The 56,360-nt window shown below is 61.7% G+C and carries 51 protein-coding genes and 6 pseudogenes; 31 read left to right on the top strand and 26 right to left on the bottom strand.

The window, feature by feature from the left end:
- Positions 1–96: 96 nt before the first annotated feature.
- The 4 genes from AC1RT2_RS18240 to AC1RT2_RS18225 form a co-directional block, all read right to left on the bottom strand.
- On the bottom strand, positions 97–1,032 hold the full coding sequence (locus AC1RT2_RS18240; RefSeq protein WP_493104558.1) for an MBL fold metallo-hydrolase: 936 nt from the start codon (positions 1,030–1,032) through the stop codon (positions 97–99).
- A gap of 99 nt (positions 1,033–1,131) precedes the next feature.
- Entirely contained in the window at positions 1,132–1,962 is an 831-nt protein-coding gene (locus tag AC1RT2_RS18235; protein WP_493104556.1) for an alpha/beta fold hydrolase, read from the bottom strand.
- A gap of 262 nt (positions 1,963–2,224) precedes the next feature.
- Positions 2,225–2,737 (bottom strand): type 1 glutamine amidotransferase family protein, encoded by a 513-nt coding sequence (locus AC1RT2_RS18230; RefSeq protein WP_493104113.1) that lies wholly within the window; start codon positions 2,735–2,737, stop codon positions 2,225–2,227.
- A gap of 87 nt (positions 2,738–2,824) precedes the next feature.
- Positions 2,825–5,524 carry an ATP-binding protein gene (locus tag AC1RT2_RS18225; RefSeq protein WP_493104554.1) on the bottom strand — a complete coding sequence of 900 codons (2,700 nt, stop codon included), beginning with the start codon at positions 5,522–5,524 and terminating at the stop codon, positions 2,825–2,827.
- 277 nt (positions 5,525–5,801) lie between these two features.
- On the opposite strand from AC1RT2_RS18225, the pseudogene AC1RT2_RS18220 reads away from it, so the two are divergent.
- The 3 pseudogenes from AC1RT2_RS18220 to AC1RT2_RS18210 all read left to right on the top strand — a co-directional run.
- Positions 5,802–6,137 (top strand): annotated as a pseudogene (locus AC1RT2_RS18220) (tripartite tricarboxylate transporter permease); the annotation flags it as partial.
- A gap of 224 nt (positions 6,138–6,361) precedes the next feature.
- Positions 6,362–6,810: pseudogene (locus AC1RT2_RS18215) on the top strand (class I SAM-dependent methyltransferase); the annotation flags it as partial.
- Positions 6,798–7,279, top strand: a pseudogene (locus AC1RT2_RS18210) (IS6 family transposase); the annotation flags it as partial. The pseudogenes AC1RT2_RS18215 and AC1RT2_RS18210, both read left to right, overlap by 13 nt.
- Before the next feature lie 81 nt (positions 7,280–7,360).
- Here the strand turns inward: AC1RT2_RS18210 and AC1RT2_RS18205 are convergent.
- Positions 7,361–8,296: an AraC family transcriptional regulator gene (locus AC1RT2_RS18205; protein WP_493104111.1), complete on the bottom strand. Its 936-nt coding sequence runs from the start codon at positions 8,294–8,296 to the stop codon at positions 7,361–7,363.
- 105 nt (positions 8,297–8,401) lie between these two features.
- Here AC1RT2_RS18205 and AC1RT2_RS18200 point away from each other — a divergent pair, with 105 nt between their 5' ends.
- Complete coding sequence (locus AC1RT2_RS18200; protein WP_493104109.1) at positions 8,402–9,610, top strand: MFS transporter; 1,209 nt, start codon at positions 8,402–8,404, stop codon at positions 9,608–9,610.
- 278 nt (positions 9,611–9,888) lie between these two features.
- Here the strand turns inward: AC1RT2_RS18200 and AC1RT2_RS18195 are convergent, their stop codons facing one another.
- On the bottom strand, positions 9,889–10,752 hold the full coding sequence (locus AC1RT2_RS18195) for a M20 metallopeptidase family protein (RefSeq protein ID WP_493104107.1): 864 nt from the start codon (positions 10,750–10,752) through the stop codon (positions 9,889–9,891).
- Here AC1RT2_RS18195 and argS point away from each other — a divergent pair.
- Positions 10,719–11,648 (top strand): arginine--tRNA ligase domain-containing protein, encoded by a 930-nt coding sequence (argS, locus tag AC1RT2_RS18190; protein ID WP_493104105.1) that lies wholly within the window; start codon positions 10,719–10,721, stop codon positions 11,646–11,648. The genes AC1RT2_RS18195 and argS overlap by 34 nt on opposite strands.
- A 349-nt stretch (positions 11,649–11,997) precedes the next feature.
- Positions 11,998–12,624, top strand: coding sequence for a class I SAM-dependent methyltransferase (locus AC1RT2_RS18185; RefSeq protein ID WP_493104103.1), 627 nt, complete (start codon positions 11,998–12,000; stop codon positions 12,622–12,624).
- Between the two features lie 141 nt (positions 12,625–12,765).
- Here the strand turns inward: AC1RT2_RS18185 and AC1RT2_RS18180 are convergent.
- A pseudogene (locus AC1RT2_RS18180) lies at positions 12,766–14,301 on the bottom strand (FAD-dependent monooxygenase); the annotation flags it as partial.
- A gap of 728 nt (positions 14,302–15,029) precedes the next feature.
- Positions 15,030–15,419: a cupin domain-containing protein gene (locus AC1RT2_RS18175; protein ID WP_493104101.1), complete on the bottom strand. Its 390-nt coding sequence runs from the start codon at positions 15,417–15,419 to the stop codon at positions 15,030–15,032.
- Between the two features lie 242 nt (positions 15,420–15,661).
- Between AC1RT2_RS18175 and AC1RT2_RS18170 the strand changes: the two genes are divergently transcribed.
- Together AC1RT2_RS18170 and AC1RT2_RS18165 are read left to right on the top strand one after the other, a co-directional pair.
- On the top strand, positions 15,662–16,150 hold the full coding sequence (locus AC1RT2_RS18170) for a peptidase associated/transthyretin-like domain-containing protein (protein WP_493104100.1): 489 nt from the start codon (positions 15,662–15,664) through the stop codon (positions 16,148–16,150).
- A gap of 10 nt (positions 16,151–16,160) precedes the next feature.
- Complete coding sequence (locus tag AC1RT2_RS18165; protein WP_493104099.1) at positions 16,161–16,769, top strand: ferric reductase-like transmembrane domain-containing protein; 609 nt, start codon at positions 16,161–16,163, stop codon at positions 16,767–16,769.
- 805 nt (positions 16,770–17,574) lie between these two features.
- Here the strand turns inward: AC1RT2_RS18165 and AC1RT2_RS18160 are convergent.
- The 10 genes from AC1RT2_RS18160 to AC1RT2_RS18115 form a co-directional block, all read right to left on the bottom strand.
- On the bottom strand, positions 17,575–18,651 hold the full coding sequence (locus AC1RT2_RS18160) for an ABC transporter ATP-binding protein (RefSeq protein ID WP_493104098.1): 1,077 nt from the start codon (positions 18,649–18,651) through the stop codon (positions 17,575–17,577).
- Positions 18,648–19,448: an ABC transporter permease gene (locus AC1RT2_RS18155; RefSeq protein ID WP_493104097.1), complete on the bottom strand. Its 801-nt coding sequence runs from the start codon at positions 19,446–19,448 to the stop codon at positions 18,648–18,650. The genes AC1RT2_RS18160 and AC1RT2_RS18155 overlap by 4 nt, the downstream gene beginning before the upstream one ends.
- A 2-nt stretch (positions 19,449–19,450) precedes the next feature.
- The gene (locus AC1RT2_RS18150; protein ID WP_493104095.1) at positions 19,451–20,302 is read right to left on the bottom strand and encodes an ABC transporter permease; all 852 of its coding nucleotides are present in this window, start codon (positions 20,300–20,302) and stop codon (positions 19,451–19,453) included.
- 69 nt (positions 20,303–20,371) lie between these two features.
- Complete coding sequence (locus AC1RT2_RS18145; protein WP_493104093.1) at positions 20,372–21,382, bottom strand: ABC transporter substrate-binding protein; 1,011 nt, start codon at positions 21,380–21,382, stop codon at positions 20,372–20,374.
- A 29-nt stretch (positions 21,383–21,411) separates the two neighbouring features.
- Positions 21,412–21,741 (bottom strand): NIPSNAP family protein, encoded by a 330-nt coding sequence (locus tag AC1RT2_RS18140; protein WP_493104552.1) that lies wholly within the window; start codon positions 21,739–21,741, stop codon positions 21,412–21,414.
- Between the two features lie 5 nt (positions 21,742–21,746).
- On the bottom strand, positions 21,747–23,210 hold the full coding sequence (locus tag AC1RT2_RS18135) for an aldehyde dehydrogenase (RefSeq protein WP_493104091.1): 1,464 nt from the start codon (positions 23,208–23,210) through the stop codon (positions 21,747–21,749).
- Between the two features lie 7 nt (positions 23,211–23,217).
- Positions 23,218–24,255: an LLM class flavin-dependent oxidoreductase gene (locus AC1RT2_RS18130; protein WP_493104089.1), complete on the bottom strand. Its 1,038-nt coding sequence runs from the start codon at positions 24,253–24,255 to the stop codon at positions 23,218–23,220.
- A gap of 3 nt (positions 24,256–24,258) precedes the next feature.
- Complete coding sequence (locus AC1RT2_RS18125) at positions 24,259–25,176, bottom strand: flavin reductase (RefSeq protein WP_493104087.1); 918 nt, start codon at positions 25,174–25,176, stop codon at positions 24,259–24,261.
- A 36-nt stretch (positions 25,177–25,212) separates the two neighbouring features.
- Positions 25,213–26,004: an alpha/beta fold hydrolase gene (locus AC1RT2_RS18120; RefSeq protein WP_493104550.1), complete on the bottom strand. Its 792-nt coding sequence runs from the start codon at positions 26,002–26,004 to the stop codon at positions 25,213–25,215.
- Positions 25,979–26,578 (bottom strand): amino acid synthesis family protein, encoded by a 600-nt coding sequence (locus AC1RT2_RS18115; protein ID WP_493104085.1) that lies wholly within the window; start codon positions 26,576–26,578, stop codon positions 25,979–25,981. The genes AC1RT2_RS18120 and AC1RT2_RS18115 overlap by 26 nt, the downstream gene beginning before the upstream one ends.
- Positions 26,579–26,679: 101 nt before the next feature.
- Between AC1RT2_RS18115 and AC1RT2_RS18110 the strand changes: the two genes are divergently transcribed.
- A complete protein-coding gene (locus tag AC1RT2_RS18110; protein WP_493104083.1) occupies positions 26,680–27,360 on the top strand; it encodes a GntR family transcriptional regulator in 681 nt (226 codons plus the stop codon).
- Between the two features lie 262 nt (positions 27,361–27,622).
- On the opposite strand, the gene AC1RT2_RS18105 is transcribed toward AC1RT2_RS18110, so the two are convergent.
- The 4 genes from AC1RT2_RS18105 to AC1RT2_RS18090 all read right to left on the bottom strand — a co-directional run bounded on the left by AC1RT2_RS18105 (position 27,623) and on the right by AC1RT2_RS18090 (position 31,275).
- Positions 27,623–28,495: an NmrA family NAD(P)-binding protein gene (locus tag AC1RT2_RS18105; RefSeq protein WP_493104081.1), complete on the bottom strand. Its 873-nt coding sequence runs from the start codon at positions 28,493–28,495 to the stop codon at positions 27,623–27,625.
- Between the two features lie 112 nt (positions 28,496–28,607).
- Positions 28,608–29,012: a limonene-1,2-epoxide hydrolase family protein gene (locus AC1RT2_RS18100; protein ID WP_493104079.1), complete on the bottom strand. Its 405-nt coding sequence runs from the start codon at positions 29,010–29,012 to the stop codon at positions 28,608–28,610.
- Positions 29,013–29,075: 63 nt separating this feature from the next.
- Positions 29,076–29,972: a helix-turn-helix transcriptional regulator gene (locus AC1RT2_RS18095; RefSeq protein WP_493104077.1), complete on the bottom strand. Its 897-nt coding sequence runs from the start codon at positions 29,970–29,972 to the stop codon at positions 29,076–29,078.
- A gap of 358 nt (positions 29,973–30,330) precedes the next feature.
- On the bottom strand, positions 30,331–31,275 hold the full coding sequence (locus AC1RT2_RS18090; protein ID WP_493104075.1) for a LysR substrate-binding domain-containing protein: 945 nt from the start codon (positions 31,273–31,275) through the stop codon (positions 30,331–30,333).
- Positions 31,276–31,398: 123 nt separating this feature from the next.
- On the opposite strand from AC1RT2_RS18090, the gene AC1RT2_RS18085 reads away from it, so the two are divergent.
- The 10 genes from AC1RT2_RS18085 (at position 31,399) to AC1RT2_RS18040 (ending at position 42,452) form a co-directional block, all read left to right on the top strand.
- The gene (locus AC1RT2_RS18085; protein WP_493104073.1) at positions 31,399–32,445 is read left to right on the top strand and encodes an aromatic ring-hydroxylating dioxygenase subunit alpha; all 1,047 of its coding nucleotides are present in this window, start codon (positions 31,399–31,401) and stop codon (positions 32,443–32,445) included.
- An 11-nt stretch (positions 32,446–32,456) separates the two neighbouring features.
- Entirely contained in the window at positions 32,457–33,557 is a 1,101-nt protein-coding gene (locus AC1RT2_RS18080; RefSeq protein WP_493104071.1) for a 2Fe-2S iron-sulfur cluster-binding protein, read from the top strand.
- 70 nt (positions 33,558–33,627) lie between these two features.
- Positions 33,628–34,728: a histidinol-phosphate transaminase gene (gene hisC / locus AC1RT2_RS18075; RefSeq protein ID WP_493104548.1), complete on the top strand. Its 1,101-nt coding sequence runs from the start codon at positions 33,628–33,630 to the stop codon at positions 34,726–34,728.
- 103 nt (positions 34,729–34,831) lie between these two features.
- On the top strand, positions 34,832–36,796 hold the full coding sequence (locus AC1RT2_RS18070; RefSeq protein ID WP_493104069.1) for a DUF2817 domain-containing protein: 1,965 nt from the start codon (positions 34,832–34,834) through the stop codon (positions 36,794–36,796).
- Positions 36,797–36,848: 52 nt separating this feature from the next.
- Positions 36,849–37,646 carry a transporter substrate-binding domain-containing protein gene (locus AC1RT2_RS18065; RefSeq protein WP_493104067.1) on the top strand — a complete coding sequence of 266 codons (798 nt, stop codon included), beginning with the start codon at positions 36,849–36,851 and terminating at the stop codon, positions 37,644–37,646.
- A gap of 78 nt (positions 37,647–37,724) precedes the next feature.
- Complete coding sequence (locus AC1RT2_RS18060; RefSeq protein WP_493104065.1) at positions 37,725–38,432, top strand: ABC transporter permease; 708 nt, start codon at positions 37,725–37,727, stop codon at positions 38,430–38,432.
- Positions 38,433–38,435: 3 nt separating this feature from the next.
- On the top strand, positions 38,436–39,122 hold the full coding sequence (locus AC1RT2_RS18055) for an ABC transporter permease (protein WP_493104063.1): 687 nt from the start codon (positions 38,436–38,438) through the stop codon (positions 39,120–39,122).
- A gap of 39 nt (positions 39,123–39,161) precedes the next feature.
- The gene (locus AC1RT2_RS18050) at positions 39,162–40,289 is read left to right on the top strand and encodes an S-(hydroxymethyl)glutathione dehydrogenase/class III alcohol dehydrogenase (RefSeq protein WP_493104061.1); all 1,128 of its coding nucleotides are present in this window, start codon (positions 39,162–39,164) and stop codon (positions 40,287–40,289) included.
- A gap of 116 nt (positions 40,290–40,405) precedes the next feature.
- Positions 40,406–40,987, top strand: coding sequence for an S-(hydroxymethyl)glutathione synthase (gene gfa / locus AC1RT2_RS18045; protein WP_493104059.1), 582 nt, complete (start codon positions 40,406–40,408; stop codon positions 40,985–40,987).
- Positions 40,988–41,126: 139 nt separating this feature from the next.
- A complete protein-coding gene (locus AC1RT2_RS18040) occupies positions 41,127–42,452 on the top strand; it encodes an FAD-binding oxidoreductase (protein ID WP_493104057.1) in 1,326 nt (441 codons plus the stop codon).
- Here AC1RT2_RS18040 and AC1RT2_RS18035 read toward each other — a convergent pair.
- Positions 42,449–43,390, bottom strand: coding sequence for a LysR family transcriptional regulator (locus tag AC1RT2_RS18035; protein WP_493104055.1), 942 nt, complete (start codon positions 43,388–43,390; stop codon positions 42,449–42,451). The two genes, AC1RT2_RS18040 and AC1RT2_RS18035, sit on opposite strands and share 4 nt — an antisense overlap.
- Positions 43,391–43,488: 98 nt before the next feature.
- Between AC1RT2_RS18035 and AC1RT2_RS18030 the strand changes: the two genes are divergently transcribed.
- The 4 genes and pseudogenes from AC1RT2_RS18030 to AC1RT2_RS18015 all read left to right on the top strand — a co-directional run.
- Positions 43,489–44,832: an NAD(P)/FAD-dependent oxidoreductase gene (locus AC1RT2_RS18030; RefSeq protein WP_493104053.1), complete on the top strand. Its 1,344-nt coding sequence runs from the start codon at positions 43,489–43,491 to the stop codon at positions 44,830–44,832.
- A gap of 507 nt (positions 44,833–45,339) precedes the next feature.
- Complete coding sequence (locus AC1RT2_RS18025; protein ID WP_493104051.1) at positions 45,340–46,266, top strand: alpha/beta hydrolase; 927 nt, start codon at positions 45,340–45,342, stop codon at positions 46,264–46,266.
- Between the two features lie 955 nt (positions 46,267–47,221).
- A pseudogene (locus AC1RT2_RS18020) lies at positions 47,222–47,605 on the top strand (carboxypeptidase); the annotation flags it as partial.
- Positions 47,603–47,797 (top strand): annotated as a pseudogene (locus tag AC1RT2_RS18015) (SAM-dependent methyltransferase); the annotation flags it as partial. The pseudogenes AC1RT2_RS18020 and AC1RT2_RS18015, both read left to right, overlap by 3 nt.
- A 499-nt stretch (positions 47,798–48,296) precedes the next feature.
- Here AC1RT2_RS18015 and AC1RT2_RS18010 read toward each other — a convergent pair.
- Together AC1RT2_RS18010 and AC1RT2_RS18005 are read right to left on the bottom strand one after the other, a co-directional pair.
- The gene (locus AC1RT2_RS18010; protein WP_493104049.1) at positions 48,297–48,932 is read right to left on the bottom strand and encodes an NrsF family protein; all 636 of its coding nucleotides are present in this window, start codon (positions 48,930–48,932) and stop codon (positions 48,297–48,299) included.
- A 1-nt stretch (position 48,933) separates the two neighbouring features.
- Positions 48,934–49,488 carry a sigma-70 family RNA polymerase sigma factor gene (locus AC1RT2_RS18005; RefSeq protein ID WP_493104047.1) on the bottom strand — a complete coding sequence of 185 codons (555 nt, stop codon included), beginning with the start codon at positions 49,486–49,488 and terminating at the stop codon, positions 48,934–48,936.
- A 226-nt stretch (positions 49,489–49,714) separates the two neighbouring features.
- On the opposite strand from AC1RT2_RS18005, the gene AC1RT2_RS18000 reads away from it, so the two are divergent.
- The 8 genes from AC1RT2_RS18000 to AC1RT2_RS17965 all read left to right on the top strand — a co-directional run bounded on the left by AC1RT2_RS18000 (position 49,715) and on the right by AC1RT2_RS17965 (position 55,791).
- On the top strand, positions 49,715–49,996 hold the full coding sequence (locus tag AC1RT2_RS18000) for a BufA1 family periplasmic bufferin-type metallophore (protein ID WP_493104045.1): 282 nt from the start codon (positions 49,715–49,717) through the stop codon (positions 49,994–49,996).
- A 67-nt stretch (positions 49,997–50,063) separates the two neighbouring features.
- Positions 50,064–50,918 carry an MNIO family bufferin maturase gene (gene bufB / locus AC1RT2_RS17995; protein WP_493104043.1) on the top strand — a complete coding sequence of 285 codons (855 nt, stop codon included), beginning with the start codon at positions 50,064–50,066 and terminating at the stop codon, positions 50,916–50,918.
- Positions 50,919–50,920: 2 nt separating this feature from the next.
- Positions 50,921–51,706 carry an HvfC/BufC N-terminal domain-containing protein gene (locus AC1RT2_RS17990; protein WP_493104041.1) on the top strand — a complete coding sequence of 262 codons (786 nt, stop codon included), beginning with the start codon at positions 50,921–50,923 and terminating at the stop codon, positions 51,704–51,706.
- Complete coding sequence (locus AC1RT2_RS17985) at positions 51,684–52,157, top strand: DoxX family protein (RefSeq protein WP_493104039.1); 474 nt, start codon at positions 51,684–51,686, stop codon at positions 52,155–52,157. Before AC1RT2_RS17990 ends, AC1RT2_RS17985 begins: the two co-directional genes overlap by 23 nt.
- Before the next feature lie 237 nt (positions 52,158–52,394).
- Positions 52,395–53,627 (top strand): glycine betaine/L-proline ABC transporter ATP-binding protein ProV, encoded by a 1,233-nt coding sequence (proV, locus tag AC1RT2_RS17980; protein ID WP_493104037.1) that lies wholly within the window; start codon positions 52,395–52,397, stop codon positions 53,625–53,627.
- Between the two features lie 24 nt (positions 53,628–53,651).
- Entirely contained in the window at positions 53,652–54,536 is an 885-nt protein-coding gene (locus AC1RT2_RS17975; RefSeq protein WP_493104035.1) for an ABC transporter permease, read from the top strand.
- A 49-nt stretch (positions 54,537–54,585) separates the two neighbouring features.
- Positions 54,586–55,461, top strand: coding sequence for a glycine betaine ABC transporter substrate-binding protein (locus AC1RT2_RS17970; protein ID WP_493104033.1), 876 nt, complete (start codon positions 54,586–54,588; stop codon positions 55,459–55,461).
- Between the two features lie 57 nt (positions 55,462–55,518).
- Positions 55,519–55,791: a helix-turn-helix domain-containing protein gene (locus AC1RT2_RS17965; RefSeq protein ID WP_493104031.1), complete on the top strand. Its 273-nt coding sequence runs from the start codon at positions 55,519–55,521 to the stop codon at positions 55,789–55,791.
- On the opposite strand, the gene AC1RT2_RS17960 is transcribed toward AC1RT2_RS17965, so the two are convergent.
- Positions 55,754–55,903: a hypothetical protein gene (locus AC1RT2_RS17960; RefSeq protein ID WP_493104029.1), complete on the bottom strand. Its 150-nt coding sequence runs from the start codon at positions 55,901–55,903 to the stop codon at positions 55,754–55,756. The two genes, AC1RT2_RS17965 and AC1RT2_RS17960, sit on opposite strands and share 38 nt — an antisense overlap.
- Between the last annotated feature and the right edge of the window lie 457 nt (positions 55,904–56,360).

The raw sequence follows: 56,360 nt of genomic DNA, 5'->3' as shown, positions 1-56,360 counted from the left end.
AAAACCGGCCCTCGGTGTTCTCGCCAAGGCGATAGGCGTTTCGACAATTGCGAGAAGGCTGTGCCGCCCGCGATTGCCGGGCACGCGCAGAACACATCAGGCCGGCACGAAGCGATAAGCAGCACCGGCGCGCTCGGCATAGCCGACGCCCGGATAGGTCCAGTGGTAGCCCAGCATCTTGATCTTTTCCGTGGCGGCCCGGTCGAGCAGCATCTGCCGGCTTTTCAGGGCCGTCTCCGCATCCGTGTCGAAACCGAAATGCCAGTCCGGCCGTGCAAAGAAGATGGTGTCGCTGGTGCAGGCATCGCCCGTCACGAGCAGGTTGCCGTCGCCGGCAAGCTCAAGGGAGAGATGTCCGGGTGTGTGGCCGAGTGTCGGCAGGACCGCCATGCCCGGCACGATCTCGTCGCCCGGCTTGACCAGCGTCAGGCGATCCTTGACCGCGCCGAGATCCCGCTGTGCGCCCTTGGCGAAACCGTGCAGCCCGGATGGCTGGCGGGTTTGGAAGGCCGGGTCGGTCCAGAATGCGGCTTCCGCCTCACCGACATAATAATGGGCATTCGGGAAAAGCACCCTGCCGTCGGGCATCGTCGTACCGCCGGAATGGTCGGGGTGTACATGGGTAAAGACGACTTTCGTGATCTCCTCCGGCTTGATGCCCAGCGTCCCGAGGTTTTCCGCAAGGCGTCCCGCGCTTGGCTGGAAGTACGGCCCGCAGCCGTTGTCGACGAGAATGAGATCGTCGCCGTGGCGGATCAGCGGAATGTTCGCCTGCACCGCCGCGCCCTTCTCGTCGCCGCCGAGCCGTTTCAGGAAATCGGCCCGCTCCTCGGCATTGGCATCGGGCAGCAGGATTTCCGGCGGCAGCATCAGCACGCCGTCGCTGACGACCGTAACATCGAAGGCGCCATGGCTGAATTTGTGAAAGGGCGCAGCAAGGACCTGGCGCGGCAGGGCAAGCAATCCAGTGGCCGCAGCGGCGCCCGCGAGCAACTGCCGGCGGGTGGCAAGAATGGGTTTTGTTTCGGCTATAGGCATCGCAAGTCTCCGCTGAATATCGTCTCGAAGAGGGAAAGGCGCGCGCCGGGCCGGAAACGGCCGCGACGCGCGGGGCTGCCGGGGAGGCGCGGGTCAACCCTTGATGAAGGCCAGGAGATCGGGGTTGACGATCTCGGGATGGGTAGCGCACATGCCGTGCGGCAGGCCGTTGTAGGTTTTCAGCGTGCCGTTCTTCAGCAACTTTGCCGAAAGCGGGGCGGAATCCGCATAGGGCACGATCTGGTCGTCATCGCCATGCATGACGAGGACCGGCAGGTCGATCGCCTTGAGGTCCTCCGTGAAATCCGTCTCGGAAAAGGCTTTTATGCAATCGTAATGGGCCTTTGCACTGCCCATCATGCCCTGTCGCCACCAGTTGGTGATCAGACCTTGCGAGACTTTTGCGCCGGGCCGGTTGAAGCCGTAAAAGGGACCAGCCGGCACATCCAGAAAGAACTGCGCGCGATTGGCAACGAGCGCGGCACGAAACCCGTCAAAAACCTCGATCGGTAAGCCCCCCGGATTCGTTTCCGATTTCACCATGACCGGCGGCACCGCGCCGATGATGACCGCCTTGGCGACCCGCCCCTTCTTCGCACGGGCGACATAATGCACCACTTCGCCGCCGCCCGTCGAATGGCCGACGTGGACGGCTTCCTTCAGGTCGAGCGCATCGGTAAGCGCGGCGACGTCAGCGGCATAGGTATCCATCTCGTTGCCGGTGTCGGTTTGCGTCGAGCGACCATGGCCGCGGCGATCGTGGGCAATGACGCGGAAACCCTCGTTGAGGAAGTACATCATCTGATTGTCCCAGTCGTCGGCTGAAAGCGGCCAGCCGTGATGGAAGACGATGGGCTGCGCATCGCGCGGGCCCCAGTCCTTGTAGAAGATTTCGACATCGTCAGCAGTCTTGATGAAAGGCATGGCGTTGGTTCCCTTCGTTTCGTTTGGTTCGGTGGTTGATACCTGGGCGACGGCATCCAGCGGCAGGGCGAGCACCGCAAGGCCGGCGGCAGCGCCAAGGAGAAGATCGCGGCGCGTGGCCTCGAGTGGAAAGGCGATGGCTCGTTCATACATGACTTGCCTCCTGTGCGGGTTTTTCCCGCGTCTCGTTGACGGGCATCAGGTTGACGCAGGCGCGGCCACAACACGAGTTAAGCGTCGTAAATCGATGCAAACGGGCTCGTCACCCACACTGCTGCACGACGCGGATGAGCGCCTGCGCCGCGCACAGTGGCGATTGCGCACTCTCGCCGAGGATCAGGAGGCCATTGCCCGCCCCCTCCGGGGTAACAAGCACATGCCGGCCAGGCACGAGCACGACCGGTTTTCCCGCGGCCAGAAAGGTACGCACCAGCGGCGCAAGGCCAGGCTCTCCGTCCGACCATATCCCGCCCGCCATGCCGAAGCAAAAGGCTCCGTTGAAATCCTCGATGACGATCTGGTCGACCGAGAGCGTATCGGCGAGTTCGTCACGGGCTTGCCTGTCCGCCCGGAAGCGTTCAACCACATCGCCGCCCTCGCCCCGCGCGCCCGCCAGTATCGGCGGCCCGCCGAGGGGGGTGGCAATGGCGATCTCGGCGCCCACGTCCTTGAAGGCGTAGTAGGCGGGTGCGATCCAGGAAAGGCCGACCCCCATCTCCTCCGCGTCCTCGACGATGAGGATCAGGAAGCGGGGGACGGCGGGCATTTCTATCATTTTCTCACTCCTGTTCTCGCAGCATCATCATCGCTCTGGGCGAGAAGCACGAGTTGAGAGTTGTAAATCCGTGTTAACCGCCGCGCCCTACCCGACTGCGGGCAACACCTTGCGCGCATCGAGCGAGCCGAAATCCCGCTCGATGCGGCGGGCCCAGCCGAGCGCGCCATCCTGCGCCGCCACCGCGGTGGCAAGGCCGAGGTCCGTCGACGCCGCACCAGCCGCACCCTCCAGTCCCTCCGCCAGCAAAAGCTCCGCACGCACCCGATGGAGCTCCGGCAGACACCAGCGCTCGCCGCTCGCTTGGCAATGGTCGATCGCCGCCGCAATCGTCGAAAAAGCCTCCGGATGCCGGCATTGCCGGCTGAGGGCGACGGCGGCGAGCGATTGAAAATAGGTTTGGAACAGGGTGAAGCCCGCGCCCTGCAGCGTCGCCATGGCGGGGCGAAGCTGGCGCAAGCACGCTTGCGTCTCGCCCCGCTGGAGCAGGCGCTCCGCCTCGAAGCAGTCCGCATAGGCATGCCAGACGTCGAGCGACAGTGCCCGCGTGTGTTCGCGAAGCTCCGCGATATAACCGGTGGCGAGGTCGTCCCGGCCTGAGAGGAGTGCCAACGGGCAGGCCGCCTCCGCCAGCACATTGGAAAGCGACAGCGTGTGCCGGATGCTCTTGGCGTAGTCGATGGTCTCCTGCACCTCCAGCAACGCCGCGCCCTCCTCGCCGAGGAACCACAGGGCGCGGGCGAGGACGATGCGGGCCGTGACGTGCTGATCGAACTGGAAGCGTATGGAATGTTGCCCACCGCGAAGGTCGGCATAGTCACGCAGCATCTGCCGCAGTTCGTCCCGTGCCTCCACATGGCGGCCAAGCCAATGGAACGTGGCGCCGTGCATGCGGTGGCCGATGATCGCATCCGCGGGGTCGACGGAAATTTTGGCAAGCACAGCAAACCGTTCCGCAAATTGCAGTCCGATCCGCGGCTCGGCGCGATTGATGGCGTCGACCCACAAGGCCCATATCGCTCGCAACTGATGATCAGTGTCGCCGATCGTCTCGGCAATACGCAGCGTCGTCGACCAAGCCGCAATACCATGCTCCGGCGCGTCCGTTGCGCGCATCTGCGGCCAGCCGAGCGCGGCATAGAGCTTCATGCGGCTGCGCTCATCGAGGCCAGGCCGTGCCTCCAGATAGGCGATCGCGCGCGTGACGGCCGCCAGGCACTCGTCGAGCAGCGACAGGCGGAAGAAGAGCGGCAGGCTCGCCACCGTCAGCCGCACTCCGAGCGATGGATTGCCACTCTCGGAAAACGCCCAATCCAGCGCATCGCGCAGGCTTGGCACATGCGCGGAAAATTCCTCCGGCCATTCGACCATCGCAGCGGAATAGAGTTGCTGTTCGTTTTGCGCCAGCCACGCCGCCAGCCAAGCGGCAAGTCGGCCCATCGACGCATCGATACTCCCTGCCGCGGCCAGCTTTTCCGCCGCATAGAGCCGTGTCGTATCGAGCAGGCGGTAACGCGTGCCGGCCGGCTGCGTATCGGCAGCAACCAGCGACTTGGCAACGAGCGAGGCAAGGTCGTCCTCCGTCACCTCGCCGGAAAGCACCGCCGCGCCCGCTGCCTCGCTGAACCAGCCTCGCAACACCGAGAGTTCGGAGAGCGCCATCCGCTCCCGTTCGCTGAGGATATTGTAGCTCCAGTCGAGCGTCGCCCGCAGCGTCTGATGCCGCGGCAGCGCCGTGCGCCGCCCGCGCGTCAGCAGGCGAAAACAATCCGTCAGCGCAGCGGCCATCGCTGGAACGCTGATCGTTTCCAGTCGTCCGGCCGCAAGCTCGATCGCCAATGCGATCCCGTCGAGCCGCGCACAGATTTTGGCGACATGGGGCGCATCCGCATCTGTCAACACATAGCGGCCGAGACAGGCATCGGCGCGCTCGACGAACAATTGCACAGCCGGCGAACGCATCGCCTCCTCGGCGAGACCCGTCTCTGCAGGCAGATCAAGCGGCGGTAAGCGGTGCACACGCTCGCCTTCGGCCCGAAGCGGCTCGCGGCTGGTCGCAAGGACGCGTAGTGCCGGCGCGCGTGCCATGATTGCCTCGACGATGACAGCGACCCCATCCACCACCTGCTCGCAGCCATCGAGCACGACCAACATGTCGTGCTGTGCAAGATGCACGGCGATATCGCGCACGACATCGTCGCTGCGCGTCAAAATACCGAGCGAGGTGGCAATCGAGGTGGCGATGAGGCCGGGCTGCGCCACATCCGAAAGGTCGATCCAGACCGTGCTTTCCGCGCCGCCCTCGCCCGCCGCCACGGCCCGCGCTACAGTGGATTTGCCGATGCCACCCGGCCCGACGATGGTGAGCAGCCGGGACCGGGCAAGCTGCGCGACGATCTCGATGATCGATTGCTCCCGGCCAAAAATGCGGGGTGCGACCGCGATGCCGGCCAAAACCGGAACCGGCGCGGCATTCTCCGTCGGCCGTGCCACAAGCTCGGCAATGAACGCATAGCCTCGACCCGGCACGTTGGCGATGAACTTCGGTTCTTTCTGGACATCGTCCAGCGCCTTGCGCAACGCGGAAATATGGACGCGAAGGTTGGCCTCCTCGACAAACGTGTCCGGCCAGACATGCCGGACGATTTCCGCATTGGTCTTCAGTTCTCCAGCATGCGCGGCAAGAAAGATGAGGATATCGGCCGCCCGGCTGCCCAGCGGCACGAGCCTGCCATCGCGCAGAAGCGTGCGGCGGGCAGGCGCTAGTGTGAACGGTCCGAATTGCATCTCGCGCACAACATCATCCCCATTCAGGAACCTTGGCAGTCCGGCTGGATTGCCTGTCCCGTTTTCGCTCAGCCTTCAGCGGCCTCGCCCGGGCGGAGATCATCGCGAAGCAACTGATCGCTGCATTGCAGCTCGGATAGCGTGTATCATCTTGAAGCTACCATGACGAACCCGACTCTTAATGCCCCCTACATTCCAACAAACGGATCGCACCATCAAACCACGGGATCGAACAGCCAGGCGGATCGTGAAGTAGAGAAGCTATAGCCGCAAGCGTGTGCGCGACGTTTTTTCACCGCAGCGATCAGGTGTATTACGAACGCCTCCTAGCTCGTTGCTCGCCCTCGGCCTCCGGCTCGGCGTGGTCGGCATCGACCTCATTTCCGGCACGCCGCGCTTCACTCTCAACAACCCGAACCTCCTTGATGGCATCGAGTTCACGGTCGTCGCCATCGGCGTCTTCGGCCTTGGCCAAATGTTCAGCGCGCTGGGCGAGAAAGTCGAAAACCGCGCCGCGCCGAAATACAACTTCCGCTCGCTCTTCTCGCGCTTCAGCGACATCATCCTGTGCTGGGAGGACCTGCTGGTCGACTCGATCGTCGGCGTTGCCGTCGGCATCCTGCCCGGTTCCGGTGCGACCGCCTCCACCATCTTCTCCTACGCCGCTCCAAGCGCATGTCCAAGAACCCGGAAAGGTTCGGCAGGGGTGACATCAGGGGCGCCGCAGCGCCCGAAGCTGCAACAACGCTGCCTCCTATGCCGCGATGATCCCGCTGCTCACCCTCAGCATTCCGGGCTCCGCGACGACGGCGGTGATGCTGGGTGGGCTCCTGATGCTCGACCTTCAAGACGGGTCGCGGCGTTGCCTGGGGCGACCAGGGCGGCGGCATGTTCTGCGCCGTGGCCGCCCAGGTTGCGTCAACGCCCTCGTGCAGGAATGGCTTCCGGCGAAGGACGGTGTCGCCGACAAGCTAAAGGCAGGAGCCACCGTCGCGGACGTCGGATGCGGGCATGGGCTGTCGACGATCCTGATGGCACAGGCCTTCCCGCACTCCCGGTTCCCGGGCTATGACTTTCACCCGGACTCGATCGCCGCTGCGATCGCGCACGCCAGATCGCATGGCCTGACAAACGTGCGCTTTGAAGTTGGGCGAGCCCAGGACTTCAATGGGCACGATTTCGATCTGATCACCTGTTTCGATTGCCTGCACGACATGGGTGATCCCAAGGCAGCGGCAACGCATATTCGCCAAGCACTCAAGCACGATGGCACATGGATGGTGGTCACAAGGCGACACCACATTGTCAGCAGCTTCATGGTTGGGGAGTAACTCGGCCGAGATGAATTTGCGGGCTATCGGTTACAGAACTACCGCTTTCCACCGCGAATCATCACCCGTGCGACCTGGTTGTATCTCCGGCTCCCTTTAAGCCTATGGCTGATTGAGGAAATACTGTTGGAGCGCGACATCGTCGTGTCTCGTGAAACGGTACGGCGATGGGGTCGCAAATTCGGGTTGGCTTACGCGAAGCAGTTGCGCAGGAAATAGCCGTCGCAAGAGGATATATGGCATCTGGACGAGGTCATGATTTCGATTAGCGGCCAAAAACTTGGCTTTGGCCTGCCGTCGACCAGGACGGTCTCGACGAGGTCGCCCAAGCCCGCCGCAAGACCAGACGCCGAAGCGCATCGTCACCGACAAACTGCGCTCATACAAAGTAACAAGACGGGACGTCATATCCGCTGTCGAGCATCCTCGCTCACGCTGACAATCAGTTGATTGGAACGTCGGGGTCTTTCAGCGTCGGACGTCAAGTAGTGCATATCGCCTCCCTCTAGGGCGCGCCTCCATTTGCTTTCCGATGCTCGCGGAACTGGCTCGGCGACGCACCAATGATACGTTTGAAGGCACGGCTGAAGGATGCCTCGGACTCGTATCCGAGGCGTTCCGCGATCACGGCGACGCGTTGGCCTTCCCCCAGCCACTGGTGGGCCTGGTGCATGCGCATCCGGGCGACGTATCGAGCGGGCGTTTCACCGACAACGGTGGCAAAGCGCTGGGCAAAGCCGGATCGCGAGGCGCCCATGTGGCGGGCGAGCTCGCCGACACTCCAGTCATGGGATGGATTGAGATGAATGGCTGCGAGAACACGGCCGACTTCCGGGTTTCGGACGGCTGCTAACCAGCCGGTCGAGTCGCCACAGCCATGTTCCACCCAGGTCCGGATGATCGTGGCGGTCAGCACGTCAGCCAGACGGGAGAGAATCCCCCCTGCCCCGACGCGGTTCATATCCACCTCCCGCATCATCGCATCGAGCAAGAGCGGGATCGTCGGCTCGCTGGCGGCCAGATCGCTGGTGCGCATCACGTCCGGCATCAGTTCCAGGAGCGGGTGCCGTTTGTCGACGTTGAAGCGCATCACTGCAAAAAACAGGAGGTTCCTGGTGTCGGGACGGGCGCATTGCAGATCGACGATGCCATCGCAGAGGCGTTTTCGCGCCATGCACTCCACCGGAGTGGGCGCCACGCCCGGTTCACTTGCCAGAACATGGGCATCGCCGCGTGGCAACAGGACGGCATCACCTGCGTTCATTTCCGTCCATTCACCGGAGGGCGATTGCAGATAGGCGTGACCGGCGGCGAGGAAATGGAACCGTGCTTCCACCTGAGTCGGGTAAGCCGTTGCCCACGGGGCAGAAGGCTGGCAGCGGCCATATTCTACGCCATCAAGGCGTAAGCCCCGCAGCATCTCGGTCAATGGATCGTTCATCGGCGCGCTCCTATTTGGACGAATAGTCATGCCTTATGGATTTCTTAGCATAGAAACACCGCCACTTCCCGTCTAGCGTTCTCACAACAGTTTTGGAGACAGCAGATGAATAGCAACCAAGAGACTACCGGCTTTCGTGCCGACGACGGCCATACCAAGCCTGCCTGGGCGGGCGTGATTTCTCTCTCGCTCGGCGTGTTCGGCCTGGTCACGGCGGAGTTTCTGCCGGCCAGCCTGCTGACGCCGATGTCACATGACCTCGGCGTCAGCATCGGCGCGGCCGGGCAATCGGTAACGATGACAGCGGTCGTCGGCGCGATTGCCGGCCCTGCCATCGTGGTCGGCACGAGCCGCTTCGATCGGCGCTATACGCTTCTGGGGCTCACCGCGCTGCTCATCCTGTCCAGCCTCATCACTGCTTTCTCCAGCGGGCTGCCCATGTTGCTTTTCTCGCGCGCGTTGCTTGGCATCGGCCTTGGCGGTTTCTGGGCCATGTCACTGGCTCTGGCGATGCGGCTGGTACCGGAACGGCTGATGCCGAGGGCGATGGCCATCATCATGGGCGGCGTGTCCGCCGCAACAGTCTGCGCAGCGCCCGTTGGCGCCTGGATAGGCGAAATCATGGGATGGCGCTTCGCCTTCGTCATCACGGCCATACTCGGCGTGCTTGCACTTCTGACACAGGCGATCACACTGCCTGCCATGCCATCCACCGGTCCGGCCAACCTCGGCACGATGGCCACCGTTCTGCGTCGCCCCGCCATCCGCATCGGGCTCCTGACCATACTGCTCGTTGTCGCCGGCCACTTCGCCGGGTTTACGTTCATACGCCCGTTCCTGGAGAATGTGCCGCATTTTGGCGTCGAAGGCATTTCGGGAATTCTGCTGGCCTTCGGTATCGGTGGTTTCTTTGGTAACTTTGCTGGCGGTTTTATTTCCGAGCGCAACACCGCTTTGTCCATGACGCTTGCGGCGGCGGGCATCGCCGTCACGGCCTTCGTGCTGAGCTTTGCAGGCGCCTCGCCGATCGTCGCCACGGTCGCCACGACACTCTGGGGCTTTGCCTTTGGCGCGCTCCCCGTCAGCGTCCAGAGCTTCGTCACCCAGGCGGCATCCGATGAACCGGAGAGTGCCGGCGCATTGACGCTGACGACCTTCCAGATCGCCATTTCGAGCGGTGCGGTGTTCGGGGGCCTGATCGTCGGAAGCCATGGCCCGGCCGGGGTCTTCGCCTTCGCCGGATTGTCCGCCATGCTCGGCGCCACCCTGATCGGGTTTGCAAGCCGCACGCGGCTGGCGGCAGCTGCCGGATAGGACACGAACTCAGAAGTCGAATGATCAGCCAGTCGTGTCATCCCGTGACGTGCTCCGGCTGACCATTCGGCCTCATCAACGCCATCAGCATCAGGCCGAGCGGAGCTCTCCTCGCTCGGTTTCGCGCGTCAGCTCTAACCTTGCTCGTGCTTGGCTGAGAGGGAGAGCGGCGGTGGCTGAAATCAAGCAAGCGCTTCAGTGCGCCATAGGTGCGTATAAAGAGATGCCCTCGGAGAAAAAATCGTCAAGTTTTGAATCTACGTTGAGATGACTAGTGCTCAGCTTAGAAGATTAACCGCCGCCCTCGCGAGCGCCAGCGTCCCGAAGGCGATCGATCGTTCATCCGGCTGATAGTCGGGATTGTGCACCTTGTCCGAGCGCCCCGGCTGCGAGGAGCCGACAAGCAGCCGGAAGGAGGGAACGATCTGCGCGATTAGCGCAAAGTCCTCACCGCCCATACTCGGTTCATAATCGAACGCCACGTCGCCGAACTGGGCGTTGATGGAGGCGAGCGTCCGCTGGAGCATGCCCGGATCATTGAAAATCGGGGGCGTGCCGCGCCTGTAGGTGAGGTCGCAGCCCGCCCGGAACCCCAATGCCGCGCCCTCGCAAAGGCGACGCAAACCGGCCTCCGCCGCATCGCGGGCCTCTGGCTGCCGACTGCGCACGGTGCCTTTTAGCTTGCAACTTTCGGGTATGATGTTTCTTGCCTCTCCCGCATGGATCGAGCCGACTGTCACCACACAGGCATCGAGCGCCCGCACGTCGCGCGACACGATGGTCTGCAACTGACCGATCAGCTGGGCGGCGATGACGATGGGGTCGATGGCGTCGTAGGGGCGCGCCGCATGCCCGCCTTTACCGCGTACGGTGATGTCGAAGGAATCGACCGCGGAGTTGGCGTAGCCGTGCACGATGCCGAACTGGCCGGCCGCAATTTCGGGCCGGTTGTGCAGGCTGAGAGCCATGTCGACGCCCTCCATCACCCCGTCGGCGATCATTTCCTTCGCGCCGCCGATAGCCTCCTCCGCCGGCTGAAAGATCAGCCGGACATTGCCGGCCAGTCGGTTTTCCAGGCGCTTCAGCACGGCCCCGACTGCCAGCACCGTTGCAGTATGGAGATCATGGCCGCAGGCATGCATGCGGTTCGGAATCTTGCTCAGGCAAGGCCGACCTGCTCCTGCATCGGCAGAGCGAAGGCGCTTTTATCATTGACGTCTCCGGTGACGCTCTTCCCGCCAATACGCCACCCCTGCTCCTGCAGAAGAGTGACGGCGCCGCGCTTTACGGCACCACCGATCTCGCGACGCTCCGCCAGCGGGTGCGTGACATCGGCGCCCGCCAGATCGTCTATTGCACCGACGACCGGCAGGCGCTTCATGTCGCCAGCGTGTTTTCGGCTGCACAGAGGGCCGGCTATGCCGATGGGGTAACACTCCGGCACGCGACCTTCGGCACCGTGCGCGGCAATGACGGCAAGCCGTTCAAAACCCGTGACGGAGTGGCTGCCTCCCTGGGCGAGATGATCGACCTTACGTTCACCAAGGCGTCCGAAAAACTGACCGATGGTGACGCAGCGGTAATCGTAGGGCTTGGCGCCTTAAAATTCGCCGACCTCTCCACGCCAAGAAGGACGGGATACGTCTTCGATATCGACAGGATGACGTCCTTCGAAGGTCGGACAGGGCCATATCTTCAATATGCGTATGCCCGAATTTGTTCGATTTTGGACAAGGCTGCCAAGGCCGGCATTGCCCCCGCCGAGAGGATCTCAATCAGTCACCCTACGGAACGGGCGGTGTTGATGGAATGCCTGTGGTATCCAGACGCCCTTTCGGAGGCGGCCCGGCATCTGGAATCTTTCGAGATTGCCGACAGAGCCTATCAGGTTGCAGATGCCTTTAGTCGCTTCTACGCGGATTGCCCGGTTCTGAAGGCCAACGATCCATCGGAGCGACTTGCCACATGCAAGCTGGTCGCGAGGGTGATGGAAAAATGCCTCGACCTGCTTGGTATCAAGATTGTTCAACGGATGTGAAATCGATGGGATGGTTCGCTCAACATGCTTGATAGCGTCTCCACTGCACCCACGATCATTGTCCGATTTGTGATGCATCTCCACGAAAGCGGATAGACGGAAATCCACCCCTTCATCACAATCTGCTGGCGGCTCTGAGGTAAGCAGCACCGCAGTCCAAACGACCGAAATGCGGCCGCATTGCCGCCCGGTTGCATTGGCAATCGGTCGGTGGTTTCTCTCATCACACTTCTGCTAAAGCCGGGAAGCAAATCACACGCGATACCATCAACTGCCGAAGCGTGAAAGGCGAAACGGGCTGATGGCCTCTCATTCATCGAGGCTGTTGTTTTGAAGGAAGAGCACTAGGATGAGCTCCAATCGGGAGACCGTACGGTCTTATGATACGGTTGCGGCGCAGTACGCTGCCGAGGCTGCGGCGATGCCCGAATGGGTCGCGACTGAGATCGATGTGTTCGTGACCGAGTTGGGAGGATCGGGCAGGGTGCTGGAGATCGGAAGCGGGGGCGGGCGAGATGCACTTGAGCTCGAGAAGCGGGGGATCAGCGTCCGGCGCACCGACATTTCGAAGGGCTTCGTCGAACTGCTTCGCGAAAGTGGCTTCGAGGCCGACCTGCTGGACCCGCTGACCGAAGACTTGGCCGACCCGCAACGTCCCGGCACGCCGTACGATGGGATTTGGGCCTGTGCCTGCTTGATTCACGTCGCGCGCGATGATTTCGGCATGGTGCTTGGACGGCTTGCCGAGGCAACCCGGACCGGTGGCCGACTGCACGCCTCGGTTCGAGAAGGCGACGGCGAAGATGTATCCACACACGGCAGTGCTTCAGCGCCGCGGCGCTACGTCGAGACGTACTGGCGCGAGCATGCCCTGCGGTCCGAACTCACAGACGCCGGCTGGACCGTCAGCGAGGTACGTCGGTGCGTCGGCAAGCCCCATGATCGGTGGCTGAGCGTTCGGGCGGCTCGGGCGTGATCCACACAGACCTGGGGAGCAGCCGGTTGTCGCGCGACCATAAACTTTAGGTCGCCGCAACGTCTGCTTCCCAGCGAAGGCAAGATCGCCTCTATGCCGATAGGACGACGCCCTTCGGCCCGAAGGTATGTCTGACGCATAAGCTTCCCCAAACCAATGCGAAGCGGCTTCGGAAAGCCCCTGATAGTCCGTGACAGCCCCGCCGACCCAGGCGACGAATCCGTCGGGTCTTATTAGCACCGCCTCCAAGCCCAGGGCGTCTGCAACTTCGCTTGTGAGGTAGGTGATCCGCGAAGCGAACGGCTGCAAGAGTTCCTGCAGGGGTAATGCCTTAACAAAGTCCACCAGCAGTCCTTTGCCCATTTTGAGATGATCGCCAAGCTTCGTCCCATCGGCAAACTCGAAATCAGGAGCACTGCGGCCAACCAGCGGGTGGCTATCGCCGAGATCGTAGCGAAGATTGAGACCCCAGACGCGTTCGGCGAAATAGGTTGCACCGTCGAGCGTATCGATGAGGTCGCGTAAGATAGCTTCGAGAGCGCGGGAACGGCTTGGTCGCATGATCGCCACCTGGGCACGCGACCAGTCAAGGATTTGCGCTCCGACCGGGTACCTTTCTGTCGTATAGCTGTCCAGCAAACCAATAGGCGCGTCGCCGCGAATTGTTGCGGCCAGTTTCCAGCCCAGATTCATTGCGTCACCGAGACCAAGATTCAGGCCCTGACCACCCAAGGGGGAATGGATGTGCGCCGCGTCGCCAGCGAGCAGCACGCGTCCATCGCGGTAGGTCGTCGCCTGAAAGGCACGGTCCGTCCAGGTCGTTGCCAAGTGGAGCGCCGTCACGGTGACCTTGGTGCCGGAAATGTGGCGTAGCACCTTCTGTACATGATCGAGTGTCATTGGCTGTGTGCGATGGAAAGCGCCACCATCGAAGTCGACCATCGCGACGATACCAGGCTTTTGATGGGTAAACATACCCCTGGCGGTGTAGTGGCGGCCTGACGGAAGTTGATCCGGATCGGCCATCTCGACCTGAACGGAATAGCCGGTGAACTCTGGATCCGTTCCGATAAACTCGAAGTTACCAGTTTTCCGCACGGTACTGCGACCACCATCGCATCCGACAAGCCAAAGTCCCCTGAATATCTCACCACCAGCGTGAATAGTCACTCCCGTGCTCGATTGTTGGAAATCTTGGATACCGATACCGCGTATGATCTCGACACCCATCACAGTCGCGCGGGAAACCAAGACGGATTCGACTTGCTCCATCGTGGTTGCCATGTTGGTCGCAGCCGGGCTAACCAAGCGATACGGCCACCGGTCAGCGTCGATCTTGTCGTGGAAGAACTGGATGCCAGCGAAATGACCGCCGGGGCGACGTGCCTGGTTCATCCAGTGCGCGGCAGTCGAAGCGCCTCCATCGCGGGCTTCCATTTCCGGACGTTGCATCGTGCTGATCTCGTCCAGCATTCCGCGACGATAGAAAGCTTCGATCGTCGGGGCGGAAAGGCCACGCATGCCGAACGGGAGCAGCTTCAACGGAGAGTGCGGGTTTTCTAGCTGTTCCAATACTAGAACAGACAGGCCAGCAAGGCGAAGCTCGCAGGCGAGAAACAAGCCGACAGGTCCGGCACCGGCAATCACAACATCATAGGTCGAACGAAAATCATTCATAAACGGCTCCTCAATGGTCGTTCGACCGGAGCGGTTCGTCGTTTGAGAACCACACGGACGAACAATAGGACGCCATACAGCGCCCGTTGCTCGTCGTGGGACTCATGCTTTACGCAAGGACAGAGCTTTCGTTTCCGAAAGGACTTGGGCTAGACCACACCAAATCATGCCTTTTTCGACATGAGCTTTTTACCGTCGGCAGAAGCGATCTGCAATAACGGACATTCTTTTCTTTCGACGAGCCTTTTGGCGCAATGGCGCCATGTCCCTGCTGCCAAGACGATGTCTGCTTCCAGGCAGGCGCGACAACGGCTTTAGCCACCAAATTGAGGGCGCATAGCGAAAACCATTTCGGCTGCCGTCCCGAAGCAATCACGATGGTCGGACACGTCAAGGCCGCAAAACACAGCCGCTGCCAGCGCGATCCTGATAAAGAGACATCGCTTTGCAGTCGGATTCCGAAGCGCTTGCGTCTTTGCCATCACTCTCCGCGGGAACGTGATGCAAGCCCGAGTGAATACCGCTCGCAACTTCAGAGGGCAATCGTGGCATGTGTTTTCGTCGCATTCATGCAAACCAGGTGGCATTGCCGCAAGCGCTGACCTACCACACGCCTTCATGATGGGTCTGTTGAATCGACGATCCGCGGCCGGTAGCGCCCACTCCGGTGCGGCGCGCGGTGGATGTAATGCTTGAGGCTGCGTTCACGGATCGGGAATCGGGAGCCTCTAGTCGAGATCAGTTTGTATCCACTGACGCGAATGATGGATATCAATCGTCTGGAGCCGGCCCGGCCCGAGATTCTCGAACCAGTGCGGAACGCCTGCTGGACCTAGAAGGACGTCTCCGGCCGATGCATCAAAAACACTATCACCGATATAAAATCGTGCTCGACCTTCCACGACGATGAAAGTCTCGTCATAGGGATGAACGTGTAGGCGCGGGCCAGCTCCGATTTCATCGTTGCCATAAGCCAACACGGTGACCGGACCGTTCAGGTCCGAGCCTGCAATCGAACCTCTCCATGGCCCCTCGACAACAGGGTCGAAGAGCCTCATCTGCGATCCGGAACGACCATCCGGACGAACAGTATCGGGGTCAAAATCATAACGCGTCATAATAGATGGTCCTTCTTGTTGGCTTCCAATGACGTCCGACTGATGCTCGATCCGACAAAGCAGATCGCAATAGTACAAATTCAACCTCGGTCGATAGTCGATCATAGCTTGGCAATATCGCTTGGTCCGGCTCTCATCACGGAACCGTGCAGTCCATTCGTCGGCTGCCTCGGTTGGTCAGAGGGCGTAAAAGTGATACATTTGAAGAGAAGTCAGTACCGGATTTTTCAAAGGATATCGGGATGTCTGAAACCTGTTTCGAGCGCCGAAGGTTCATTGCCGCTGGTGCCGCCTTTGCGGTAACGGGGATTGTTGGCCTTGCTATGCCTGCCCGGGCTTCTGCACTTCCTGCGACGCCGTCCATGCGGGGAGGTTCCAATAACTACATCCCCGGCGCTGAAATCGTCGAGCGAATCGGCGGCGGCGGTTTTTTGATATCGGGTACAGTGCGCCTCGCTGGCGATGGTGTCCCGCTGCCGGGCCAGCGCATCCAGATGTGGGCCCATACGACCGAAGGCAGCGAGCGCGACCAGCGCAGCCATGGTGCTACGCTGACCGACGCTAACGGTGAGTTCCGGCTCGAAATGCCCCAAATCGTGCCCGCACTCGGTCAAGCGCATGCACACCTCGTCTATGACAGCGGTGAGTACGAAACCGTATTCCTTCGTCCCTTGCTGTCGAGTGCGAAGGATACCAGCCTCCAGGCACATTTCGTGCTCCAGCGGGCCTGATTGGAGCTCGATGGAGAAGGCCCGCGCGCTGCTCATCTGGATCTGCACGGCGCTGGCGCTTCTCGTGCCGCTCATTTTTGCCGCGACGAGTGAATATCTGGCGTGGCGCGATCCTGTCTATGTTGCTGCCGGCTTCGCGGGCGTCGTTGCGCTTTGCCTTACGCTCGTGCAACCATTGCTTGCGGGCGGTTGGCTACCCGGCCTGAACCTGCTGCGTGGCCGTCTTGCCCACCGTTGGGTCGGCGTCATCCTGGTCGCTGCAGTCGTCGTACACGTCGCGGGCCTGTGGATTACCAGCCCTCCCGACATAGTCGACGCGCTGCTTTTGCGCTCGCCAACGCCGTTTTCAGTCTGGGGCGTTATCGCAATGTGGGCGCTGTTCGCAGCCGCGTTGCTCTCCGCCCTCCGACGTCGCCTTTCGCCGGTGATCTGGCGCGTCGGTCACAAGAGCCTCGTCACCATCGCCGTGCTTGGCGGCGCGGCCCACGCCATGTTAATCGAAGGTACGATGGAGCCGGTATCAAAGACCGTGCTGTGCGGTCTCGCCATGATCGCAACCCTAGCGGCGGCCGCAGCCCCCTGGCTACGCCGAAGGCTGCGCCCCCCGGACAGGATGTGAGCGTCTGGGCTCTAAGAACACCTTGCGTTCAGAGTTGGTTTTCTTTTCCGACTGCCCCGACTGCCCCGACTGCCCGTTGTAAGTGACTAGCTCGCCACTTGGCAAACGATGATCGTCCGCTGCTGGTGCGAAGCCGTTGTAGAATGTGGTTCGCAGGTTGTATCGAATACTCAACGCGTTGAAATCACTGTCTAGTCGTATATCGATGGCGCGATGACAACAGAGGAAAATCTTGTAAGAAATGCAGCCGAATGGATGTCCGTCTCGGTGAAATCGTTGCCCTTGAACAGCAGTAGTTCGCCGAAATCCTTCGCGAGAGTGTAGGGAAAGCAGTCACCGAAATTCAGTCTAGTGTCTGCCTTCCCGAAATCGAGGAATGTCTGTCGGGCCATCTGGCCCTACTCGACGGTCACTACTCGATGTCGATCGCTGCACGGCGGAAGAAGGCACGACACCGCTCATACTCTGCCCAGTCACATGGACGATGCCTGAGCGAGGCGATGCGCTTCAGGGTCTGTCACATTGAGGCTCATGTGCAGATACTCCATTCTAGCCAATCGTATAACTTTCTATCATTCTCCCCATCGCGCCAAGGTGTCCAAGTGAATAGGCAGCATCAAAACTATCTGCTTATTCATTCGCCCTGTTAGAATTGGAGTTCTGAATTAGCCGATACCCGATTCATATGCGGAAGCGCCGCGGTCCAATCGCCCGTGAATAGGTTGGGAATGTCAACCGTCTTGCCCGCATTATCGCAGCCAAGCCATTCCCCAACTACGATCGGGACCCCAGCACAGATTGGAGGTCAGGCGAAGGCGTGCGCGGATGCCGTATCGAAGGTCAGCCACACCTCTTCGCCGCGCGCGAGACTCGAAATCGCCTCATGGCCAAACGGCAGGCGTACAGCGAGATCGACGCCGGCTGCGGTTGCGGTGCTAACTTCGATATTGTTGCCGAGGAACGTGATATCCCGCACCGTCACGGCAATGCCCGAGGGGACCGAGGCGCGTGACAGCGACAGGCGTTCCGGGCGCAACATCAGCGATGCCTTGCCGTTTGCGGCCGATGGACCATGCAACGGCACGCCTTCGACCATAGCTCCATCGCCGAGCGAAAGTTTTGCCTTGCCGCCTTCCCTTGCAACGACGGTTGCGTCGAGGAAATTGCTGTCGCCGATGAACCCTGCAACGAAGCGGGTGGCCGGGTTGGAATAGAGTTCCGGGCCGGTCCCGATCTGGTCGATCTCGCCCTGGCTGAACACGGCGATGCGATCCGACAACCGCAATGCCTCCTCCTGGTCGTGCGTGACGTAGAGGATGGTGACGCCCGTCTCCTGGTGAATGCGACGGATCTCGAATTGGATTTCTTCGCGCAGCTTCTTGTCGAGGGCCGAGAGCGGCTCGTCCATCAACAACACCGGCGGATTGTAGACGAGTGCGCGGGCGAGCGCCACGCGTTGCTGCTGGCCACCGGACATCAGCGCTGGCTTGCGGTCCTCGAAACCTTCGAGGCGGACGAGCTTCAGCGCAGCTTTTACCCGCTCGGCGATCTCGGCCTGCGGGCGGCGGCGGATGCGCAGCGGAAACGCGACGTTCTCACCGACCGTCAGATGGGGAAACAGCGTGTAACGCTGGAATACCATGCCAATATTGCGCTTGTGCGACGGGGTCGACAGCAGGCTCTGCCCCTTCAGCAGGATATCGCCGCCGGTAGGATCTTGAAAGCCGGCGAGGATGTAGAGCGTCGTCGACTTGCCGGACCCTGATGGTCCGAGGAAGGTCATGAACTCTCCCTCAGCGATATCCATGCTGACATTCTTGACAGCGGTCACCGAGCCATAGGATTTGCGGATACCGCGGATGCTGAGAAAGGGCTTGGTCATGCTTTTCGTCCCTTGCGGAAGAGTGCCGCGACGATCATCAGGAGGATCGTGAAGGCAATGAGCAGTGTGGAGGCGGCGGCGATGACCGGTGTCAGATCCTGCCGCAACGTCGTCCAGATTTTGACCGGCAGGGTCTGCAGCGTCGGGCTTGCCATGAAGATCGCCAGCACCACCTCGTCCCAGGAGGCGAGGAAAGAGAAAACGGCCGCGCCGAAGATGCCGTGACTGATGGCCGGAACCGTCACACGCAGCCGCGCCTCCCAGGGATTTGCGCCGCACAGGATGGCCGCGTCCTCGATCGAGCGATCGAAGCCCTCAAGCGCGTTGCCGATCGAGATGATCGAAAACGGCAACGCGATTAGCAGGTGCGCGATGACGAACGCGATGGTCGTGCCGGCAAGGCCGAATTTCAAAAACAGGGCGTACAGCGCGACAGCAAGAACGACGACGGGCAGAATCATCGGCGTCAGGAACAGGGCGCGCAATAGATCCCGGCCGACGAAGCGACCCCGGTCGAGGCCGAGAGCGGCAAGAAAGCCGATGACGACGGAGAGCACGGTGACGATTGCCGCAATCTTCAGGCTGGTCAACGCCGAATAGAGCCAGCGCGGATCGGCGAAGAGGTCCTGGTACCATTTGAAGGTCCAGGATGGCGGGGGGAAGATCAGCCATTGCGATGACCCGAACGACAGCGCGGCGATGAAGACGATAGGCAGGATGAGAAAGACACAGACCACCACCACGAGCGCGATGAGACAAGTCCTGAGGCCACCGAGTTTATCGAAGTCGAGCAGCATGACTACTTCCCCCGTGCCGGATTGAAATAGCGAAGCTGGACGGCATAGAGCGCAAGCGTGACAACAAGCAGCACGAGAGCTGCCGCACCGCCCATACCCCAATTGACCAGCGACTGGACGAACTGCGCGACGAGTTCGGCGAGCATCATATTGGATGTACCGCCCAGCAGCGCGGGCGTCACGAAATAGCCGAGCGACATGACGAAGACCATCAAGGCGCCGGCGGCAATGCCGGGCAGCGACAGCGGCAGCAGCACGCGCCAGAAACACTGCATCTTGCCCGCGCCACACAGCGCGGCGGCGCGCAGGATTGCCGGATCGATGGTACGGATGACGCCCATCAACGGCAGGATGACGAAAGGCAGCATGATATAGGTCATGCCGATGGTGACGCCGACGAGATTGTTGACAAGCGCCAGCGGCGTGTCGATCAGACCGAGGCCCATCAGCGTCTTGTTGATGACGCCGGTGCGCTGGAGCAGCACCATCCAGGCATAGGTGCGGGCAAGCAGGTTCGTCCACATCGACAGGATGATGATCGCCAGCACGATGCGCGACCATTTCTCCGGCATGATAGCGAGCAGCCAGGCGACGGGATAGCCGATGACGATGGCGACGAGCGTGACGACGCCGGCCACCATGAAGGTGTTCAGGAAGACGCGCAGGTAGGTTGTCGAACCCAGCAGGGCCTCGTAATTCTGCAGGCCCACTTCCGGTTCGAGCACGCTGCGCATCAACAGCATTAGCACCGGTACGACGAAGAAAAGGGCGATGAGCAGTAATGCCGGCAGAAGATAGCCGAGTGTGCCCTCACGTTTTGATTTGCCGGCGCTCGTCGCTACCGTAACAGCCATGATCGATCATCCAGTGTCTCAGGAGGCGGACCGGCCGAAGCCGACCCGCCATCGTCTTGGGAGGCAGCGTTACTTCGCCTGCCAGGCGTACCAGCGCGTGCCGATCTCGTCGCGGTGCGCCGCCCAGTAGCTCATGTCGGCATTGACCTGGCTCTCCGCCTGCATGTCCGGGAGCGAGTTCCGCAGTTCGGCGTCCATCAGCGTGCTGGAGTCGAGATTCACAGGCGCATAACCCGTCGCAGTAGCGAACTGAGCTTGTGCGGAGTCACTCGTGGCCTGCGCGATGAATTTCATTGCCGCCTCCTTGTTTTTCACGCCCTTGGGCACGACGAGCGAGTCGGCGGCGGTAATGTTGTTCGTCCATGACGTCTCCACCGTGACGCCGGTTTCGGCGAGTGCCGTCAAGCGGCCGTTCCAGAACGAGCCGAACGGGGCCTCGGCAGAGGCTAAGAGCTGCTGCGACTGGGCGCCGCTATCCCACCAGACGATCTCGGCCTTGATCGTGTCCAGCTTCTTGAAGGCGCGGTCGAGATCGAGCGGGTAAAGCTTGTCGGCGGAAACGCCGTCGGCAAGCAGCGCCGCCTCGATCACGCCCGGCGCGGACCACTTGTAGAACGTACGTTTGCCGGGGAATTTCTGAGTGTCGAACAGGTCGGCCCAGGTCTTCGGGCAGGCTTCGACAGCGTCCTTGTTGCACCCGATCACGAAGGAATAATAAAAGCTGCCGACCGAGTAGTCCGTGACGAAGCGCGGATCGAGCTTGCTCTTGTCGATGATGGAGAAGTCGAGCTTTTCGAGAAGACCGGCATTGCCGGCCTGAACGGCGTAATCACCCTCGACGTCAACGACGTCCCAGGTCACATTGCCCGCTTCGACCATGGCCTTGATCTTACCGTAGTCCGTCGGGCCGTCCTGCGTGACGGCGACGTTTTTCTCCGCGGTGAAGGGGTCGGCCCAATAGGTTTTCTGGGCATCCTGCGTGGTTCCACCCCAGCTGGTGAAAACCATGTCCTGGGCGGCCACGCTGCTCGAAACGCAGAAAGAGGCGGAGAGAAGCGCCAGAGCGATTTTGTGTTTCATGTTCCCTTTTCCTTATTGTTTGTGAGTGTTCAGGCCTGCGTCGTTCCGCCAATCGGCGAAAACGCCGCCGGCGCCATAATCTTGTTGTCCGCAGTGACAATCAGATCGCGGATCCTTGGCAGGAAGGCCTGCCAGTCGTGGTCGGCCGCAAGGCGCGCGCGGCGGGCCTGCCGATCGTCGAGGCTCGCGAAGCTCCAGATATGGACGATCTCGTTGATCGGCCCGATCTCCGAGGAGAAATAGCCGACGAGGTTACCGAGGTGTTTTTTCTGGATCGCGATGCCAGTTTCGCCGACAACCTTGAGGTATTCAGGAATGCCGCCGTTCTTCAGCCTGTAAGTGCGGATCTCGACAAACATCCCGGTCACCGCATCACAAAGGGATCGGGGATCGGATCGTCCGATGTCCGGAGCCACACGGTCTTCGTCTTGGTGTAGTCGAGTGCCGCGGCAAGGCCCCCCTCGCGCCCCTGTCCCGACTGGCCGTATCCGCCGAACGGTGCGATCGGTGAAACGGCGCGGTAGGTGTTGACCCACACGATGCCGGCGCGGATACGCTTGATCATACGGTGAGCGCGGGCGAGGTTGGGCGTGAAGACACCCGAGGCAAGCCCGTAGGGCGTCGCGTTCGCCAGCCGTACCGCTTCCTCTTCCGTGGTGAAGGAGAGAACGGACAGCACCGGCCCAAAGAGTTCTGTTTCCACGGAGGCCGCGGAAACGCCGTCGCAATCGAGGATGGTGGGTGTGTAGTAAAAGCCATTCCCTTCGCCTGCCCGGCCGCCGGTGACAAGCGTCGCGCCTGCTGCGAGCGAGGCAGCAACAACCGTCTCGATATGATCCCGTTGGCGCTTGGTGCAGAGTGGGCCGACTTCCGTCGCCATATCCAGCGGCGAGCCGATACGGATGGCCTCCGCCTTGGTTTTCAGTATGGCCAGAAACTGGTCTTTCACCGACACCTCGACGATGAGGCGGGAACCAGCCACGCAGCTCTGCCCTGTCGCGGCAAAAATCCCGGCGACTTGCGCGTTGGCCGCGCTATCAAGATCGCAGTCGGCAAACACGATGAAGGGCGACTTGCCCCCGAGTTCCAGCGATGTCGTCGCAAGGTTCTCCGCCGAGTTGCGCACCACGGCCGCGGCCGTCGCCGGACCGCCGGTGAAGGCGATGTGGTCGATACCGGGATGACGGGTCAGCGCACTGCCGCAGGTCGGTCCGAAGCCGGTCAGGAAATTGACGACGCCGGGCGGAAAACCCGCCTCGTGGACCAGCCGGGCGAATTCGAGCAGCGGTGCGGGGCCTTCCTCCGACGCCTTGACGACCAGCGTGCAGCCGGCGGCAAGCGCAGGGCCGATCTTCACCGCCGAAAGGAAAAGCTGGCTGTTCCACGGCACGATCGCCGCCACGACACCGATCGGCTCGCGCCGCGTCCAGACATCCATGTCCGACTTGTCGATGGCGAGCGTCGCACCCTCGATCTTGTCGGCAAGTCCGGCATAGTAGCGGTAGTAGTCCGCGACGTAGGCTATTTGCGCCGACGTCTCACGGATGATCTTGCCGGTATCGCGGGTTTCGAGTTCGGCGAGCTTCTGCGCGTTTGCCTGGACGAGATCGGCAAGGCGATAGAGCAGTTTGCCGCGCGCTGTCGCTGTCATGGCCTGCCATGCGCCGGTCCAGAGCGCGCGCTGCGCGGCCTGCACGGCGCGATCGACGTCATCTTCCCGCGCTTCGGCCATGGCTGCCCAGACAACGCCGGTCGCCGGATCGACAGAGTCGAACCGCGCAGTACCGTCTTCGAAGGTTCCGTCTATGTATTGCTGGAAGCTCTGCATGGCGCCCTCACTGGAATGCCGGCATGACATCGGCGATGAAGCGTTCGAGCGAGGCCTTCTTGCGCTCGAAGCTCATGCCTGTGTCGATCCAGAAGGAATATTCGTCGTAGCCGAGGTCTTCGTAGACCTTCAGGCGCCCGATCACCTCTTCCGCTGTGCCGATCGGCATGTTTTCACGCATCTTTTGCGGCGCCAGGTTGGGATTGGCAGCAAGCTCTTCCTCGGAAAGGCGCTCGATGAGGCCCTGGTCGATCGGCCGCTCGTTTTTGAACCAGGCGAAGAAGTAATTGTAGTAGGTGCTGATCTCCTTCGCGGCCCTTGCGATGTCGACCTCGTCGGAACCGACATAGGTGTGTTGGAGCAGCATGATCTTCGACCGCGGCATGTCCGAGGCTTTCTCGCAGGCTGCGTTGAAACGCTCCATGAGGCTCGCGATTTCTGCCTCGCCATTGGCAAGCGGCGTGCACTGCACATTGCAGCCGTTCGCGACGGCGAATTCATGGCTGTTCGGATCGCGTGCCGCGACCCAGATCGGCGGATGCGGCTGTTGCACCGGCTTCGGCGCCGAGGTCGTCCTCGGAAAATTCCAGAACTCGCCGTCATGGGCGTAGTCGCCGGTCCAAAGACCCTTCACGGCCGGGATCAGCTCGCGCATTCGCTGGCCGGCACCCCATGGGTCAAGACCGGGTAGAAGACGTTCGTACTCGAAGCTGTAAGCGCCACGCGCCACGCCGATATCGAGGCGTCCGCCGGTAATGATGTCGGTCATCGCCGCTTCGCCCGCAAGCTTGATCGGATGCCAGAAAGGCGCGATCACCGTGCCCGTGCCGAGGCGCACATTTTTCGTACGGCGCGCGAGGTCGGCAATGTTGACGAAGGGGTTCGGCGCGATGGTGAAGTCCATACCGTGGTGCTCGCCGGTCCAGATGGCATGCATGCCGCCCTTGTCCGCGATCTCGCACAGCGCGATGAATTCCTCGTAGAGCTCCTGGTGGTTCTGGCTGGCATCCAGCCGCTCCATGTGAACGAACAGGGAAAATTTCATGGCTTACCCCTTTGCGGCCACGGCGTGCACGCGGCCTTTTTCCTGATTTCCGAAGTAGACGCCGAAATTGCCGAGCGTGCATTCCGCCCCGTACCGCTTGACGATATCGCGCACCGCGCTGTCGGCGATCTCGGCCAGCGGCGGGGCCTGTACCGGGAAAAACCTGCCGCTCTGCGGCGTGCCTTCTCCCAATTCGCCGCGATAAACGACATGCTGCCGTCCTGTCGTGGTGTCTTCATAGACGGAATAGAGAAGGCCCGTCGTAAGCGTTAGCCCCGCTGTCTCCGCGATGTGATCCTCGAGAGCTTCCATCCCGTCGCCCTCGGCCTTTTCGACGAAGGGCAGCGTCCAGCCCCCCTTGCCGTCCTCGACCAACAGGATTTCACTGTTCCGCACGGCGACCGCGCCGAGAAGCAGGCTTTCGGCCGAGGCAAGCAGGCTCCTTTCAGCAAGGGCCGGTGTGAAGTAACCGCCACGGGCATAGCCGAGCCCGGTCTTTCCGCTGTTGTCGAAAGCCTTGACCCGCCCGATCAAGATCACATGATCACCCGCATCGACGACGTCGTGCGTTGCACAGTCAAACCAGGCGGCGACATCAGCAAAGACGGGCGAGCCATACGGCCCTGGTCGCCAATCGACCGCAGCAAACCGGTCTTCGACCGGCCGGGCAAACGTATTGGAAACGTCCTTCTGCCCTTCCGACAGGATATTGACGCCAAAACCCTTGGCTTGGGTGAGCGTTGCATAGTTACGCGAGGTTTTCGCCAGGCAGACGAGAAGCAGCGGCGGGTCGAGGGAAACACTCGTGAAGCTGTTGGCGGTGAAACCGATTGGCGCGCCCGCATCATCAACCGTCGTGACGACTGTGACGCCGGTCAGGAATGCGCCGAAGGCATCACGCAGGGCTCTCGCATCTGACATCATAATCTCCTCCATAGCCCCTGAGGACCGAGTGTTTCAGCTCGTTGCCAGCCAATCAGCAAGCGCGCGGTTCACCGCATTGGGCGCTGTCAGGTTCACCATATGACGGTGTCCCTCGATCACCACGGCGCGTCCTCGGCGAGCTGCGGCGGCCATGTCCCGCGCCATGGCGGCGGTCGAATTCATGTCTCCATCGCCGGTCAGGAAAAGCGACGGGCGTTCAACCTGGGGCCAACAGTCCGCATAAACGGCGTCTCCGCTGGCAAAGGCGGCGTAAGCCGCAGCATAGCCGGCCGGATCGACGGCCTGCAGCAGATCGCGCACAAGTGCATAGGCTTCGGTGCTCTCTTCATCCGCATGGAACCAGCGCGAAAGTGGCGCCACCCGGTCGAACGCGCCGGAGCTGATTTCGCGCGCCCGCGCCGCCACGGCTGTGCGCGCATCGGTTCCGCGACGATGCACGCCGTTCAAAAGCGCTACACGCCGGACCATCGCTGGCGCCGTCGCAACAATGCCGCTTGCAATCAACGCTCCCATCGAGTGGCCCGCGACATTCACCGGCTCCCCTGCCACTTCCTCCAGAAAGCGCCGAAACCATCCGACATAGAGAGGCAAATCAGGAGCACCTTCCAGTGCCTCCGAAAAGCCGTGACCGGGGAGATCGACCGCGATCACACGAAAACGGTCCGCCAGTTGATCGATCTGCGGCTGCCATGCCTCGATGCGCATGCCGACGCCGTGGATGAGAACGAGGGTCTCACGGCCCTCACCCCGTTCCAGATAGGCTGCGCCTGACGACGTCTTACACCGCGGCAGGGTTTGCAACATCGTGGCCCAGCTCCTTGAGGTCCTGGTACCGGTCGCCAATGCGATGATGCGGGCGGCCGCCAATGGAAGCACCAAGTGCGACGACGATCTCGTCCGCGGCAGGCGCATCCGGGATCGCGCATTGAATGGTCAGGTAATGCGAGCGACGCCCTTCGTCGTTCTTGTCCATCAGCGGGATCATGATGGGAGCGTTCGCCGGACCGCGCGTGTTGCAGAACGCGAGGTAGGACTTCGCACCAACCGCGCTGCGATAGTGATTGCCGAAACGAAGCGTGTGGATCAGGGCGGAGGCGTGCTCGACTTCACCATCGAGACCAACGACCGCCGACTTGCCATAGGCTTCAACAACGTCGCCGGAGCCGGCTTCATCGATGATCATCTTGGTCAGAAGCTCGCCGAGAATGGGAGCGACGGCATGAATCTCCGGCTTCAGGTCCTCAACGAATCCACGGCCCGCCCAGGGGTTTTTCACGACGGCCATCGCGGCGATCAGCTTGAGCGGCTTGGACGCTTCCTTGCCGCCCTCCACGAATGTCGTTTCCACATGAAGCAGCGTTTTTCGGACCAGCGTCACTGAGGCATCCTCCTGTCTTTAATCTGCTCATACTTTGGTATACCATCAGACAAAGTGTCAACCCATTGTCTGAAAGTTTTTTTGCAGCTATGAATGAGAACATGACAAAGAGCCTGGAAAACCTTGCAGCCCTCCGCATCGAAACCCCGCCCGCAACACTTCGGGAAATCGCGCTCGACCGTATGCGTCGCGCCATCATCGGCGGCCTGTTTGAGCCGGGCGAACGCCTCGTTGAACGAACGCTGTGCGACCAGCTCGGCGTGTCCCGATCCGTCATCCGGGAAGTTATCCGCCATCTCGAGGCCGAGGGCCTCGTCGAAATGCTGGCAAAGCAGGGCCCGATCGTTGCAACGCTCAACTGGGATGACGCCCGGCAGATCTATGAGATCCGCGCGGCGCTGGAATCGACGGCCGTTGCCGATTGCGCAAGGGTCGCCGGGCCTGAGGTCAAGGCTAAACTGCGCAAAGCAATGAACGAATTGGAGCGGACATCGAAGCAGAACTCCCCTGTCGGCGTGCTTGATGCCACGACCGAATTCTACAAGGTCGTTTTCGAAGCTGGCGGCAACAACATTGCCTGGGAAATCGTCAGCCGACTGAACAGCCGTATCTCGCGCTTGCGCGTCATGACATTATCGACATCGAACCGCATGGCATCGGGGCCATCGCAGATAAGGGAGATTTTCGCAGCGATCGAGGCGAACAACCCTGATGCGGCAGCATCCGCCTGCCGAAAACATGTCGGAGCCGCGGCTGCAATCGCCAAAACAATACTAGCTTGACGTTGGGATGCCTTAAATTAGCGCCTTGAAAGGATATGAACTGACGCCCCTGTTCTTCAGCTTTGTATCCGCATCAGACTTCGCAGTTCGGGCGGTTACTTGGCTCTCCGGAGTGGTTGGTTGGGCGCTGACAGCAGATAGGCAGCTTCAAGGCGAGGATTGCCGAAAGCCGACCTTCAAGCCGGCGCCAGCATCGATGTGACGTGACCCCGAAACAGCCATCCACTCACTCCAGGCTGTTGGCTTCAACAGTGGGAAGGCATCAATCGGCGTCGACCGCAGCGGGGATGAACGGCCGAAGCGCGTCGATCAGAGAAGTGGTGCCGTACCGAACGTCACCGCTGGGCTCGATGTCAACGAGCTCACCCTTGTTGTGAGCGTCATAAAGATCGACCAGAAGCTTCGCGGCACTCTCGCTCAGGAAGCGCTCGAAATTTTCCTGCCATTGTGATCGAGGAACCACCTGCGCGGTAACGGTGCGGCCCAGCAACTGGCTAAGCGCCGCGGCCACATCGTTGGCACTGTACCGACGCGGCCCTTCGGCGTGAACGATTTGCAGTTCTGCACCCGCGTTTGGATGTAGCAGCAGATCGGCGGCAATCAGACCAAGGTCCGACGCTGAGATCGTTGGAAACTCCATGTCGACCGGGTCGTGAAAGCTCGGCAGAACGCCGGCCGTTACCGCCACCGGAATGACGAGGCCCCAGCCTTGCATGTGTTCCGCGGATCGCAAGAACACCTTGGGCATTTCAAGTTGACGAAGGCGCTCCTCGAAAATGCGGAACATGGTGGGCATTCCGATGTCTTCGCGGACGTGGGCGCCATAGTCGGAAATTGCCAGCACGCGCTTCGGACACGCCCGCTTCAGCGCCTCAACCAGACTTTCGATCGAACGGCGCATTTCTCCGACGCCGCCCGGCGGGAGGATGACTTGCACGGCGTCCGCGTTCGCGACCGCCCAGGCGAGCGCGGCGGAGTCCTGAAGATCGGCAATTGCGATATCGCATCCGATTTCGCGCAGCGGGCCTGCCTTTGACTCGTCGCGCAGGACCGCCCTGACCGGCACGCCCGCCTTACGCAGCGCCAAAGATGTTGAATAGCCGACCTTCCCGGTGGCTCCGACAATTGTAAACATGTTCATTTCCTTGTTCGTGACGCGCAGCGGTGAAGCCCCCGGCAGAGAGCCTGCCTGAGAAACGTCGCCACCAAGCGCGTTGGTTTCGAGCTTGTTCGAAGTTGTCTGGGCCCTAAGTGGCCTGCTGCCTGACGGCCGCCGCGAAGCCCGCCGTGTCGAAGTAGTCACGCCAACGCAGGACCTTCGCGCACTCGATCTCCAGGACACCGAGCGCGCGGACCGTCAGGATGATCTTACCGTCGTGTGCACAGAAATGATCGAGCCGCTCGGCATAGACTGGGTGGCCGATGCCGGACAGAACGAGATCTTCGATCCGCATGTGATGAAACTGCACTAGAAAAGCGCGAGCGAAAGCCGCGCCCTCCTTCGGCCCGACGGTCCTAGCGACGCCGACGTTTTCCCAGATCGTCGTCTCACCGAAATAAGCGTCGAAGGAACTCCAGAAACCGTCGGGGGTCGCGACAGTGGCGTCAAAGAACTCTCGAACGAGCGCCGTCTCGTGTGTGGTTGCAGACATGGGCCATTTCCTTGCTGAAGACGCGCTAGGAGTATGGAGCCGAGCAGAACCGGTCGCTCAGGTTCAGGCCGTTCTTTGCAGATTCGGTCGGAATTCGCTCGCCTGTCGAACGATCTCGCCGGGAGTCTGGCCGAGGAGGCGGCGCATCGTGGAGGCCATATGACTTTGATGAGCGAACCCGGCAGCGAGTGCGATCTCACTCGCGGGCATCGTCGTCGTTGCCATCAACGCGCGCGCATATTCAACGCGACGGTTGATTACATACTGGTGCACTGGTCCGCCGGTGCTGTTGCGAAACAGGGTCTTCAGGCGAGTGACGCTGACACCTGCAACCATTGCGAGGTCCGCAAGGTGGAGCTTTTGATCAAGATTGGTCTCGATGAAATCCGTCAGCACCCGTAGCTGGCGCTCCGACAGTTTCGGTTCGCCACGATTCTCCGGCGCTGTGAAACCGCCGTTCGCGGTCTCGATCAGCCGGACGGCCAAGGCGTTGGCGAGAAGCTCGATGAAGAGTGGATCAGATGGGGTGTCCGCCTCTAGGTCTGCCTTCACGGCCCGGCCAATTCCCTCGATGCGAGCGTCACGAACTTGAAAGCTCGGGAGCAGCTCGATCTTGCTGGCGTCACGGCCCAGATCCTCGGCAACCTGATTGAGCAGCGAAGGGTGGAGGCTCAATCGCAGGATCTGGCAGTCGGCATCGTCCTCCCACGAACCGTACATACCAGCCGGAACGATGTCGATATCGCCCGGCTTCTGTACGCGGCGCATGCGCCGGCCGCCGATCGAGCAATCGGCCTTGACGGGCGGACCGAAGTGCATGCCCAGACTGTGCAGTTTACTACCCGGTACATGCGACAACCCGCGGGGAATATGCACGAAATCGGCATTGAACCCGGACCAGTCCCTTCCGGCACTGGTCAACAGGATTCTGGGTGAAGGCTGTGCTGGGTAAGTTGTCATGGTCTGGTTGGACTCGGCTTTCCACTTTTGCGGCGCACAACTCCTCAGTCATCGGATCTCGGGACGCTTATTGAAAGCTGCCGAGCGAGATCGCGCCTATCAATGGGAGATCCTACTTCGCCGGTCGCCCGGTGGCCAGCCCCTGCCAATGATCCTGACAACCACGGTAGCTGGCGTGCGCTCGAATGGACGACGAGGAGTATCGCCCAATGAAACGGCAGATGGTGGACGAGTAGCGGTTGCTTTGCCCGATTGAGAACCATTGGGGCCTGGCACAACTACGATGCCCAAGGCGGTTGCCGGCAACGTCTTCTATCTGGCAACAACACAGATCACTTCAACGGCCGACGCGAGGGCTTTAAGGCAATGATGCGACCGTTATCGGAATCGCCGGCGCCGATTGCTGATCCTGTTGCCGCGCAATTCCGACCAGCCATTTGTGGAACCGCTGACCGAACGGCTTTTCGAGGGCAGTCCTGTCCCAGGCCAGATAGTAGCTTTCGGAAAGCTTCATACGGATATCGAAAGGCACGACCAGGCTGCCGGCGGCAATCTCATCCTGCACCATGGAAACCTGTGCAAGAACGAACCCCCTACCATTGGCAGCCGCGTCGATGGCACTGCTTGAGAGGGTGAAGGATAGGCCGGAAAACGTCTGCCGGCCGTCGGCGTTGATGAGGTTCGCCCAGTCCTTCCATTGTGGCGATGCCTTGTAGTCTGCTTCCCACTCCACATTGAGCAGGGGAAACGTGAGGATATCCTCCGGACAGCCAGGGGCTCCGCTTGCAATGAGCGCGGGCGAACACACCGGCACGACCCAATCGGTGAACAGGGCCGCCACGTGTTCGTGGGCGTAGGAGCGCCGACCGTAAGTGATCCGGAAATCCACTTCCTCCTCGCCGAGCCGAGGCTCCTGCTCCTGGCCGAGGATGCGCACGTTGGAACCCGGACAGAGCGACTGCCAATCGAAGATCTTGCGGCTGACCCACCGGCTGGCGACCGAGGACAGGGCGCTGAGCACGATGCCGCTTTCGTTTCTTGCGCGTGTCAGGACGTTGGCGGCATGGGAAAGCTGCCGAAAGCCCTTCGCAACCTCGCGATAGTACAGACGCCCCCAGGACGATAATTCCACCCGCCGGCCGCGCCGCTCCAGAAGCGTCAAGCCAAGACATCGCTCCAGATTGCGTACCAACTGGCTGACGGCCCCGGGCGACACGCCGAGGTCTTCTGCCGCGGCGCTCACCGAGCCGCATCGCCCAATGGCTTCAAAGGCCTGCAAGCCGCGCAAGGACGGGTTCGACATCGTTACGCAATCCTCCCAAAGGCGTCGCAATTTAGATTTTCTAAAATAGAACGCAGAAGCTGGCAACTTGTTGGCGCGGGGAAAACAACGAACATTCGCTTATCAAAACGCAAGGAGAGCGAGATGTTTCTCAAGAATGCCTGGTACGTCGCGGCCTGGGATCACGAGGTAAGCCGCGAGCTGAAGCCCGTCACCATCCTCAGCGAAAAGATCGTTCTTTACCGCAGACAGGACGGCCGGGCGGCTGCGCTGGAGGATGCCTGTCCCCATCGCAAGCTGCCGCTCTCCATGGGCCGTATCAAGGGCGACGACGTAGAATGCGGCTATCACGGCCTGACCTTCGACTGTTCGGGCACCTGCACGCGCGTTCCGGGTGCAGAGCGCATTCCCCATGTCGCCAAGGTGCGTTCCTACCCGGTCCACGAGCGCTACGGCCTGCTCTGGATATGGATGGGTGAAGCAGACAAGGCGGACCCGAAGGACATTTTCGAGGTCGAGTATTTCGACGACCCGGCCTGGGGCATCAATCGCGGCGAGTCGATGACGCTCAACTGCAACTACCTCTACATGACAGACAACCTGCTCGATCCGTCCCACGTCGCCTGGGTCCATCAGTCGTCCTTCGCAAGCTCCGCCTGTGAGGAAACGCCGCTGGAGACGACCGTCAAGGACGACGGTGTCACCGTTTGGCGTTGGATGATCGACTCCGAACCGGCGCCCTTTTACTCCCCCTTCCTGCAGTTCGAGGGCAATACGGACCGCAAGCAGCACTATGAGGTCCGCTATCCGAGCAACGCCATCATCAAGGCGATCTTCGCACCGGCCCACACGGGCGGCGAAGGCCGCGCGCTGCCGGAAAACACCTTCCTCATGGACAGCTACAACTTCATGACGCCGGTCGATGAGAACCGCACCAAATACTACTGGTTCCAGATGCGCAATTTCGCGCCAGACGACGCCAAGGTTTCCGAGAGCTTCGCCAAATCCGTGCGCGGCGCCTTCGAGGAGGACCGCGTCGTGCTGGAAGCGGTCCATCACGGGATGGCGAACATGCAGACGCCGAACCTCGACCTGAAGATCGACGTTGGCCCGATGCGCTTCCGCCGCAAGCTCGCCCAGATGATCGCCGCCGAGGCGCAAGCCGGGCCTGCCACCGCAGCAGCAGAGTAAGGATCGCCCGAATGCTGGACGCCGCGGCCTCGCGCTTCCGCCCCTTCGAAGTGATTTCGAAGGTGCGCGAAAGCACCACCATCACGTCTTTCCGACTTGCCCCTCTCGACCGGCAGCACTGGCGGCCGTTCGAGGCCGGACAGTTCCTCACGATACGGGTTCCCGACCGCAAGGGTGGGCATATCCTGCGCAACTATACGGTCTCCTCGTCCCCGCGCGAGGAGGGCACGTACCGGATCACCGTGAAGCGTGAGGTCGCACCGTCGCAGGACGTTCCAGCGGGTGTGAGTTCGTGCTGGCTGCATGACGAGATCGAGCCCGGCGCCGTTATAGAGATCGACCTGCCGCGCGGCACCTTCAAGCTCGACGCGGCGAGCAGCCGGCCCGTCGTGCTGCTCTCGGGTGGCGTCGGACTGACGCCGACGGTCTCGATGCTCGATGTGCTGGCGCGGGAAAGCAACCGGCCCGTCTGGTTCATCCACGCCTGCGACAGCGGAGCCGTCCATGCCCTGCGCGGCGAGGTCGAACACCTCGCCACCGTCAGGCCCGGCGTCACTGTGCATTTTTGCTACCGTTTCGCAGAAAGCGCCGACCTCGACGCGATGCGGTGCCATTCGGAAGGGTTCCTGACGCGCGCCACGCTCCAGCAGCTTCTGCCGCTCGACGATTACGACATCTACATGTGCGGCCCGCCCCCCTTCATGCAGGCGCTCTATGGCATCCTTACCGGCCTCGGCGTCCGCAAGGAACGCATCGCCTATGAATTCTTCGGCCCGGCAAGCCTTCTCACGGAAGCCGCGCGGACAACAACGCAACCGGTAAAGCCGCCCGCCACCGACCATTCCACCGCAGGCGACGGACCTCATATCGTTCTCCAGAAATCCGGGCGAAGGCTCGCCTGGGACGGCACAAGTGAATCCATCCTCGCATTCCTGGAGGCGCAGGGCATCGAGCCGGAATTCTCCTGTCGGGCGGGGGTCTGCGGAACCTGCGAACAGGGCCTCGTCTCCGGAGAGGTCGACTATTTCGAGGAGCCGCTCGACGTGGTGCCAAAGGATCGGGTGCTGCTGTGCTGTACCCGGCCGAAATCCTCGCTCGTGCTCGACCTGTAGCGACTGTGAACAAGAGGCTGCGGCCTGAACCGGGGGTGCCTCGCCACCCGAAGGAGAACCCGTGACGAAAATGCTCCGAGACGAAATTCCGCTCAACCCGCATGTCGCCGGACTGCCGCCCTACAATGCCGGCATGAACATCGCCGCCGCGCAGAAGCACAGCGGCCGGCAGGACATCGCCGCCCTTGCCAGCAACGAAAACCCGGACGGCTGCTCGCCGAAGGTCGCCGCCGCCCTCGCCGGCCTCAATCCGGCGCGTTACTGCGATCCGGCCTGCACGAGCCTGCGCACGGCCCTCAGTCACAAGCTCGGCGTTCCCGCGGAACGCATCGTCGTCGGCAACGGCTCGGAGGAAATGATCGCCGCGGTGTGCCGCGCCATCCTGCGTCCCGGCGCCACCGTCGCAACGCTCTGTCCCGGCTTCGGCCTTCACGAGATCGAGGCGCTTGCCAATGGCGCACATGTCGAGAAGGTCGCCATGCGGGCGGACCTCGATTTCGACATCCCCGCGATCGTGGCCATGCTTACTCGCAAACCGGCGATCTTCTTCCTCTCGTCGCCGTCCAATCCCGTCGGGCCGGCGCTCGATCGTGACGGCCTCAATCGCATTCTCTCGGCGGTTACGCCACAGACGCTGCTCGTGCTGGACGAGGCCTATTTCGAGTTCACCGATGACGACGTGCCCGACGGACTTGCCGCACTCACAGAGACCGATCTCTCTTGGGTGGTGCTGCGGACCTTTTCCAAGGCCTATGGGCTTGCCGGCCTGCGTGCCGGCTATGCCGTGACGTCGGACCTGCGCCTGGCGCGCGCCATGACCGCCGCCAAGACACCGTTCAACGTCAATGCCGCTGCGCAGGCCGCCGCCCTTGCCGCGCTGGAGGACGAAACATGGATGCGCGCATCGGTCGCCGCATTGAAGCAGGAACGGCAGCGCGTCTCCCGGATCGTCGCGGCCCTCGGCTTTCGCGTCGCCGGATCGCAGACGAACTTCCTCTTCATCGATGTCGGCTGGGACAGCCGGGCAGCCCTGGATCACTTCCTGTCGAAGGGGATCATCATCAAGCCATGGAAGGAAGCCGGCTACGAAACCTTCATCCGCGTGACGATCGGCAGCGCTTCCGAAAACGACCGCTTCCTCGAGGCGCTTCGCGCTCTCGCCAAGGAGTGACGCTCCATCGAACAAGATAGAACAGGGGTCGGTCTACGGCCTAAGGGAACGAACCATGAGCGCAAACGCAAGTCTGCCCAAAGCAAACCGGGAGCCACATCGCATGTCCCCATTGACGCCATCCGGTCTCTTTTCCGGCGACTATTCCGCTCTGCGCGCCCGGTTCCTCGCCGCCGCGCGCACCGCCGGGGCGAGCCTCGTAGAATATCTGCACCCGCTGCATGGTCCGGATGGCGAGCGGCTTGCGACCGATGTCGCCTATCTCGGACGCAACGATGCCCGCAAGCTTATGGTGCTGATTTCCGGCACCCATGGGGTTGAAGGTCCGTTCGGCTCGGCCTGCCAGACCGCGTGGCTTTCCCAGAACACGCCCTGGCAACTTCCCGACGACACCGCAGTCCTTGCGATCCATCTCATCAACCCCTGGGGCACCGCATGGTCGCGCCGTGTGAACGAAGACAATGTCGACCTCAACCGCAACTTCATCGACTGGCAGAAGGCACCGCCGAAAAACGAGCGGTATGGCGCCCTGCACAGCGCGCTCGTCTGTCCCGCCCTGGAAGGGCCGGCGCACGACGCGGCTAAGGAGGCCTATGAGGAGGCCAGGCGGCGATCCGGCGGTTATGCGGGGCTTGCTCCGATCATCGAAGCGGGCCAGTACGAATTTCCGGATGGATTGTTCTATGGCGGCGACGGCCCCGTCTGGTCCAACCGCACCCTGATCGACATCCTCACGACCTTTGCGCAGCAGGCGGCCGAGGTGGTCGTTTTCGACCTGCACACTGGCGCCGGTCCCTATGGTTATCCGGCGCTGCTGTCCGTCGCCGAAAGCGAGCATGCCGGGCTGGATTGGGGACGGAGCATCTTCGGCCCCGCACTTTCCGTCGTCGTCACCGGCGCGAGCGCGACGACCGATACCGGCATTGCCGCGACGGCGACCGGCTATGTTTCGGCGGCCGTGCGAACCGCGCTGCCGAAGGCCCGTGTCCTGCCGCTGGTGGTCGAGTGCGGCACGCTGGACGGCGCCACCGTTTCAGACGCGGTGCAGGCGGACAACAGGCTTCACTTGTTCGGCAAGATCGATACGCCGCTCGGCGGCAGGATCAAGGAAACCCTGCGCGCCGCCTTCATTCCCGAGGATGCAGACTGGCAGCGCACCTGCTTGACCGCGTCGCTGCGCCATTTCGACCGCGCCTTCGCCGATCTCAAGGCGGTCGGCGGTGCCGGCCAGGAAAAAACGGTTCCGGCGGCAGCAGCCGTGACCGTCGTCTCCCATCCGGACGTCAACGGCCCGAGGCTTGCCGAACGGCCGGCGATCGAGGTGCACGGCATCCACAAGCGCTTCGGCATCCTGCCCGTACTGAACGGCGTCAGCGTCTCCGCCCAGCCGGGCGAGGTCGTGTCGATGATCGGCTCCTCCGGCTCGGGGAAAAGCACCTTCCTGCGGTGTATCAACCTGCTCGAACAGCCGAACGACGGACGCATCGTCATCGATGGCGAGGAAATCCGCATGAAGAAGACGGCGGACGGCAATGCCGTACCGGCCGACATGCGACAGGTCGAGCGCATCCGTTCGCGGGTCGGCATGGTGTTCCAGAACTTCAATCTCTGGCCGCATATGACCGTGCTTGAAAACATCGTCGAGGCGCCGCTGCATGTGCTGAAGGAAGAGCGGCAGGCGGCCGTCGATCATGCCCATGCGTTGCTGAAGAAGGTCGGCCTCTCCGACAAGCATGCCCAATATCCCGGCCAGCTCTCGGGTGGCCAGCAGCAGCGCGCCGCTATCGCCCGCACGCTTGCGATGCGCCCGAAACTCATCCTGCTCGACGAACCGACCTCCGCGCTCGATCCCGAGCTGGTCGGCGAAGTGCTGCGGGTGATCCGGCAACTGGCCGAAGAAGGAAACACGATGATCCTCGTGACGCACGAAATGCAGTTCGCGCGCGAGGTCTCGCACAAGATCCTCTTCCTCCATCAGGGAAAGGTGGAGGAAGAGGGTGCCCCGGCGGAGGTTTTCACCAATCCGCGCTCCGAACGCATGCGCCAGTTCCTGGCCCGGACGTTCTGACAGCCGCCGGCCTCACCCGCCCACAACGAAGCTCAACATGGGGAACCAGAACATGAAACTGAAAAGTCTATTGCTCACCACGCTCTTTGCCGCCGGCCTCACCACGGCGCAAGCCGCGGAAGGCGAATTGTCGATCGGAACGGAAGGCGCCTATCCGCCGTGGAGCATGGCCGATGCCGTCGGCAACGTCACCGGCTTCGATGCCGATGTCGGCAACCTGCTCTGCGCCAAGCTGGAAATGAAGTGCCAATTCGTCGTGCAGGCCTTTGACGGCCTCATCCCGGCGCTGAAGGCCAAGCGTTTCGACATCATCATTTCGGGCATGTCGATCACGGAGGACCGCAAGAAGGAGATCAACTTCTCCATCGGTTATGCCGAACTCGCCAACATGTTCGTCGCGCCGAAGACGTCGGACCTTGCCGGCATCAAGGATTTCGACAGCCTGATCAAGGCGCTCGACGGCAAGAAGGTCGGCGTGCAGGCCGGCACGACCCACGCGCACTACCTCGAGAAGAACGTGTCGAACGCCGACCTGAAGACCTACGACACGCTCGACCAGATGCAGATCGACCTGGCCAGCGGCCGCGTCGATGCCGCCTTCTCCGACAAGTCGGCGCTGGATGACTTCCTCGCCAAGCCCGAGGGCAAGGATTTCCAGCTGGTCGACGTCAAGATCGCCAGCTCGTCCGATCCGACGCTTGGCGAAGGCATCGGCGTCGGCATTGCCCAGGAAAACACCGAGCTGAAGGCCCGCATCGACAAGGCGCTCTGCGAACTGGTCGCCGACGGTTCCATCGGCAAGGCAAGCCAGACCTGGTTCAAGACGGACATTTCCCGCCCCTGCAAGTAACGCCGACATGGTGTCTCCCGGATATCGTCCGGGAGACACCGCCTCCGACAGGACAACAGACAGGTTTGGGCGGATCCGATGGAATTTGGATTATGGCAGGTATGGGAGGGCGGCTGGATTGCCGCAATCCTGCGCGGCGCGGCGATCACCATCGCCGTTGGTGTGGCGAGCATGGCCTTCGGCATTGTCATCGGCATTGCCTTTGGCCTGATCAAATGGGCGCGGCTCTTCCCGCTGACATTGCTGGTGGATTTCTACACATCGGTCGTGCGCGGCGTGCCGGAACTCCTGATCATCTATCTTCTCTTCTTCTCCTCCGTCGAATTCGTGGGGCAGGTCGCCGCCGCCTTCGGCTATGAAGGACTGGCCGGCAACGGCTATGCCTTCATCATCGCCGTCATCGCGATCGCGGCCATATCGGGCGCCTATTCCACCGAGGTCGTGCGCGGCGCACTTGTCGCCATTCCCGGCGGCCATATCGAGGCGGCGCGGGCGCTCGGCATTCCGGGCCGACGCATCTTCCGCCGGATCATCGCGCCGCAGATGCTGAGGATTGCCGTGCCCGGCATGAACAATGTCTGGCAGACGACCATCAAGGATACCGCCCTCGTCTCCGTCGTCGGCCTGCAGGAACTGATGCGTGCCGCCTTCGTCGGCGCCGGATCCACCCGCCATCCCTTCATTTTCTACTTGATCGCGGCTGTCGTCTATCTCGCCATCACGCTGGTCAGCCAGGGTGGTTTCGACCGGATCGAGCGCCTTCTGCGCCCCCGTACGAGGACATAGGCCATGGATCTCGACCTCATCCAGCTTTCCGTTCCAACCCTTGCCAAGGGACTGTGGCTGACCGCTCTCCTGACACTCACCTCGGTCGCCGTCGGCTTCAATCTCGGGCTTGCGCTCGCGGTCATGCGGCTTTCGAAAAATCGGCTCGTCAGCGGTTTTGCCAAGAGCTACAGCACCCTCTTCCGGGGCACGCCGCTGCTCGTCCAGCTCTTCCTCTTATACTACGGCCTCGGTCAGCTCCCCTTTGTACGCGATAACCCCGTGCTCTGGTGGATCGTCGGCGATGGCGCCCATTGCGCCGTCATGGCGCTGGCGCTCAACACGGCGGCCTATACCTCCGAAATCCTGCGCGGCGGCCTCATGTCGATTCCGGGCGGGCTTGTCGAGGCGGCGCAGGCCTGCGGCATGTCGCGGCTCCTCTGCTTCCGCCGGATCACGTTCCCGCTTGCCATCCGGCAGGCCCTGCCGGCCTACGGCAACGAACTGGTCCTCGTCGTCAAGGGAACAAGCCTTGCCTCGACCATCACCGTCCTGGAAATCACCGGCCACGCAAAACGCCTGATGAGCCAGACCTATGCGATCCTGGAGGTCTTCGCCATCGCCGGCATGCTCTACCTCCTGATCAACCTAGTGCTGATCACCCTCATCCGGCTGCTTGAAGCCCGCCTTACCCGCTACCTGCCCCGGTAGACAAACTCTGAAACGACAGAAAAACAAGAAGGAAAGACCATGGACGTACGCGCCGCCGTCGCCGTTCAGGCCGGCAAGCCGCTGGAAGTCATGACCGTACAGCTCGAAGACCCGCGGGCCGGCGAAGTGCTGATCGAGGTCAAGGCGACCGGCATCTGCCACACCGATGACTTCACCCTGTCGGGTGCAGACCCCGAAGGCCTGTTCCCCGCCATTCTCGGCCATGAGGGTGCCGGCGTCGTCGTCGATGTCGGCCCTGGAGTCACATCGCTGAAGAAGGGCGACCATGTCATTCCGCTCTACACGCCGGAATGCCGCGAATGTTATTCCTGCCTGTCGCGCAAGACCAACCTCTGCACCTCGATCCGCGCCACCCAGGGCCAGGGCCTGATGCCGGACGGCACCTCGCGCTTTTCCATCGGCAAGGACAAGATCCACCACTATATGGGCTGCTCGACCTTCTCGAACTTTACGGTCCTGCCGGAAATCGCGCTCGCCAAGGTCAACCCGGACGCCCCCTTCGACAAGATCTGCTACATCGGCTGCGGCGTCACCACCGGCATCGGCGCGGTCATCAACACGGCAAAGGTCGAGATCGGCTCGACGGCCATCGTCTTCGGCATCGGCGGCATCGGCCTCAACGTGCTGCAGGGCCTGAGGCTCGCCGGTGCGGACATGATCATCGGCGTCGACATCAACCCCGACCGCGAGGAATGGGGCAGGAAATTCGGCATGACGCACTTCGTCAACGCGAAGGAGGTCGGCGACGACATTGTGCCCTACCTCGTCAACATGACGAAGCGCAACGGCGACCTGATCGGCGGCGCCGACTATACGTTCGACTGCACGGGCAACACCAAGGTCATGCGCCAGGCGCTGGAAGCCTCGCATCGCGGCTGGGGCAAGTCGGTCATCATCGGCGTTGCCGGTGCCGGCCAGGAAATCTCCACCCGCCCGTTCCAGCTCGTCACCGGCCGCAACTGGATGGGCACGGCCTTCGGTGGCGCACGCGGCCGCACCGACGTGCCGAAGATCGTCGACTGGTACATGGACGGAAAAATCCAGATCGATCCGATGATTACCCACACCATGCCGCTCGAGGACATCAACAAGGGCTTCGAGTTGATGCATTCCGGCGAATCGATCCGCGGGGTCGTGGTATACTGAACCCGGGTTTAGGACCGCTTGAGCACTGCAATCCATTCATCGTGCCGCCGGTCGTCGTTCGGCGGTGCCTGTGATCGGCCGCGCATACTGCGCCGGCCATGAAGGAGGAGAAGCCCATGCCTAGCATTGCAATACATCCATCCATCGACAGCGGGTTCAAAGCGACCGATGCTGCTTTTTCCGGCGGCACACTCGTCTGCAATTGTGCGAGCAATCCCGTAAAAGTTCGCATCAAGGGCGACATCGCCCACAATCATGCCTATGGGTGCTCGAAGTGCTGGAAACCTGACGGCGCCGTGTTCTCGGTCGTCGCCGTCGCGCCGACGGACAATGTCGAGGTGCTCGAAAACGGCGACAAGCTCGTCGTCGTGGACCCAGCGGCGCTGATCCAGCGCCACGCCTGCAAGGGTTGCGGCGTGCACATGTACGGCCCCGTCGAACGCGATCATGCTTTCAAGGGCCTGTCCTTCGTGCATCCGGAACGTTTCCAGGAGCAAGGCTGGGCAAAACCGGGCTTCGCGGCCTTTGTCTCCTCTCTCATCGAGAGTGGCTACGGCCCGGCGAAGATGGACGGCGTGCGTGCGCGCCTGCGCGAACTCGATCTTGAGCCCTATGACTGCCTCAATCCCGGGCTGATGGACTACATCGCCACCTGGACGGCGAAGAAAAACGGCACCCTTCGCGCCGAAACAGCCTGAACGTCAAGCAGCCAGCCTCTCTCTCCTTCCCGATTTCACCGCCAGGAACTGTCCAATGCACCGCCTGAAACCAGAATGCATCGCCGAAATCCGAAACATCGTCGGTGAGAGAAATTTCAGGGAGGGGGAGGCAGTCGCCATGATCGATTACGGCGTGGCGCCGGAAAATCTTGACGCCGGCGCCGTCGTCCTCCCGGGCACGACCGGGGAGGTTGCCGCCATCGTCAAATGCTGTCGCGCCAACGGCGTTCCGCTGGTCACGCATGGCGGGCGAACCGGGCTCGTGGGCGGGGGCCTGTCAAAATCGGGCGAACTGGTGCTTTCCACCGCCCGCCTCAATCGCATCCTGCATCTCTGCCCCGTCGAGCGCGTTGCGGTGGTGGAAGCCGGCGTAACGCTGCAAGCACTGCAGATGGCGGCTGCGGAGCATCGCCTTGAACCGGGGATCGATTTGCCGTCCCGCGGCTCGGCGACCCTTGGCGGCATGGCTTCGACGAATGCCGGGGGGATTTCGGCCTTCCGGTCCGGGGTCATGCGGCACCGCATTCTGGGACTGGAGGCCGTGCTTGCGAATGGCTCGGTCTATTCCGACCTGACCCGTGTCGTGAAAAACACCGCCGGCTATGATCTGAAGCATCTGTTTGTCGGTGCAGAAGGCACGCTCGGCGTCATAACGCGGATTGCCGTCAAACTCGAACCCCAGCCTTTGGCCACCGCGACCGTCCTGTTCGGCCTGGCCTCGGTGGATGCCGCGCTTGAGACGGTTCGCCGGGGGCTCGATGCCGAATTCGGCCATCTTCGCGCTGCCGAAGCGATCTGGGACAGCTATTTCCGCCTGACCTCCAGCCACCATCGCTGGTCGGCTGCGGACTACGCCACCGATCATCCCGTCAACCTCCTGATGACACTCGGCGGCGCGGACGAGACCGCCCTGCAATCGGAACTCGCGCGCATCTACGAGAACGTGATTGCCGTTCATCCCGACACCTCGGCCGTCATCGCATTTTCGGGCGCGCAGGAGGCCGATCTCTGGCGGCTTCGCGAGGACACGGACCTTATCTATCGACAGCATCAAGGCGCGCCATCCTACGACGTCTCCATCCCCCTCTCGCAGGTCGCGTCCTATCTCGAACGGTGCCTTGCCGATCTGAAGGCGATCGATGCCGCGTTCGCCCCCTATGTTTTCGGCCATCTTGCCGACGGAAACCTCCACATCGTCCTCAACAGCACCGGCAACGACATTTCGGCCGAAAAGGCGAGCGCCGTCGAGAAGGCGATCTACCGGGGCATTGGAGAGCTGGGCGGGTCATTTTCTGCCGAACACGGGATCGGCGCGAAGCGGGTGGCGCCGCTATCGGCTCTGTCCAACCCGGCGAAGCTCGCCCTGATGCACCGGATCAAGGACGCACTCGACGCACCGGCACTTTTCAACCCCGGAAAGGTGCTCGAGGCAGGCACGATCTAGATGGCGGCCAATTCGCGGCGGGTCATGTCCGCCTGCTGCTTCAGCCACTCCCGCAACTGGGAAAACCCCCGATGGCTGTCTGACGTTCTGGGTGCGATCAGGCTGTAGCCCATGCCCGCATCGAGCTGGACCGGATGGGCCTGCGCCAGCAAGCCGCCGCGCATTGCAGCACCGACCAAAGCGGGGTCCGCGAGCACAAGCCCCTGCCCTTGCTGGGCCGCCGTCACCGCAAGATCCAGCGTGTCGAACACCAGATGCCGCGCGCCGGCGAGAGACATCTTCGCATGCGCCGCCCAGCGCTCCCAGGTCTCGTGGGTCCGGTCCATATGCAGGAGCACCAAGCCGTCAAAATCACCACGGCTTGCAAGGTCGTCCACCAGACCCGGCCGGCATACCGGCGCCAGATGCTCATCCCACAGCCGGTCCGCGACAAGGCTCGGCCACGGACCCGCTCCATATTCGATTATGCCGTCGATTCCCTCGAGCTCGAAGTCGGGCCGGCGGCTCCAGGCGGTGTCGAGATCGACGCGCACATGAGGAAACTCCCAGTAGAAATCCGGAAGGCGCGGCATAAGCCAGCGGATGGCGATCGAGGGATGGACGCGCAAGATCACCGTCTGCGACGGCCCCGTGACGGCCTGATCGGCCTGAAGCAAAAGGGCGATCAACTGTTCCACATAAGGCAGCAATCGCTCTCCGGCATCGGTCAGGACGACCCGGCGCGTGTGGCGCAGGAAGAGCGTGCTTCGGAAATGGTTCTCCAGCTGCAGGATCTGCCGGCTGATCGAGCTCTGGCTGATGTGAAGGATCTCCGAAGCCTGGCTGAAGGACGAGGCTCGCGCCACCGCCAGAAAGGCCTGAAGGCCGGCAAGAGGGGGAAATCGCCGGGGCATCGATCGATCGCATTTATCCGTTTTCCAAATAAATCTGTTGCACAATGAGCATTGGATTGTCCAGCGCCCCCTTGTCATTGTGCCCTTATGAAGCCCGCCGGGCAGCCGGCCGACCACCATCAACCACGGAAGACAGGTTTGCCATGAGCGTCGTCGCCAAAGCCGGCACCCAGCCGGAAAGCATTGCTTTTACCCTGCCGAAACGCGCCGATGTCGTGATTGTCGGGGCCGGCATCATGGGCTGCGCGGCGGCCTATTATCTGGCCAAGCAGGGCGTCAAGGCCGTCGTCCTCGACAAATCCAGGATCGCCGGACAGCAATCGACGCGCGCCTGGGGGTTCGTGCGTCAGCAGGGACGCGACCCCTCGGAAATGCCGCTCGCCATCGCGAGCAACCGCCTGTGGCTCGACTTGCAGGAAGAGTTGCAGGCGGATCTCGGCTGGAGACAGGGCGGCTGTATCTACATCGGGCATGACGCCGCGCAGATGGCGCGCTACGAAGCATGTCTGGAAACCTCCCGGCAGCACGGCATCGACACGCGCCTTCTGTCGGCCGACCAGGTGCGCGCACAGGTGCCCGACTTCGAGGCACTGCAGATCGGCGGGCTCTTCACGCCGAGCGATGGCCAGGCCGAGCCGAGCCTCGTGGCACCGGCCTTTGCCCGCAGGGCCACCGAACTGGGCGCACGGTTCATCGGAGGCTGCGGCCTGACCGGCATCGATGTGGCCGGCGGCAAGGTGGTCGCGGCCGGGACCGAGTGCGGCGAGATCCGCACCGACCACATCATTTGTGCAGCCGGCGCCGCAAGCTGGCGCGTACTGCGGTCACTGGGAATAGCCCTGCCGCAGCATCAGGTGCGCGGAACCGTTGCGCGCACCTCATCTGGCCCCTCCGTAGGCCCGGGCGCCGCTATCGACGGCGGCATCGGCTGGCGTCGACGCAGCGACGGCAGCTTCAATTTGGCCAATGACGCCCGCGTAGACATCGACGTTACGCTTGGTCATCTGCGCGCTCTGGAATGGTATATGGGGCCCTTGCTGCAGCACTATCGCTCGTTCAATTTCAAGCTGAACAGCATGTTCCTCGATGATGTCAGGCAGCGGTTGCCGCGATCGGAAACGAAGGTGAATGGCCGTCTGGTCGGTGTTCGCGATCCGCTGCTGGCCGCCAATGACGCCGATATCAACGCCTGCCTGGCACGGCTGAAAAGGGTCATTCCCTCGCAACAAAACATCCAGATCGTCGAACGGTGGGCGGGTGGCATCGATGTCTTGCCGGACGGCATTCCCGTGCTGGACGCGCCGACCACTCCGAGCGGCATGATGATTGCGACCGGCTTCTGCGGTCACGGCTTTGCGCTCGGACCGATCGTCGGCAAGACCTTGGCGGATTGGCTGGTCACCGGCCAACCGCCGATGGATCTCCACGATTTCCGCCTGTTACGCTACGCGGAAGGCGACGTCAAACCGCCGCACTCGCTTTTCTGAACGACATTCAAGAGGGAAATTATGTGGCAAATCTAGCGTCTGGCTCAAGCTCTTGAAGGGAGTTGAACCGGCGACCCTGCCGCTCGCTAGCTGTGAGGCATTGTTTTTCTTTTAGTTAGGCAACAACTGATCTCCGGAATGGCCGAAACGGGGCCGGTTGCAGACCGTCCGGTCTTGGAAGCTGGGTGACATAGCTGCTATAGAGCGCGGGCGACCTCTATGATCGCTCCCGCCCCCATTGCGGTCGTTCGATGATATGAGACGAAGACGACTAAAGCGGACGATATAGGTCCCTGTCGTATTGAATCATATCTGCTGCAGGTTTCAGGATTTTTGCGACAAATTACGGACAGCCTTACAGCTTGGCTGGCTGAAAGCCGAAACCACCAATCTCAGCCGTCACGTTTTGTTAAGTACGAATTCATTCGATAAAATTTTAGTCTTAATGCCGCGCGGGTACGCCATTAGTGGTCGACACCATAGTAATCCCACGCGCGGAGACTTCACATGCGACGATGTTTTCTGAATACCTTACTGATAGCTGTCATCGCCGGCTTCAGCGTCCCTAGTGGTCCGACGCACACGTACGCTCAGTCGACTCCAAAAGCCCAGTTGGGAGAGGGGCGCGCATACGAGATCATCGATAGCGAAGTCTGGGATGTGCCCGATCCGGTTTCCGGTCGCACTTACCAAGTCTTCGTCGCTTTACCACCGTCCTATGCGAAGGAACCTCAGCGGCGCTATCCCGTGCTTTACGTCACCGATGCTGATTACGCTTTCCCGATCATCCGGCAGATCGGCCGCCGTCTGAACGTCGAAGGGCCCCGGATCGAGGAGTTCATTCTTGTCGGTTTGTCTTATGGAAAGGGTGAGGATGGCAAGGTCAGCCGTCAGCGAGACTACACCCCCACATCGAACGGTCCGAGGAGCGCACCTACTGGTGCGATCCATGGGCAGGGACGGGCCTATCAGCGATACTTGGGTGATCAGGTGAAACCATCTATCGCCGCCCGCTATCGTACCGACCCCGCCAGATCGCTCTTCCTTGGCCACTCCTACGGTGCTTTGCTTGGCGCACAGATCCTGTTCACCGAACCTGGCTTGTTTAGCGGCTATATCCTCGGTAGCCCCTCTCTCTGGTACGACAAGCGCCACACCTTGAAGCTCGAAACGGACTACGCCATGCAGAACAAGGACCTACCGGCGAAGGTCTATCTTTATGTCGGCGCCTATGAGGCGCAGCGCAAAGGCGACCGGCGTTACAACCAGACGGTAGATATGGTCGCCGACAACCGCGCTTTACAAGTAGCATTGCAGAGCCGAAAGTATCCGAACCTGCAATTGAAGTCAGCGGTCTTGGACGACGAGGATCACCTCACCGTCGCGCCGCGAGGCTTCACGCAGGGCTTGGAGTACCTTCTGAGAGTGCGCTGACAAATCGCATTGAAAACTGGAACGAAGCTGTTGCACAATTCCCACGTTTTGCGAGCAGGCCAGCCGCGCTGGATTTTCAGTGGAATTTCCGTCGCAAAGGTCAGGTGCAAAAGTCGGTCCTACGCGACCGGCCTTTGCGATGCCGAAATGCTTAAGCAGATGGATCGCATGCTGGCGGTGCAGCACTTGATGCACTCCCTCCTCTTCTACCATATCGGAAACGCTGGCAAGTTCACCGACCATGGTGAGGCCATAGCGAAGGCGTTGTCTGATGCTGAGCAGGTCGCCGATCGGTGGCACCTGATGGAGAATCCAGCCGGGCCTTCCTCGACGCTGTCGGCAAGTCGATGCGGCAGATCAGGCAGGCGGTCAGCAGCAATGTCTTTGACCCCAAGCTTCTTACATACGCTGAAAAGCTGCAGTATGAGGTATATCTACGCGGCCGGGAAACGAATGCGGTTCGAGAGCTGTCGAAGAAGAGAACATCCATTCGACAGATCGTGCGGCGATGGAAGCGATCTCCTCCGCCTATTGAGAAACACCTAGTCCTTTCTTGAAGTGCCTAGAAGCACTAGCAGATGGCGGTTCTAAGGTCGCTTCGCCGGGATCAAGTCGGGTGGTAACAGCCGAGGAGGTCGCGGCCGCACTGGTCGCGCTCGCCGACCACACCATGCTGGCTGTCATCCCAACCAGAGGGGCGAACAGCACCTCGCTGTCCTGTGGGCCGTCGACGACGTTTGGGCTAGCTCTCCGAAAGTAAAACAGCATCTCGGTTTATTGGCGTTCTTCTCTCGGCGCACTGAGTGTGATTAAGCGCCGAAGTTTGACCTCTTTCGGCGCGGAAGAATGACCCCGGCCCGGGTAGATTAACATGCTGACTAATTTGTGGTTTCTCCGATGAGACTGGGGTCAGCCGTCGGCGCCGATGGTGGGGTCAAACACCACGCCGAAACACGCCGGCCAATTCTACGGCGTGCGGCAGGATGCGGAAAGCCTCGCCAAAGTCATCGCGCTCTATACGCACAAGAACCGGCGCCTCGCTTCCCCCGCCTACCTGCTCGGCGAAAGCTATGACGGGTTTCGCGCAGCAAAGGTCGCCTCGGCACTGAAGGAGACGCAGGGCATTCTCGTCTCCGGCATCCTGATGGTCTCGCCGCTCATCGAGGGGCGCTTCCTTTTCGGCGCCGCAAATGACCCGCTGGCCGCAGCACTCCTGCTTCCAGCGCTTGCCGCCGCCGAGATGGAGCGGCGCGGCGCATTCGACAGGGACAAGCTTCGCGAGGCCGAGCGCTTCGCCATGGCAGACTACCTCGTTACGCTTGCTGGCCCTTCCCACATGATGAAGTCCTTCATACGCAAGGGTTGCCTGATCGTCATCGATGCAGAAGGAAAGCGCCACGTTTTCAATGGCGCGCGCGGTCAGCGGGTGACGAGGAGGCTCACTGACAGGAAACTGTACAGGATGCTGGTCTTCAATGCCGAACTTGCAGCCGGCAAGTCCTACATGGATGGCACGATGCGGTTCGAGGACCAACCTCAACGGGAAGACCCGGATCGTTTCACCCCGCGATCAGCTTCTGTCTCTCGACTTTTCGCCCTGCTCTTTTTGATGAGCTTGTTTCATGTTCACTGAGGGATACGGATTTTGAGTTCTGTATGTGCCGATCATTTTGAGCATCATTGGCGCTAGTATTTTCGTTGTTTTGGCGTGTTTCCAGAACATCAACGAGTCTTCCGAAAGGGCCATTTCATCCAAGATTGGTTTTAGCGCGTCACCATCGTCGGCGAGCGCGGTGTTACGGCCAACAAGCTCGACATAAATGTCTTCAATCTTATCCCAGATTCCGGGAGGGCGCTTTTCGATAGAAGCCAACGTCAACCACTCGCCGAACACAAGAGCTTCACCTTCGGGCCGTGGCACCAAATCCGCTGACTTCAGGACTCTGGAAGGCGGTCTCTGCGCCCGGAGCTGGTTGTGTGTCCGAGTGCTCATGGCAAAAGGGCGCGCTCCACAATATCTGGAGCGCCGACTACCACCGCAGCAAGCGGCTCCCGAGAACCGCACCGGCGGCGGTCACGCAGGCGATGGCGATCGTGTACCAGGTGGCGAGGAAGAGCGGGCTGTCGTCAGGGCAGTGCCAGGCATAGACGGCGGCAGCGATTGCGCCGGCGCAAAGCCCGGCAGCCGCGCCGGCGGCAGTGGGACTTTGCGGCGCGCCCTTTTTCAAGGCCCAGAAGAGGCCGGCTAAGGGGGCAAGCGACAGGACCGGTATGAAAAACAGGCAGAACAGCGCATTTCGTCCGACGAGGCTGGCCCGCCAGTCGTCGGCCGGCAGCACGAGGAGTTCGGCAATGATCGCGACGACGACCATCACGGCCGGCACAGCGAGCAAGAGGGCGGGACGGCGCGTTTCTTCCCCCGGGCGGCCGATGCGCATGGCAAGCCGTGCGGCGAGGACGGCGAGAACGATTGTCACGGCGATCTTGAAGAGGACGCGCGCCGTTTCGAAGACGCTCGCCATATTGTGCCGGAGGCCGACGGTGGCGACGAGCAGAACGGCCGAGATACCGACGCCCGCACCGAGCGCAATCGCGAGCGCGCGGCCGTAGCGCATGCCGACGGGCGCGTCTTGCGTCATAAGGGTAATCAGGTCGTCGGTCTTCATGTCATTCGCTCCGATAAAGGGCCGCCAGCGATTTCAGCGCCCGGTGGAGGGCGACGCGCACCGCTACCTCCGTCATTTTAAGCCGTGCCGCCGTTTCGCGGATGCCCTGCCCCTCGATCGAGATCGAGCGGACGATGTCCCGCTGCGGGTCTTTCAGCCGCGCCAGCAGGGTTTCCGTATCCAGCCGGTCGGTGGCCTCATGCGTCTCGTCGCTCGCTTCGAGGAAATCCGCGACGTCGTCGATCGGCACATTCACATGCCGACCGCGCCGGCGGAGGCTGTCGACCAGTTTGTTGCGCACGATGGTCGTCAGCCAGGGGCCAAGCGGCCGACCCGGATCCCAGGTGCCGCGCTTGAGGTGGATGGCGAGCAGGACTTCCTGCACGACATCCTCCGCTTCACTCGCTGGCGCGCCGTACTGGTCGCAACGCCGCCGCGCCATGCGGCGCAGATGCGGCGTCACCGCGACGAGGAAACGGTTATAGGCCGGCGCGTCACCCTTGATGGCGAGACGCAGCCATGCCGCCCATTCCTCTTCGCGTGTCGACTGTTTCACCGTTACCTAACCCTACGCCGAGGAACACAACTTTGTTACCGCGCCCACGGCAAGAAAATTGTAACGCACTCAACCTCCTGAAGCGCAAGGCCTTTTTCTTACGCCCGCGGTCTCTCCGCAAGAGGCGTCGGGAAAAATCCGACCCCACGCTGTAACGAAGCGCGATCCCTCTCCGTAGCCGTTCATGCACAGCCAATCGAGGCTGGCGCCAAAACGGAGATACCAAATGAAGACCACGATCGCCACCCTCGCTCTTGCCGGTTCGCTCGCCTCCGCGCTTGCCGCCATCGCCACACCAGTCGCCGCCGAGGATGCCAAGGAGAAGTGCTACGGGATCGCGATGAAGGGCCAGAACGACTGCGCCGCAGGCCCGGGCACCACCTGCGCAGGCACCTCGAAGATCGACTACCAGCAGAATGCCTTCAAGCTGGTTCCGAAGGGCACCTGCGTTTCGATGAAAACCCCTGATGGACACGGCATGCTGGAACAGGGCAAGGCGCCGGCTTGAGGCCACGCCAACCATCGGACGGCGCCCATTCCCGGCGCCGTCACCTTCCCCTTCAGAAAGGTTCGCCATGATCTCCTCCGCCCTTCCGCACCGCGCTGGTGTCGGCTTCAAGCCCGAGCATTTCGCAAGCGTCGTCGCGCAGTCCCAGCCCGTCGGGTTCTTCGAGGTTCATGCGGAAAATTATATGGGCACCGGTGGTCCGCCGCATGCGCAGCTCGGCAGGCTGCGTGAGGAGTATGCGCTCTCCATCCATGGCGTCGGCTTGTCGATCGGCTCGATGCAGCCGCTCGACCGCGATCATCTCACCCGCCTGAAGGTCCTGTGCGACCGCTATCAGCCCGAAAGCTTTTCCGAGCACCTCGCGTGGTCGACCCACGACAGCGTATTCCTGAACGACCTGTTGCCCCTCCCCTATACGGAGGAAACACTCACCCGGGTGGTCGCGCATGTCGACCAGGTTCAAACCGTTCTGGGGCGGCAGATGCTGCTCGAAAACCCCGCTACGTACTTGCTGTTCGAGGAAAGCACGATCGAAGAAACGGCCTTCCTCGCCGAAGTCGCGCGGCGCACCGGCTGCGGCCTGCTGCTCGACGTCAACAATGTCTTCGTTGCCGCGACGAACCATAATCTCGACCCACGCGCCTACATCGCCCGCTTCCCGCTGGAGGCCGTGCGCGAAATCCATCTCAGCGGCCATTCGGAAACCGTGGACGATTTCGGCGCGCCGCTTCTGATCGATAGCCATGACACACCGGTCAAGGATCCCGTCTGGGCGCTCTATGAAACCGTCATCGGGCGGATCGGGCCGATCGCCAGCCTCGTCGAATGGGACAACGACGTGCCTGCCTGGCCCGTCCTTCTGACCGAGGCGGCCGCGGCTCAGGACATCCTCGATACCGCCGCACAGCGACGGGCGGCCTAGTCATGTCCACCGCTACACAGAACGCCTTCGCATCCGGTCTGTTCGGGGCTGCTCCCCCCCCACCCGGCCTGACGGCATGGAACGGCGGAATGCCGGAGCGACGCTACGGCGTCTACCGCAACAATGTCATCGCAAGCTTGACCGGTGCCCTCGCCTCGCGTTTTCCCGCCGCGGAAAACATCGTCGGACCGGAATTCTTCCAGGCAATGGCGCGGGCCTTCATCCAGGCCCATCCGCCATGTTCACCCGTGCTTCTCGCCTATGGCGATGACCTGCCGGATTTTGTCGCCACCTTCGAGCCGGCGCGGGAACTGGCCTATCTTCCCGACGTGATACGGCTCGAGATCGCGCGGGGGCGGGCCTATCATGCAGCCGACGCACCCCCGCTCGATCCGGCAACCCTGACCGCCATCGATCCAACCCGACTCGGCGCGCTGGTTTTCACACCCCACCCTGCCCTGTCGATCCTTTCCTCGCCCCATCCCATCGCAACAATCTGGGCGATGAATGCCGGCGAGCGGGTGCTTGGCCCCGTCGATGAAGGACAAGACGAAGATGCCCTGGTCGCCCGCCCGCATTTGATCGTCGAGGTTATGCTGTTGGCGCCGGGCGGCGCCGTTTTTTTCCGCCAGCTCGCCGCCGGCGCGACGCTCTCTACAGCGGCGCAAACGGCCACCCGTGAGGAGGCGCGCTTCGATCTCTCCGAAAACCTCGCCGTGTTGCTCCGCTCCGGAGCCTTTACCGCCATCAGACAGGACAACATTAATGAAGATCGACACCATGACTGATCTCGCCCTACCCTTGCCGCGCAAGCTCTTCGAACAGGGTCTGAAAGCCCTGAACGCCATTCCGAACGATTTCGTTGCGCTCATTGCCCGGCTCTCCATTGCCGCCGTCTTCTGGCAATCGGGACAGACGAAGGTCGAGGGCTGGATGCTGTCCGACAACGCGCTCTATCTGTTCGAGAACGAATACAAGCTGCCGCTCATCGATCCCTGGCTTGCCGCGCATCTCGCCGCCTTTGCGGAGCACCTCTTCCCGATCCTGCTGGTCATCGGCCTTGCCAGCCGCTTGTCTGCACTGGCGTTGCTGACGATGACGCTGGTGATCCAGATCTTCGTCTATCCCGGCGCTTGGCCGACCCACGGCACCTGGGCCGCATGCCTGCTGTTCATTGCGGCGCGCGGGCCGGGTGCATTATCCGTCGATGCCTTGGTCGCTCGGAAATTCGAGAGCTAACGCTTGGAATACGGCCGTGAAATCATTCTAAGTTTAGAGGCAGAAATGGTGAACAGTGGAATTTTCTTCCAATAGCATGGACATTGCAGCCTCCACATGCCATAAGATGGCCAAATTGCGACGCGCTATCGCATTTGCGAACTTCCTTTCCGCGCGTCTTCGCACCCGCTGATTTCTTCATCGGCTCACAACGAACAAAGGAGAGTGCCCTGCTTCCGGAGCAGGGCCCAGAACAATATGGCATTTGCAACTGAGGGCGATCTTCCGGCAGACGACCGGCCCATCAAGATCAGCATCAGGAACGTTTTCAAGGTTTTCGGCGAACGGCCGGAAAAGGCCACCGACCTTCTCAAGGCTGGCAAGACCAAGGCCGAAATCCACGCGGCAACCGGCTGCACCATCGGCGTCAACAACGCCAGCTTCGACATCCGCACCGGCGAAATCTTCGTCATCATGGGACTGTCGGGCTCCGGCAAGTCCACCATGCTGCGCCTCATCAATCGGTTGATCGAACCCACGTCCGGGTCGATCGCGATCGACGGGCGCGACATCACGCGGATAACCCGCAATGAGCTCATCAACCTCCGGCGGCACCACATCAGCATGGTCTTCCAGTCGTTTGCGCTTCTGCCCAACCGCAACGTCATCGACAACGCTGCCTTCGGCCTGGAGGTCGCAGGCGTCGGCGAAGCGGAACGCAAACAACGCGCCAGCACGGCATTACGGGCGGTGGGGCTGGAAGGCTACGACGAAAGCCGCATCGATCAGCTTTCCGGTGGCATGAAACAGCGTGTCGGTCTCGCCCGGGCGCTCGCCGGCGCACCCTCCGTGCTCCTGATGGACGAAGCGTTTTCCGCGCTGGATCCTCTCATCCGCACCGAGATGCAGGACGAACTGGTGCGCCTCCAGGCCGAACACAGCCGCACGATCGTCTTCGTCAGCCACGACCTCGACGAGGCCATGCGCATCGGCGACCGCATCTGCATCATGCAGAACGGCGAGGTCGTACAGGTCGGTACGCCCGACGAGATCGTCCGTGAGCCTGCCAACGACTATGTGCGGTCGTTTTTCCGCAATGTCGACGTCTCGCAGGTGTTCCGCGCCGGAGACGTCGCCCGCAAGACGCAGGTGACGATCATTGAGCGCCAGGGCGTTTCCGCCGCCGTGGCATTGGAGCGCTTGGAACACTACGACCGGGACGTTGCCATCATTCTTGGCCGTGACAAGACCTATCACGGCATGGTCAGTCGCAATTCGTTGATCGAAACCGCGCGTGACGGCGCAAGCGATCCCTACAGGCGGGCCTTCCTGCCGGATATAGAGCCGATCCCCGCGTCGGAAAGCCTGTCCAACGTGCTCGGGATCGTCGCCGCCAGCGCCTTTCCGGTGCCCGTTATCGACGAGGCCAATCGCTACCTCGGCTCCATCAGCAAGTCAGCGCTTCTCAAAACGCTCGATCGCACCGCCTGACCCAGCCAGTTCGGAGACAATTTCATGACTTTCGATATCGGTGACGGCGTCGACAGCGCCGTCAACTACATCCTCGACAATTTCGCCCCGCTGCTCGACCTCATCGCAGCCGCAATCGGCACGGTGACCAACGACATCCAGGCAGCGCTCCTGGCGATGCCGATGCCTCTCGGCCTTGCGATCCTCGTGCTGCTTTCGCTCTGGCGTGTCGGGTTCGGCTTTGCCGCGTTTACCGCCGCCTCGCTCTGGCTCGTCGACCATATGGGCCTATGGTCGGCGATGATGGAGACGCTGTCTCTGGTGCTCGCCTCCACGCTGGTCGCCATGCTGATCGGCCTGCCGCTCGGCATCGCCATGGCGCGCAGCGACCGGGTGGCGACGATCGTCCGGCCGGTGCTCGATCTCATGCAGACCATGCCCGCCTTCGTCTACCTGATCCCCGCCGCGATGTTCTTCGGCCTCGGCGCAGTGCCCGGCACGATCGCGACCGTCATCTTCTCGATGCCGCCGGTCGTGCGCCTCACCAATCTCGGCATCAGGCAGGTGCATGCGGAGTTCATCGAGGCCGGCAACGCCTTCGGCTGCACGCCAACGCAGCTGCTTTTCAAAGTGCAGCTGCCCAACGCCCTGCCCTCCATCATGGCCGGCATCAACCAGACGATCATGCTGTCGCTCTCCATGGTGGTGATCGCCTCGATGATCGGCGCGGGCGGTATCGGCAATACCGTGCTGACTGGCATCCAGCGTCTCGATGTCGGCACCGGGTTCGAAGGCGGCATCGCCGTCGTCATCCTCGCGGTGATCCTGGACCGGATCACCCAGAGTCTTGGAAAGGAGCGTGCCGGCCCCTGGCACGCCCTCTTCCGCCGTCAGGTGCAACAGCCGCTGGCGTCCACTGCGACCGCCTGAAAATGGCGTCTCAGGCCGCCGCATGCCAACCTTCAAAAAAGGAGCAACCATGTTCAAGACACTCGTTACAATGAGCCTCGCAGCCGGGATCGCTGCCAGCACCTTCGGCACGACGCTCGCGCAAGATAAAGCGCCGGTGAAGATCGGCTGGGCCGCTTGGTCCGACGCCGAGTTCGTGACCAAGCTTGCCGCAAAGCTTATCAAGGATGAACTCGGCCGCGACGTCGAGCTCGTTCAGACCGACGTCGCACCGCTCTACCAGGGCGTCGCCCGCGGCGACATCGACGCCATGATGATGGCTTGGTTGCCGGAAACCCATGCCGACTATTTCGCCAGAGTGAAAGACAAGGTGACGACGCTCGGCACAGTCTATGAAGGGGCAAAGCTCGGCTGGATCGTCCCCAAATATGTCCCTGAGGACGCCATCGCCTCCATCGAGGATCTCAAGAAGGACGATGTGAAGGAAAAGCTCAAGGGCCGCGTCGAAGGCATCGATCCAGGCGCCGGTCTCACGCGCCTCTCCGAACAGGCCGTCAAAGACTATGCTCTCGACGGCTACAAGCTGCAGATTTCCAGCGAAGCCGGCATGCTGACAACGGTCGACCGGGCGATACGCAAGGAAGAGTGGTTCGTCGCCACGTCCTGGAGCCCTCACTGGATGTTCGGCAAATACGCGCTGCGCTACATCGAGGATCCCAAGGGCGCACTCGGCAAGGCCGAGCATGTCGACATCCTCGCGCGCAAGGATTTCGACAAGGACAATCCAGAGGTCGCAGCCTTCCTGTCGCGCATGAAACTGCCGGTCGGCGACCTAGAAGCCGCGATGTTCGATGCCCAGGAAACCTCCTACGAGAAGGCCGTCGACACGTATATCGCGGACCATCCGGACCAGATCAAGGCGTGGCTCGCCAAGGAAGACGGCTGAACCCAGCCGCCCCGTAAGCTTTGCAAAACAAACCTCTTTGAAGTCAGGAACATAAATATGTATACCGACACCACCTTCCCCTCGCGTACCGTCGTCGACACCGCCTATGACACGATCGGCGGGCGCATCTCGCTCGCCCGCGACGCAGCCGGCCTTTCCATCGATCAGATTTCCGCGATCGTCGGCGTAACCGTCGAGACGTGGACAAACTGGGAAAACGATCGCGCCGAGCCAAGGGCCAATCGCCTCGACATGCTTGCAGGCATCCTTCAGGTCAGCATTGCCTGGTTGCTCAACGGCCAGGGCAAAGGACCTGCCGAGATAAAATAACCGCCTGCGCCTTTTGCGCCTGTTCGAGATTGGTGCGGTTGGCATCGGCATGACTGAGACGCGGCATCGTGCAGAGGAACTGCACGCCCGAACGCAACAGCGCCGTCTTCATGGCATTGGCATCCATGGTGATGCCAATGCGCGGCCCGGTCGGCCGCTAGGTCGAAACCATCTGCCTAGCGGATAGTCGACTGGATATGCGCTAGAAGGGACCTATTGAGCCGACCTCCCTTCCGCATGGCTGCGGGGAGATCGCATTGCCGGCTCCGGAGCGTGCTTCAATCTTAAAGAATGAAATCTGTCAGAAGCCTTGCGGTCACCGTATCCATACTCAGTGCTACCGGCAGCGTCCAGCGCCTATGCCGACGAACGGTCGGCGCTTTCCGCAAGCATCCAGAGCGCGGCGATCGTCAAGATAGCGGTCAACAACGGCTACTCGAAATTCGCGCTCGGGTAGTTCCACCGCCATCGATGTCAGGGTCGTCAAATCATCTTCTGCAACTCGGGCAGTGCCTCGAAGAGATCGGCGACGAGGCCGTAGTCGGCGACCTGGAAGATCGGTGCCTCCT

Source organism: Shinella sp. GW821-FHT11G07 (assembly GCF_058808115.1).
The sequence above is the reverse complement of the archived record's forward strand: the minus strand, read 5'-3'. Positions and strand labels throughout refer to the sequence as shown.

Coding starts and splice junctions, on each gene's coding strand:
- AC1RT2_RS18225 (WP_493104554.1), bottom strand. CDS start 5,524: ATGCAATTCGGACCGTTCACACTAGCGCCTGCCCGCCGCACGCTTCTG.
- AC1RT2_RS18060 (WP_493104065.1), top strand. CDS start 37,725: ATGGAATTTGGATTATGGCAGGTATGGGAGGGCGGCTGGATTGCCGCA.
- AC1RT2_RS18235 (WP_493104556.1), bottom strand. CDS start 1,962: ATGCCTTTCATCAAGACTGCTGACGATGTCGAAATCTTCTACAAGGAC.
- AC1RT2_RS17965 (WP_493104031.1), top strand. CDS start 55,519: ATGTATACCGACACCACCTTCCCCTCGCGTACCGTCGTCGACACCGCC.
- AC1RT2_RS18065 (WP_493104067.1), top strand. CDS start 36,849: ATGAAACTGAAAAGTCTATTGCTCACCACGCTCTTTGCCGCCGGCCTC.
- hisC (WP_493104548.1), top strand. CDS start 33,628: ATGCTCCGAGACGAAATTCCGCTCAACCCGCATGTCGCCGGACTGCCG.
- AC1RT2_RS17985 (WP_493104039.1), top strand. CDS start 51,684: ATGAAGATCGACACCATGACTGATCTCGCCCTACCCTTGCCGCGCAAG.
- AC1RT2_RS18160 (WP_493104098.1), bottom strand. CDS start 18,651: ATGACCAAGCCCTTTCTCAGCATCCGCGGTATCCGCAAATCCTATGGC.
- AC1RT2_RS18195 (WP_493104107.1), bottom strand. CDS start 10,752: ATGCATGCCTGCGGCCATGATCTCCATACTGCAACGGTGCTGGCAGTC.
- AC1RT2_RS17975 (WP_493104035.1), top strand. CDS start 53,652: ATGACTTTCGATATCGGTGACGGCGTCGACAGCGCCGTCAACTACATC.
- AC1RT2_RS18140 (WP_493104552.1), bottom strand. CDS start 21,741: ATGTTTGTCGAGATCCGCACTTACAGGCTGAAGAACGGCGGCATTCCT.
- AC1RT2_RS18070 (WP_493104069.1), top strand. CDS start 34,832: ATGTCCCCATTGACGCCATCCGGTCTCTTTTCCGGCGACTATTCCGCT.
- AC1RT2_RS18125 (WP_493104087.1), bottom strand. CDS start 25,176: ATGTCAGATGCGAGAGCCCTGCGTGATGCCTTCGGCGCATTCCTGACC.
- AC1RT2_RS18205 (WP_493104111.1), bottom strand. CDS start 8,296: ATGAACGATCCATTGACCGAGATGCTGCGGGGCTTACGCCTTGATGGC.
- gfa (WP_493104059.1), top strand. CDS start 40,406: ATGCCTAGCATTGCAATACATCCATCCATCGACAGCGGGTTCAAAGCG.
- AC1RT2_RS18025 (WP_493104051.1), top strand. CDS start 45,340: ATGCGACGATGTTTTCTGAATACCTTACTGATAGCTGTCATCGCCGGC.
- AC1RT2_RS18055 (WP_493104063.1), top strand. CDS start 38,436: ATGGATCTCGACCTCATCCAGCTTTCCGTTCCAACCCTTGCCAAGGGA.
- AC1RT2_RS18230 (WP_493104113.1), bottom strand. CDS start 2,737: ATGATAGAAATGCCCGCCGTCCCCCGCTTCCTGATCCTCATCGTCGAG.
- AC1RT2_RS18090 (WP_493104075.1), bottom strand. CDS start 31,275: ATGTCGAACCCGTCCTTGCGCGGCTTGCAGGCCTTTGAAGCCATTGGG.
- AC1RT2_RS18200 (WP_493104109.1), top strand. CDS start 8,402: ATGAATAGCAACCAAGAGACTACCGGCTTTCGTGCCGACGACGGCCAT.
- proV (WP_493104037.1), top strand. CDS start 52,395: ATGGCATTTGCAACTGAGGGCGATCTTCCGGCAGACGACCGGCCCATC.
- AC1RT2_RS18000 (WP_493104045.1), top strand. CDS start 49,715: ATGAAGACCACGATCGCCACCCTCGCTCTTGCCGGTTCGCTCGCCTCC.
- bufB (WP_493104043.1), top strand. CDS start 50,064: ATGATCTCCTCCGCCCTTCCGCACCGCGCTGGTGTCGGCTTCAAGCCC.
- AC1RT2_RS18050 (WP_493104061.1), top strand. CDS start 39,162: ATGGACGTACGCGCCGCCGTCGCCGTTCAGGCCGGCAAGCCGCTGGAA.
- AC1RT2_RS18170 (WP_493104100.1), top strand. CDS start 15,662: ATGTCTGAAACCTGTTTCGAGCGCCGAAGGTTCATTGCCGCTGGTGCC.
- AC1RT2_RS18095 (WP_493104077.1), bottom strand. CDS start 29,972: ATGACAACTTACCCAGCACAGCCTTCACCCAGAATCCTGTTGACCAGT.
- AC1RT2_RS18080 (WP_493104071.1), top strand. CDS start 32,457: ATGCTGGACGCCGCGGCCTCGCGCTTCCGCCCCTTCGAAGTGATTTCG.
- AC1RT2_RS17960 (WP_493104029.1), bottom strand. CDS start 55,903: ATGAAGACGGCGCTGTTGCGTTCGGGCGTGCAGTTCCTCTGCACGATG.
- AC1RT2_RS18185 (WP_493104103.1), top strand. CDS start 11,998: ATGAGCTCCAATCGGGAGACCGTACGGTCTTATGATACGGTTGCGGCG.
- AC1RT2_RS18110 (WP_493104083.1), top strand. CDS start 26,680: ATGACAAAGAGCCTGGAAAACCTTGCAGCCCTCCGCATCGAAACCCCG.
- AC1RT2_RS18145 (WP_493104093.1), bottom strand. CDS start 21,382: ATGAAACACAAAATCGCTCTGGCGCTTCTCTCCGCCTCTTTCTGCGTT.
- AC1RT2_RS18100 (WP_493104079.1), bottom strand. CDS start 29,012: ATGTCTGCAACCACACACGAGACGGCGCTCGTTCGAGAGTTCTTTGAC.
- AC1RT2_RS18150 (WP_493104095.1), bottom strand. CDS start 20,302: ATGGCTGTTACGGTAGCGACGAGCGCCGGCAAATCAAAACGTGAGGGC.
- AC1RT2_RS18120 (WP_493104550.1), bottom strand. CDS start 26,004: ATGTTGCAAACCCTGCCGCGGTGTAAGACGTCGTCAGGCGCAGCCTAT.
- AC1RT2_RS18135 (WP_493104091.1), bottom strand. CDS start 23,210: ATGCAGAGCTTCCAGCAATACATAGACGGAACCTTCGAAGACGGTACT.
- AC1RT2_RS18030 (WP_493104053.1), top strand. CDS start 43,489: ATGAGCGTCGTCGCCAAAGCCGGCACCCAGCCGGAAAGCATTGCTTTT.
- AC1RT2_RS18130 (WP_493104089.1), bottom strand. CDS start 24,255: ATGAAATTTTCCCTGTTCGTTCACATGGAGCGGCTGGATGCCAGCCAG.
- AC1RT2_RS17970 (WP_493104033.1), top strand. CDS start 54,586: ATGTTCAAGACACTCGTTACAATGAGCCTCGCAGCCGGGATCGCTGCC.
- AC1RT2_RS18165 (WP_493104099.1), top strand. CDS start 16,161: ATGGAGAAGGCCCGCGCGCTGCTCATCTGGATCTGCACGGCGCTGGCG.
- AC1RT2_RS17990 (WP_493104041.1), top strand. CDS start 50,921: ATGTCCACCGCTACACAGAACGCCTTCGCATCCGGTCTGTTCGGGGCT.
- AC1RT2_RS18105 (WP_493104081.1), bottom strand. CDS start 28,495: ATGTTTACAATTGTCGGAGCCACCGGGAAGGTCGGCTATTCAACATCT.
- AC1RT2_RS18040 (WP_493104057.1), top strand. CDS start 41,127: ATGATCGATTACGGCGTGGCGCCGGAAAATCTTGACGCCGGCGCCGTC.
- AC1RT2_RS18175 (WP_493104101.1), bottom strand. CDS start 15,419: ATGACGCGTTATGATTTTGACCCCGATACTGTTCGTCCGGATGGTCGT.
- AC1RT2_RS18010 (WP_493104049.1), bottom strand. CDS start 48,932: ATGAAGACCGACGACCTGATTACCCTTATGACGCAAGACGCGCCCGTC.
- AC1RT2_RS18155 (WP_493104097.1), bottom strand. CDS start 19,448: ATGCTGCTCGACTTCGATAAACTCGGTGGCCTCAGGACTTGTCTCATC.
- AC1RT2_RS18085 (WP_493104073.1), top strand. CDS start 31,399: ATGTTTCTCAAGAATGCCTGGTACGTCGCGGCCTGGGATCACGAGGTA.